At 33.3% G+C, this 57,671-nt stretch carries 39 protein-coding genes, 3 tRNA genes, 3 rRNA genes and 3 pseudogenes (2 of these 48 running past the window's edge); 16 read left to right on the top strand and 32 right to left on the bottom strand.

Features of this window, described 5'->3' with window-relative positions:
* The 5 genes from AC0L5U_RS18425 to porU form a co-directional block, all read right to left on the bottom strand.
* Positions 1-1,473, bottom strand: the 5' portion of a protein-coding gene (locus AC0L5U_RS18425) for a pyruvate dehydrogenase complex dihydrolipoamide acetyltransferase (protein WP_473417892.1). 171 nt of this gene lie to the left of the window's left edge; only the first 1,473 of its 1,644 coding nucleotides appear in the window; its start codon is at positions 1,471-1,473; its stop codon lies beyond the left edge, outside the window.
* Positions 1,474-1,476: 3 nt separating this feature from the next.
* A complete protein-coding gene (gene pdhA / locus AC0L5U_RS18420; protein ID WP_473417891.1) occupies positions 1,477-2,475 on the bottom strand; it encodes a pyruvate dehydrogenase (acetyl-transferring) E1 component subunit alpha in 999 nt (332 codons plus the stop codon).
* Between the two features lie 175 nt (positions 2,476-2,650).
* Positions 2,651-3,133 (bottom strand): cytidine deaminase, encoded by a 483-nt coding sequence (gene cdd, locus AC0L5U_RS18415; protein ID WP_473417890.1) that lies wholly within the window; start codon positions 3,131-3,133, stop codon positions 2,651-2,653.
* Between the two features lie 100 nt (positions 3,134-3,233).
* Positions 3,234-4,475 carry a type IX secretion system outer membrane channel protein PorV gene (porV, locus tag AC0L5U_RS18410; protein WP_473417889.1) on the bottom strand — a complete coding sequence of 414 codons (1,242 nt, stop codon included), beginning with the start codon at positions 4,473-4,475 and terminating at the stop codon, positions 3,234-3,236.
* 33 nt (positions 4,476-4,508) lie between these two features.
* Positions 4,509-8,396: a type IX secretion system sortase PorU gene (gene porU / locus AC0L5U_RS18405; protein WP_473417888.1), complete on the bottom strand. Its 3,888-nt coding sequence runs from the start codon at positions 8,394-8,396 to the stop codon at positions 4,509-4,511.
* 264 nt (positions 8,397-8,660) lie between these two features.
* Between porU and gldJ the strand changes: the two genes are divergently transcribed.
* Together gldJ and AC0L5U_RS18395 are read left to right on the top strand one after the other, a co-directional pair.
* A complete protein-coding gene (gene gldJ / locus AC0L5U_RS18400; protein ID WP_473417887.1) occupies positions 8,661-10,340 on the top strand; it encodes a gliding motility lipoprotein GldJ in 1,680 nt (559 codons plus the stop codon).
* A gap of 65 nt (positions 10,341-10,405) precedes the next feature.
* Positions 10,406-11,680, top strand: a complete 1,275-nt coding sequence (locus tag AC0L5U_RS18395; protein ID WP_473417886.1) for a UDP-N-acetylmuramoyl-tripeptide--D-alanyl-D-alanine ligase — start codon at positions 10,406-10,408, stop codon at positions 11,678-11,680.
* 236 nt (positions 11,681-11,916) lie between these two features.
* On the opposite strand, the gene AC0L5U_RS18390 is transcribed toward AC0L5U_RS18395, so the two are convergent.
* The 8 genes and pseudogenes from AC0L5U_RS18390 to AC0L5U_RS18355 all read right to left on the bottom strand — a co-directional run bounded on the left by AC0L5U_RS18390 (position 11,917) and on the right by AC0L5U_RS18355 (position 19,245).
* Positions 11,917-11,991, bottom strand: a tRNA-Val gene (locus tag AC0L5U_RS18390).
* 59 nt (positions 11,992-12,050) lie between these two features.
* A pseudogene (locus AC0L5U_RS18385) lies at positions 12,051-13,266 on the bottom strand (bifunctional folylpolyglutamate synthase/dihydrofolate synthase).
* Between the two features lie 4 nt (positions 13,267-13,270).
* Positions 13,271-14,122: an energy transducer TonB gene (locus AC0L5U_RS18380; protein ID WP_473417885.1), complete on the bottom strand. Its 852-nt coding sequence runs from the start codon at positions 14,120-14,122 to the stop codon at positions 13,271-13,273.
* 35 nt (positions 14,123-14,157) lie between these two features.
* A complete protein-coding gene (locus AC0L5U_RS18375) occupies positions 14,158-14,553 on the bottom strand; it encodes an ExbD/TolR family protein (protein ID WP_473417884.1) in 396 nt (131 codons plus the stop codon).
* Position 14,554: 1 nt separating this feature from the next.
* On the bottom strand, positions 14,555-15,253 hold the full coding sequence (locus AC0L5U_RS18370; RefSeq protein ID WP_473417883.1) for a MotA/TolQ/ExbB proton channel family protein: 699 nt from the start codon (positions 15,251-15,253) through the stop codon (positions 14,555-14,557).
* A gap of 146 nt (positions 15,254-15,399) precedes the next feature.
* Positions 15,400-16,791, bottom strand: coding sequence for a sodium:proton antiporter NhaD (nhaD, locus tag AC0L5U_RS18365; protein WP_473417882.1), 1,392 nt, complete (start codon positions 16,789-16,791; stop codon positions 15,400-15,402).
* A 10-nt stretch (positions 16,792-16,801) separates the two neighbouring features.
* Positions 16,802-18,028 carry a Glu/Leu/Phe/Val dehydrogenase dimerization domain-containing protein gene (locus tag AC0L5U_RS18360; RefSeq protein WP_473417881.1) on the bottom strand — a complete coding sequence of 409 codons (1,227 nt, stop codon included), beginning with the start codon at positions 18,026-18,028 and terminating at the stop codon, positions 16,802-16,804.
* A 154-nt stretch (positions 18,029-18,182) separates the two neighbouring features.
* Positions 18,183-19,245: pseudogene (locus AC0L5U_RS18355) on the bottom strand (anhydro-N-acetylmuramic acid kinase).
* Between the two features lie 94 nt (positions 19,246-19,339).
* On the opposite strand from AC0L5U_RS18355, the gene AC0L5U_RS18350 reads away from it, so the two are divergent.
* On the top strand, positions 19,340-20,482 hold the full coding sequence (locus AC0L5U_RS18350; protein ID WP_473417880.1) for an acyl-CoA dehydrogenase: 1,143 nt from the start codon (positions 19,340-19,342) through the stop codon (positions 20,480-20,482).
* A gap of 276 nt (positions 20,483-20,758) precedes the next feature.
* On the opposite strand, the gene rrf is transcribed toward AC0L5U_RS18350, so the two are convergent.
* From rrf to AC0L5U_RS18300, 10 genes are all read right to left on the bottom strand, one after another.
* Positions 20,759-20,866, bottom strand: a 5S ribosomal RNA gene (rrf, locus tag AC0L5U_RS18345).
* A 132-nt stretch (positions 20,867-20,998) separates the two neighbouring features.
* A 23S ribosomal RNA gene (locus AC0L5U_RS18340) occupies positions 20,999-23,826 on the bottom strand.
* A gap of 248 nt (positions 23,827-24,074) precedes the next feature.
* Positions 24,075-24,148, bottom strand: a tRNA-Ala gene (locus tag AC0L5U_RS18335).
* An 82-nt stretch (positions 24,149-24,230) separates the two neighbouring features.
* A tRNA-Ile gene (locus AC0L5U_RS18330) sits at positions 24,231-24,304 on the bottom strand.
* 89 nt (positions 24,305-24,393) lie between these two features.
* Positions 24,394-25,915 (bottom strand): 16S ribosomal RNA (locus tag AC0L5U_RS18325).
* Together the 16S, 23S and 5S rRNA genes with 2 tRNA genes alongside form the textbook arrangement of a ribosomal RNA operon.
* A gap of 822 nt (positions 25,916-26,737) precedes the next feature.
* Entirely contained in the window at positions 26,738-28,792 is a 2,055-nt protein-coding gene (locus AC0L5U_RS18320; RefSeq protein WP_473417879.1) for a putative porin, read from the bottom strand.
* A 547-nt stretch (positions 28,793-29,339) separates the two neighbouring features.
* On the bottom strand, positions 29,340-30,704 hold the full coding sequence (locus tag AC0L5U_RS18315) for a DUF4302 domain-containing protein (protein ID WP_473417878.1): 1,365 nt from the start codon (positions 30,702-30,704) through the stop codon (positions 29,340-29,342).
* A gap of 9 nt (positions 30,705-30,713) precedes the next feature.
* Positions 30,714-31,682 (bottom strand): substrate import-associated zinc metallohydrolase lipoprotein, encoded by a 969-nt coding sequence (locus AC0L5U_RS18310; protein WP_473417877.1) that lies wholly within the window; start codon positions 31,680-31,682, stop codon positions 30,714-30,716.
* Positions 31,683-31,702: 20 nt separating this feature from the next.
* Positions 31,703-33,208, bottom strand: coding sequence for a RagB/SusD family nutrient uptake outer membrane protein (locus tag AC0L5U_RS18305; RefSeq protein WP_473417876.1), 1,506 nt, complete (start codon positions 33,206-33,208; stop codon positions 31,703-31,705).
* Positions 33,209-33,217: 9 nt separating this feature from the next.
* A complete protein-coding gene (locus AC0L5U_RS18300; protein ID WP_473417875.1) occupies positions 33,218-36,583 on the bottom strand; it encodes a SusC/RagA family TonB-linked outer membrane protein in 3,366 nt (1,121 codons plus the stop codon).
* A 275-nt stretch (positions 36,584-36,858) separates the two neighbouring features.
* Between AC0L5U_RS18300 and AC0L5U_RS18295 the strand changes: the two genes are divergently transcribed.
* The 5 genes from AC0L5U_RS18295 (at position 36,859) to AC0L5U_RS18275 (ending at position 43,437) form a co-directional block, all read left to right on the top strand.
* A complete protein-coding gene (locus tag AC0L5U_RS18295) occupies positions 36,859-37,458 on the top strand; it encodes a ribonuclease HII (RefSeq protein ID WP_473417874.1) in 600 nt (199 codons plus the stop codon).
* Between the two features lie 32 nt (positions 37,459-37,490).
* Complete coding sequence (locus AC0L5U_RS18290) at positions 37,491-39,923, top strand: ribonuclease HII (RefSeq protein WP_473417873.1); 2,433 nt, start codon at positions 37,491-37,493, stop codon at positions 39,921-39,923.
* A gap of 113 nt (positions 39,924-40,036) precedes the next feature.
* Positions 40,037-41,590: an OmpA family protein gene (locus AC0L5U_RS18285; protein ID WP_473417872.1), complete on the top strand. Its 1,554-nt coding sequence runs from the start codon at positions 40,037-40,039 to the stop codon at positions 41,588-41,590.
* Between the two features lie 4 nt (positions 41,591-41,594).
* The gene (locus AC0L5U_RS18280; protein WP_473417871.1) at positions 41,595-42,272 is read left to right on the top strand and encodes a TapB family protein; all 678 of its coding nucleotides are present in this window, start codon (positions 41,595-41,597) and stop codon (positions 42,270-42,272) included.
* Between the two features lie 109 nt (positions 42,273-42,381).
* Entirely contained in the window at positions 42,382-43,437 is a 1,056-nt protein-coding gene (locus AC0L5U_RS18275) for a nucleoid-associated protein (protein ID WP_473417870.1), read from the top strand.
* Between the two features lie 53 nt (positions 43,438-43,490).
* Here AC0L5U_RS18275 and AC0L5U_RS18270 read toward each other — a convergent pair whose 3' ends face one another.
* Positions 43,491-44,720: a T9SS type A sorting domain-containing protein gene (locus AC0L5U_RS18270; protein WP_473417869.1), complete on the bottom strand. Its 1,230-nt coding sequence runs from the start codon at positions 44,718-44,720 to the stop codon at positions 43,491-43,493.
* A 206-nt stretch (positions 44,721-44,926) separates the two neighbouring features.
* On the opposite strand from AC0L5U_RS18270, the gene AC0L5U_RS18265 reads away from it, so the two are divergent.
* Together AC0L5U_RS18265 and ppk2 are read left to right on the top strand one after the other, a co-directional pair.
* Positions 44,927-45,700: a DUF1961 family protein gene (locus AC0L5U_RS18265; protein ID WP_473417868.1), complete on the top strand. Its 774-nt coding sequence runs from the start codon at positions 44,927-44,929 to the stop codon at positions 45,698-45,700.
* Between the two features lie 54 nt (positions 45,701-45,754).
* Positions 45,755-46,534, top strand: a complete 780-nt coding sequence (ppk2, locus tag AC0L5U_RS18260; RefSeq protein ID WP_473417867.1) for a polyphosphate kinase 2 — start codon at positions 45,755-45,757, stop codon at positions 46,532-46,534.
* Positions 46,535-46,551: 17 nt separating this feature from the next.
* Here the strand turns inward: ppk2 and AC0L5U_RS18255 are convergent, their stop codons facing one another.
* From AC0L5U_RS18255 to AC0L5U_RS18240, 4 genes are read right to left on the bottom strand one after another with little or no spacing between them, the layout of a single operon-like run.
* Positions 46,552-47,058: a hypothetical protein gene (locus AC0L5U_RS18255; protein ID WP_473417865.1), complete on the bottom strand. Its 507-nt coding sequence runs from the start codon at positions 47,056-47,058 to the stop codon at positions 46,552-46,554.
* A 2-nt stretch (positions 47,059-47,060) separates the two neighbouring features.
* On the bottom strand, positions 47,061-47,768 hold the full coding sequence (lipB, locus tag AC0L5U_RS18250; RefSeq protein ID WP_473417863.1) for a lipoyl(octanoyl) transferase LipB: 708 nt from the start codon (positions 47,766-47,768) through the stop codon (positions 47,061-47,063).
* Between the two features lie 36 nt (positions 47,769-47,804).
* Positions 47,805-48,230 carry a hypothetical protein gene (locus AC0L5U_RS18245; protein ID WP_473417862.1) on the bottom strand — a complete coding sequence of 142 codons (426 nt, stop codon included), beginning with the start codon at positions 48,228-48,230 and terminating at the stop codon, positions 47,805-47,807.
* Positions 48,231-48,290: 60 nt separating this feature from the next.
* Positions 48,291-48,449 carry a YqaE/Pmp3 family membrane protein gene (locus AC0L5U_RS18240; RefSeq protein ID WP_019388284.1) on the bottom strand — a complete coding sequence of 53 codons (159 nt, stop codon included), beginning with the start codon at positions 48,447-48,449 and terminating at the stop codon, positions 48,291-48,293.
* A gap of 125 nt (positions 48,450-48,574) precedes the next feature.
* On the opposite strand from AC0L5U_RS18240, the gene AC0L5U_RS18235 reads away from it, so the two are divergent.
* From AC0L5U_RS18235 to lysS, 5 genes and pseudogenes are all read left to right on the top strand, one after another.
* Positions 48,575-49,450, top strand: a complete 876-nt coding sequence (locus AC0L5U_RS18235; protein ID WP_473417861.1) for a helix-turn-helix transcriptional regulator — start codon at positions 48,575-48,577, stop codon at positions 49,448-49,450.
* Positions 49,447-49,620 carry a response regulator transcription factor gene (locus AC0L5U_RS18230; RefSeq protein WP_473417860.1) on the top strand — a complete coding sequence of 58 codons (174 nt, stop codon included), beginning with the start codon at positions 49,447-49,449 and terminating at the stop codon, positions 49,618-49,620. The genes AC0L5U_RS18235 and AC0L5U_RS18230 overlap by 4 nt, the downstream gene beginning before the upstream one ends.
* A gap of 134 nt (positions 49,621-49,754) precedes the next feature.
* Complete coding sequence (locus AC0L5U_RS18225) at positions 49,755-50,183, top strand: DUF1573 domain-containing protein (protein WP_473418330.1); 429 nt, start codon at positions 49,755-49,757, stop codon at positions 50,181-50,183.
* A gap of 6 nt (positions 50,184-50,189) precedes the next feature.
* Positions 50,190-51,068, top strand: a complete 879-nt coding sequence (locus AC0L5U_RS18220; protein WP_473417859.1) for a tetratricopeptide repeat protein — start codon at positions 50,190-50,192, stop codon at positions 51,066-51,068.
* Between the two features lie 93 nt (positions 51,069-51,161).
* A pseudogene (lysS, locus tag AC0L5U_RS18215) lies at positions 51,162-52,851 on the top strand (lysine--tRNA ligase).
* Between the two features lie 231 nt (positions 52,852-53,082).
* Here lysS and AC0L5U_RS18210 read toward each other — a convergent pair.
* From AC0L5U_RS18210 to yiaA, 4 genes are all read right to left on the bottom strand, one after another.
* Complete coding sequence (locus tag AC0L5U_RS18210; protein ID WP_473417858.1) at positions 53,083-53,907, bottom strand: alpha/beta hydrolase; 825 nt, start codon at positions 53,905-53,907, stop codon at positions 53,083-53,085.
* Positions 53,867-54,574 (bottom strand): alpha/beta hydrolase, encoded by a 708-nt coding sequence (locus tag AC0L5U_RS18205; protein ID WP_473417857.1) that lies wholly within the window; start codon positions 54,572-54,574, stop codon positions 53,867-53,869. The genes AC0L5U_RS18210 and AC0L5U_RS18205 overlap by 41 nt, the downstream gene beginning before the upstream one ends.
* A 208-nt stretch (positions 54,575-54,782) precedes the next feature.
* Positions 54,783-55,460 (bottom strand): lysostaphin resistance A-like protein, encoded by a 678-nt coding sequence (locus tag AC0L5U_RS18200; protein WP_473417856.1) that lies wholly within the window; start codon positions 55,458-55,460, stop codon positions 54,783-54,785.
* A gap of 382 nt (positions 55,461-55,842) precedes the next feature.
* Positions 55,843-56,325, bottom strand: a complete 483-nt coding sequence (gene yiaA, locus AC0L5U_RS18195; RefSeq protein ID WP_473417855.1) for an inner membrane protein YiaA — start codon at positions 56,323-56,325, stop codon at positions 55,843-55,845.
* A gap of 150 nt (positions 56,326-56,475) precedes the next feature.
* Between yiaA and AC0L5U_RS18190 the strand changes: the two genes are divergently transcribed.
* A protein-coding gene (locus AC0L5U_RS18190; RefSeq protein WP_473417854.1) for a hypothetical protein crosses the window boundary here: on the top strand, positions 56,476-57,671 show its 5' portion. Its footprint extends 304 nt past the window's final position; only the first 1,196 of its 1,500 coding nucleotides appear in the window; its start codon is at positions 56,476-56,478; its stop codon lies beyond the right edge, outside the window.

Here is a 57,671-nt window from a genome sequence, read left to right as displayed (position 1 = left end):
GGAAAGAATTGCTGAATTTGGTTGATTGATAATTGACGTAAATGTATCTATACCAAACATACCTAAGTTAGAAACAGTAAAAGTACTTCCTTGCATCTCATCTGGAGTTAATTTTTTGTTTCTTGCTTTTCCTGCTAGCTCTTTTACTGCTGCACCAATTTGTGGTAAGGTTTGCTCGTTAGCAAAACGTACAACTGGCACAACTAATCCATCAGGAACTGCAACAGCTACTCCAATATGCACATGGTTATTTAAACGCATTTTATCAGCAAACCATTGTGAATTTACTTGAGGATGTTGCTTTAATGCCAAAGCACAAGCTTTAACTACAATATCATTATAAGAAATCTTGGTATCTGGAATTGAATTAAACTGAGTACGGAATGCCATAGCGTTTTCCATATCAAACTCAACACTTAAGTAATAATGTGGTGCAGAGAATTTAGAATTTGTTAATGCTTTAGCAATAGCTTTACGCATTTGCGAGTTATCCACATCATCGAAATCTTCTTGTCCAGAAGGCACAAATTTACCAACCGATGCTGCTCCTGTTACTGGTTCGTAATTTTCAATATCTCTTTTTATAATACGGCCATTTTCACCAGAACCTTGTACTTTCAACAAGTTAATATCTTTTTCTTCAGCTAATCTTTTAGCTAATGGTGATACGTATAAACGCCCGTTTTCTGTAACAGGTGTTGGAGTTGGAGCACTTGCCTTCGGTGCAGATGCAGTAGAAGCTGCTTTTGGCGCTTCTTTTTTAGCTTCAGCCTTAGGAGCTTGTTCTGTTTTAGCTGGAGCTGATGTTGCAGAGAAACTTGAAGCTACTCCAGAAACATCTGTTCCTGCAGGTCCAATAATAGCTAATAAAGCATCTACTTTTGCAGATTCGCCTTCTTTTAATCCTATTTCTAATAGCGTTCCAGATTGGAATGATTCAAATTCCATAGTCGCTTTATCTGTTTCAATTTCAGCTAAAATATCACCTTCTTCAACGGTATCTCCAACTTTCTTTAACCAAGTTGCTACAGTACCTTCTTCCATGGTATCACTCAAACGTGGCATGGTTACAACTATAACACCTTCTGGTAAATCAGCTGATGCAGCTGGTGCATCGTTAGCAACAGAAGCTTCTTCTGAACTTGACTCCTCAGCAACTTCTTCTTTATTATCGTCTTCTTTTACTTCCGCGGAAGCGTTACCACCTCCATTTAGAATAGCTGATATATCTTCACCTTCATCACCAATTATAGCTAAAAGCTCATCTACTTTTGTGGTTTCACCTTCTTGAACACCAATATGAAGTAATGTTCCTTCATTAAAAGACTCAAACTCCATGGTTGCTTTATCTGTTTCAATTTCAGCTAAAATATCACCTTCTTCAATCTTATCTCCTACTTTTTTTAACCATGTAGCAACGGTTCCTTCTTCCATCGTGTCGCTTAAACGCGGCATGTTTACAACTATTGCCATATCTTATAATTTGTGTTTAATAAATGGATAATCTTCTTGCTCGTAAACCATATCATAAAGTTGTTGTTTTTCTGGATATGGAGATTCATCAGCAAATTTCTCGCATTCCAAAACACGTTCTTTAACACGTTTATCAATAGCTTTAATATCATCTTCAGAAGCGTATTTCTTATCAAGAATAACGTCCTTTACTTGTGTAATAGGATCAATTTTCTTGTATTCTTGCACCTCATCTTTAGTTCTATAATGTTGCGCATCACTCATTGAGTGCCCTCTGTAACGATATGTTTTCAATTCTAAAAATGTTGGCCCTCCTCCTTTTCTTGCTCTTTGTATAGCTTCATCAAAAGCTTCAGCAACTTTTACAGGGTTCATTCCATCTACTGGACCACAAGGCATTTCATAACCTAAACCTAATTTCCAAATATCATCATGATTTGCAGTACGCTCAACTGATGTTCCCATGGCATATCCATTGTTTTCACAAACAAATACTACTGGTAAATTCCATAACATGGCTAAGTTAAACGTTTCGTGAAGTGAACCTTGACGTGCTGCTCCGTCTCCAAAACAACATAAAGTTACACCATCTACACCATGATATTTATCACCAAAAGCAATTCCTGCTCCTAATGGAATTTGACCACCTACAATACCGTGACCACCATAAAATCTAAATTCTTTAGAAAAAATATGCATTGAGCCACCCATCCCTTTTGAAGTTCCGGTTACTTTTCCATATAATTCTGCCATAACTCGTTTTGGATCCACTCCCATACCTATTGGCTGAACGTGATTACGATATGCAGTTATCATTTTATCTTTAGTCAAATCCATAGCGTGTAAAGCTCCTGCTAATACAGCTTCTTGACCGTTGTATAAATGAAGAAACCCTCTTACTTTTTGCTGAATGTAAACGGCAGCAAGTTTGTCTTCAAACTTTCTCCAGAATAACATGTCTTCGTACCATTTGAGGTAAACCTCTTTTGTGATTTTTTGCATTGGCTACAATTAAGTTTTTAATTTCGCGAAATACAAAAGTAATACATTGCGTTGTATTGCAAAAACGCAACATGATTAAAGTAAAAAATATTAAAAAATTATAATTAGTTATAAATTTTCAAAGATTCTCTGATAAAACTAAGAATCTATTTGACCTTTTTAAAATAACAGATTACTACAGTTGAGATTTATCAAAAACTAAGGGCAATAAATTCTTCAAGGAATTAGATTTTAGTACATTTCCAGAGGTACCCATAAAATAGATTTCTATTGGAAAATCTTGTTTTACTTCATATTCCGCAATAGCTTGCCTACATGCTCCACATGGTGGAATTGGTTGTGATGTATCATTTACCAAAGAACCCGCAGTAATTACTATTTTCAAAATTTTAGAATCAGGATGGTTTGCACCAGCATAATAAATAGCAGTACGTTCAGCACATAAACCTGAGGGAAATGAAGCGTTTTCTTGATTATTCCCTGTAACGATTTCGCTATTATCAAGCAAAACAGCAGCTCCAACTGTAAAATTTGAGTATGGAGCGTGGGCTTTCTTTCTTATTTCTTTTGCTTTTTGCACCAACTCAATCACATCTTTAGGTAATTCATTTTTATCTTTATAAACGTAGAATGTGGTATCTATTTTTAATTCTTTCATAAAAATTTCTAATTAGCTAAAAAGGTATATGATTCTATCTTAAACAAAAAAACTATTGTCCTATGAACAATAGTTTTTAAGATATATGTACTTTTATAATTTAATACTCAACATACTCTCCTGCACCAATATTAAAGGTTAAAGAAAAGCGCAATGTATTTTCTAATGGACTTTGTACTTTTGATGCAGAAAACAAATAAGATAAATCTATATTAATAACGTTGTACTTAAAACCAGCACCTAAAGCTAAAAATTTCCTAGCTCCTTTTTCTTCACTTTCATTAAAATAACCTGCTCTGAAAGCAAAAGAGTCTTGGTATAGATATTCAGCTCCAAGTGACCAAGTAAACTCTTTTAATTCTTCACTAAAACCGCCTGGTGCATCTCCAAAAGATTGAAATATTCCTGACAAGAAACTTACATCTTGTGTCTGACCACTAAATATAACATTTTCTCTTGTTGGGTTAGCATCCAAATCATCTACATCCTCTTCATAGGTACCATTACTGTTATTATCTGTAAAACCATATTCATCTCCCAAAATTGGAGGCGTAGGCACTAATAACTTAGCAACTTCGGCAGTTACAGATACTTTATTATAATCGTCAAAAATAAAATCAAATCCTGTTCCTAAACGTAATGTTGTTGGTTGAAAATTTTCAACTCCACCATCATCATATTTAAATTTAGGACCTACATTTTGAATAGCGAATCCAGCTCTCCAACGTCCATTAAAATCATTATAAGCCTCTTCTTCACTTTGATAATATCCCGAAATATCTACTCCAAAAGTACTTGCTGCAGAAGCATCATTATTTCCAACATTCAATCGTAAATCTGATCGTAAATAGCGCATTGCTACAGACATTGCAAATTGGTCAGATAATCTTAATGCGTAAGATGCATCTATAGTTAATTCATTTGGTCTTTGAATTAATGCTTCTGAAAATTCATCGGCACGAAATTCTATATCTCCCAAAGAGAAATATTTAAAACTTGCAGCAAATGAACTACGCTCATCAATTCTATTAAAGTAAGTAACATTTCCTAAAAAAATATCATTAACTAATTTACTTAAGTAAGGCGTATAACTTACTGCAACACCAGATTTTGTTTCAGAAAACACATATTTTGATGAATTCCATTGTTGTGAAAATGCATCAACAGACGTTGCTACTCCCATATCTCCCATGGCTGCTGCCCTAGCATCAGGTGCTATTAGTACAAAAGGAACCCCTGTAGTAATTACTCGAGAGTCATTTTCATTAGGAATAATTACTGTTTGAGCGGTTAAGTTCAGCGTTAAACCAAAAATTAGTAACGCTATTATTCTAGTCTTCATAGTATAGATTTATGTTGCAAATATAATTTTTTATTAGAGTATTACAAGTTTCTCGATTTTCTCTACCTTTTTGTTTAATAAGTTTGACTTTACGGTTAGCTTATAAATATAGACACCTTTTCCTATTTTATCTCCAAAATCGTCTCTTCCATCCCACACAATATCTTTAGAGAGTGAACTCGTTGCTTTAACACCTCCAGATGTTTGTCCATTTAATGTGCGCACCAATTTACCAGAAACTGTGAATATCTGTATAGAAACGTCTAAAGGTTCCGAACTATTGTGGTTAAACCAAAATTCTGTATAATTTATAAACGGATTAGGGTAATTTAATACATTATTAATTACCAATTCCTGATCTTGATCAAATACAATAAATTGAATTTCAGATATCGAGGAATTATTATAAACATCCCACGCTTTAAGAGTTAGTGTATGTAATCCAGGTTCTAAATCTCTAAATGGGAAACTAACCGTTCCTTTTTGATAATCATCTAATTCCGTTTCATAATAATCATTCAATATGAAAGGATTAGTTTCATCTCCATCAATTATTGCTACAATATCATGTCCAATACCACTTGCGGTGTTAATACCATTATTATCTTCTAGTTTGGCTAAAAGTGTGGGAGACTCATTAGTTATTCCACCAGACACGAAGTTTTCGTCATTCATATAAATGGTAATAACAGGACCTATATTATCCTCTTCCGCATTTTCATTAACACCTCCAATTTTAACATCTGTAATATTAGCACCAGTTCGATCTGATGTTAATTGTTCATTTTTTGCATAAAAACTCACTTTCCCTAACCCTACTGGAATACTAACATCTTTTGGTACAACAAAATCAAATTCAAACTTACCATTGGTTACTGATGCTTTTCCTCTAAATATTATTTCACCTAAAGTTTTAAAATCTAGTTTTACCAATCTCCCTCCATTTGTTGTCCTGTCATTAGCTAAAGTTTGCCTATCAATAAACTTATCATAAATTGTAGTTGAAATTACACCTTTATAATCATTTAATAGTTCTCCGTTTACATTTGTAACCTCTCCTGCTAATTTAACTTTCCCTAAAGCTTTTAATGTATCTGTAACTTGTGTAATTGGTACATCATTAATTTCAGTCAACCTAATATTTGGTTTGGGAAAAGCTAATTTCATAGCTGGATCACCTATAAAAAACACTAGTCTTCGCTGACTAGAAAATGAAATACGATTATCGTTTTTTGTCAACCTGAGGGCTTCTGCCATAGTTGGATATTCATGGTCTGCAAAATTATCATCATCATTAAAAGAAAATAAATATTGACCTAAAGTAGTATTGAACGTGATTCCGAAGTTGACAAATATTTGTCTTGTTGTAGTAATTAAGCTTATGGCCCCTGCATCCTTTTTCCAGTATGTGAATTCTCCAGCTGTCTGCCTAAACGGGTTATCAAATTTAGTAAACTCACAAGTAACTGTAACAAAGCAATTTAATTTACAAACATTTCTAAACTCTTCAATGTTTGGTTTCAACAACACTCTTTCACTTGACAAACCATCCTCGCCTCCATGCCCAAAATAATTTACTACCAAAGCACCATTATCTATAGCATTTGATAATTCTTCAGTTACTTTAGGATAACTATCTCCACCGGCAGAAGATTCTTGTTGAAACGCATCCATGTGCAACTTCACAACATTAATGAAGGGTTTGTTTTCAGTAACTTGATTACCAATATCATCAGTAGTTTGCTGTAATATTCCTTCCCAATCTTCATCTACATCATCAGAAACAACAATATAATTATTACGCCAACTTCCAAAAGCTTCTTTAATATAGTAAGATTCTATTTTATCTACCAACTCTTTAGCTCTCTGTGGAGTATCCGCTATAATTCTTCCAATAGCAATATCTAATAAATCACTAGACCTCATAGTGCCTTCATTCTCATCCATCATTCCAAAAAAATCATCTGAGATATAAGAGTTTGTTAAATTGAAGCTACTATATGCATGCCACGAAGGAACTATGTTTGTATTATTGGGAATTCTATCTTTATAATCATAAGAGCTATCTCCAAATAAGCACAAATACTTAATCCTATTTTCTGGAACGCTTGCATTGTCATATATATACCTCACTAAATTCCGGATGGCTCCTATATCTTGACTACCTGTACTAAACTCATTATAAATTTCATCTAGACCAACAACTTTTACACTTAAATCATATTGATTTCTATTTATCTGTGCCAATCTTTCAGCCTGATTAAGCATATTATTTGGCGCAACTATCAAATAATCCACATCTTGAAATTCTCCTTGGACATTTTGAAAAATAGTACCTTTAATATTTTGATTTCTTACAGTTTTATTAGAATCAGTTTTAGGCTCAAAATAATCCGAAGATGATAAAGCCATATATACCTTTTCTACCCCTAAAGTTGCAGTAAAACTTAAATTATCAATTCCTTGAGTGTTTTCTATATTTGTAACATTGTAAATATCTGTCACATCCCATACCTCTGTCAGTTTGGCGGCATTTGAAATAGTGTACTCTCCAATTCCAGATGAATTTATTGTTGCATTATTTTTAAATTGAAATTGCTTATTACTAAATTTAAGCTGCCTAGTAGCTTCAATAGAAATATAATCTAAATACCCCAAGGCACTAGGATTTCCAGCATTATCATAAGTTAGAGTAACGTTGATATTAGAACTAGAGACATCAACATTTCCGGAATAAAAAGAACCTGTTCCCAATACAGTTTTACTAGTTGGCCCAAGTCTTAAATTACTAACCGACGTACCATTAACTTTCACATCCATAAACGTATTATTAGACGCAACAGCGGCGGTATAAACTTTTATTAATAAAGACTCTGAAGTCACTAAATCAGTAAATTCAAAATTAAAAGTTTGCTCATTTTCTAAATTGAAACGTTCTCCAAACCAACGTCTTCCTATAGTACCTATATTATGGACATCTTTTTCATGAAATTGATAATCTTGAAATGTATTAATTACTAAATCAACATTTCCAGTTGGTTGATTAAACTCCAGTATGCGTTTACCTTGACCAGGACTTATATTAACGTAATAATATGTTTTATCGGCATAACAGTTAATATGAGTATTACTCTCTTGGTTATAACCATTTGGACCTTGTCCATAAAACAAAATATAATCTTCATTGTTAAACTCACCATCTTGCTCACCAACAAATTTTATGGCATTTTCTGTGATATCAAATGGATAAGGTTCGGCATTAGAGTATGGTATCATTCTACCCCCATTCCCATAAATCTTGATAGTTCTAGGATCTACACTATTAACGTTTATACCCAAACTTTGTAAAAATCCTTTTGACAACTTGAAAACTCCTGTTGTGTCGATATAAAATTTATACCATTCTCCAGAGTTTAAAACTGAATTAGAAATTATCTTTGAATTTCCAAATGTCTTTCCTAAAATGCGTTTCGAATTAGAACCAGACAACATATTAAAGCTTACCTGAAAACTAATTACTTTTCTATAAACTCCATTAGTATCTTTAATAATAGGAGATAACGTTAAGTAAGCATAGTACTTATTTCTTGCTTTTGAAGCTCTTAGGTTAAAGTTTAGAGATGAGCTTATGGATTTAATATCCAACTCAAATAAATCCTGATCTGAAATTGTTTGATATTTTACATTATTAATTGCTACAGAAGATGCATCGATGTTTCCATTAACATCCCATTGCGCTACAAATTGTAGCCCTTCTTCAAAATTGAAGTTATAATGAGAACCTTCAAACCATGGAAGGTTTAATGAATGATTTCCAAAATTCAACTCTTTTGAGTCTTTCCAATCAATTGTAAAACTTTTCTTTTGACCAAAAGTAAAAACGAAAGCCAAAAGAAACAATACTAAAATTTTCTTCTTCATAAAATAAAATAACGTCAATAACGTAGTGTTATTATTCTGTTAAAACAACATTTTTTTCTAAAGGTCAAAAATACAATAATAATTTCTGAAAACGAGCGTTTACTGTATGCAAGTATGACTAAAAACTGTCAAAATCATCGACGTAATGCATCAAAGACAGGATGAAATACATAATTTTTTCGTCAAAATGCAAAAAATTGCTTGTTGTGTAAGGTTTAATTCTTATATTGCAGCACCAAAAACAAAATTAGCTTACTTAAACGTATGGATATGAGAAAAGTAGTGATATTCAAGGTTTTGTTAGTTTTAACATTATCTGTTACAACATTTAGTTGTAAAAAATCATCTAGCTCCAAAAACAATTCTAGAGCAACTGGCTGGCAAATTAACAGTCGAGATGGTGGTTTTCAATACAATACAAACTTTAAAGAACAAGAAACAGCACCTGGTTTGGTGTTTATAGAAGGTGGTACATTTACTAAAGGTCGTGTGCAAGATGATGTTATGCATGATTGGAACAACACACCTACCCAACAACATGTGCAATCTTTTTATATGGACGAAACTGAGGTTACTAATTTAATGTATGTTGAATATTTAGACTACATAAAAAAATTGTATCCACCAGAGGACGAACTTTATAAGAATATTTATAATGGTATTTTGCCTGACACTTTAGTTTGGAGAAACCGTCTTGGTTTTAACGAAGTAATGACAGAGAATTATTTAAGACACCCTGCTTATGCAGAATATCCTGTTGTTGGTGTTAGTTGGATTCAAGCTGTTGAATATTCTAATTGGCGTACAGATCGTGTAAACGAACTTGCTTTACAGAAAAACGGCTACAGAGATATTAATTTATCAGAACAAGATCCTGACAACTATTTTAGTACAGATAGATATAGAGTTGACCCTAGTGCTTATGACAACGGAGATACAGATGGTAGAAGAAATAGAAACATCAAAGTTGATGCTGACGGTAACGAAACTGGTGTTAACGCATCAATGGAAACAGGAGTAATAGGCCCAAAATACAGACTCCCAACTGAAACTGAGTGGGAATATGCAGCTCTTGGTTTAAGTGAATTAAGAAGTTATAATTTATACAGAGGGCGAAAAAAATACCCATGGGACGGACAATATACACGTTCTGGTTCTCGTAAATACAGAGGAGATCAATTAGCCAATTTCAAACAAGGAAAAGGTGATTATGGCGGAATTGCTGGATGGAGTGATGATGGTGCTGATATTACTAATGCTGTAAAATCTTATGACCCAAATGATTTTGGTCTTTATGACATGGCAGGTAATGTTGCTGAATGGGTCGCCGATGTTTACCGACCAATTGTAGATGATGAATTTAATGATTTCAACTATTATAGAGGTAATGTATACACTAAAAATGCAATTACAGAAGAGGGGACGGTAAAAGTTGTAACATCTGATGATATAGTATATGATACATTATCTAACGGAAAAATTGTTGCAAGAAACTTACCTGGAGAGATTGTTAAAGTAGATGTTGATGAAAATGAAACTTATTTAAGACCAAATTTCGATAGAGCTAATAACATTAACTTTAGAGATGGAGACAGACGTTCGTCTCGTAATTTTGAAAGTTTTGATAATGATGAAAGTGATGAAGACGGTAGCGAGAAAAATTCTGAAACTAGAAAAATGTATAATTCTCCAAAGCATTCTGTAACTAGAGATTCATTAGGAAATTTGGTTAGAGAATATGATAAATCTAATAACAGATCGTCTTTAATTAATGATGAAGTTCGAGTTTACAAAGGAGGGTCTTGGAAAGATAGAGAGTATTGGTTAGATCCAGCTCAAAGACGTTACTTCCCACAAGATATGGCTACAGATTACATTGGCTTTAGATGTGCAATGTCTCGTGTAGGTTCTAAGTCTAAAATGAAAAACAAAAAGAAGAGTTAATTAAACTTACATAATAAAAGTTAAAAGTCCTGATAAATTATCAGGACTTTTTTTACATTTATTTCATGAAAATAGAAGCATTATACAAACTATTCTTGGCATGTAATTCGGTTTGTACTGATACAAGAAAAATTAAAAACAATGATATATTCTTCGCTTTAAAAGGGGATAATTTTAATGGAAACCGTTATGCAGAACTGGCTATACAAAAAGGTGCAAAATATGCTGTAATAGACGAAAAAGAATTCCACACTTCTGATGTAACGATTTTGGTTGATGATGTACTTAAAACGCTTCAAGAATTCGCCTCTTATCACAGAGACCACTTAAAAACTCCAATAATTGCGCTTACTGGTAGCAACGGAAAAACAACAACCAAAGAACTTATAAATGTTGTTTTATCTCAAAAATTTAATACTACAGCTACCGTTGGAAATTTAAACAATCATATTGGAGTACCATTAACTTTATTATCTATGACTGTGGATACCGAAATTGGTATTGTTGAAATGGGTGCCAATCATCAAAAGGAGATTGAGTTTTTATGTGATATAGCCAAACCTGATTATGGCTTAATTACGAATTTTGGAAAAGCCCATTTAGAAGGTTTTGGTGGAGTTGAAGGCGTTATTAAAGGAAAAAGTGAAATGTATGTGTATTTAACTGAAAATAAAAAAACCATTTTTGTAAATACCGATGACTCTATTCAAGTAGAAAAAACTAAAAATGCTACAACGTTTACTTTCGGGAAAAGTTATAGAACACCAAATGTTTCAATAAATTTTATAGATGCACAACCCTTTGTAAAATGTACTTTTAAAGGGTTAACTTTTGAAAGCAAACTCATAGGAGACTACAATTTTAACAATATTGCATTTGCCATAGCCATTGGTAATTATTTTAAAATAGATGCTATTAAAATCAAGTCTGCTATTGAAAACTATGTGCCTTCAAATAACCGCTCGCAGATTATAGAAAAAGATTCTAATAAAATTATTTTAGACGCCTATAATGCAAACCCAACAAGTATGTGCGCAGCTCTCTTAAATTTTGAAAAGCAAGAGGGATATAAAATTGCAATTTTAGGAGATATGTTTGAGTTAGGAGAAGAAGCTGTAGATGAACACCAAAAGATTACTGATTTAGCTATTTCACTTAACATTGATGAAATTATTTTTGTAGGAGAGAATTTTCATAATTCTAAACTTAATTCTAAAAAAGCATTTCAATTTAAAACCTTTGAAGATTTTAAAAGCAATTTTGATGTAAATAAAATTAAAAGTACTAAGCTACTTATCAAAGGGTCAAGAGGGATGGCATTGGAACGCATCTTAAAATAAAAGCCCACTTATCTTAATTAAAAGGTAAGCAGGCGGCTCTTATAATTCTCCCTAAAGAACTAATTAATAGCATGGTAAAACTAAACTATTAATGCTCTTAAAGCAATACCCAGTATTAGGTATATTTACACTATTTCTATTTTAATAATACTCTAAAACGAAGTGAGAACTGGTGCTATCATCAAAAATATTATAAACTAAAAAAACCTGACGAAAATTCATCAGGTTTTGTTCTGTGGGCAATGAGGGATTCGAACCCCCGACCCCCTCGGTGTAAACGAGGTGCTCTGAACCAACTGAGCTAATTGCCCTTAACGGGATGCAAATATAACCTAGTTTTTAATACTGCAAAAACTTTTTTAATAAAAATTTAAATTATTTCGGCTACTACAAAAGTACTCCCCCCTACAAATATAAAATCATTTTTTGAGGCATTTTTTAAAGCTGATTTATATGCTTCATTTACAGAATTATATGCTTTTCCTTTAAGGCTATGCTTACTAAAAACCCCTTTTAGAATATGAGCATCCATCCCTCTTGATATATCAGGCTTGCAAAAATAATATGCAGCATGTCTAGGTAACACATCTATAATAGAATTTAAATCCTTATCATTTACAACTCCAAAAACAACGTGAAGTGATTTATAAACTTCATTTGAGATCTGCCTCATTACATAAGTTAAGCCTTCTCGATTGTGACCCGTATCACAAACAACTTTAGGGATTTCATTCAAAACTTGCCACCTTCCTAATAAACCAGTATTGGAAACCACATTTAAAAGTCCTTGTTTTATGTTTTTATCAGATATTTTAAATCCTTTTTCCTTTAAAACCTGAACAGATTGAACTACTGTTTTTATATTTTTAGTTTGATATGAACCTATTAAATCAGATTTAAATTCTTGTATAATATTTTTATCAGCATAAACTATTTCTGATGAATTTAGTTTCGAAGTTTTATCAAAAACAGGTTTTGTTTCGTCTTGGGTTTCTCCAATAACTACAGGAATGTTTGGTTTAATAATACCTGCTTTTTCTTTAGCAATCAATTCTAAAGTGTTACCTAAAAACTGTGTGTGATCTAGGCCTATATTAGTAATTACAGAAACTTCTGGAGTAATAATATTTGTTGAATCCAATCTCCCTCCCAAACCGACTTCAATTACTGCTATATCAACTTTTTTTTGAAAAATAGTCAAAAGCCATACCTACTGTCATTTCAAAAAATGACAATTGATTTTCAACAAAAAAAGTCTTATTTCGTTTTATAAAACCCATTACAAATTGCTTGCTTATGGGTTTTCCATTAATCCGAATACGCTCTCTAAAATCTTTTAAATGGGGTGATGTATATAATCCAACATTATAACCAGCTTCTTGAAAAACTGAAGCTATCATGTGACTAGTAGACCCTTTTCCGTTTGTTCCAGCTACATGAATTGATTTAAAATCACGTTCAGGGTTACTAAGGTGTTCTACTAATTTGAGAGTATTGAATAAATCCTTTTTAAAAGCTGTTTTACCCTGCCTTTGATACATTGGTAGTTGGGAAAACATCCAATTGAGCGTATCTTTATATGTCATTTTACTACTGACTTAATTTGAAGTTAACACTAACAAATCCTATTTGACGTGTTGGTGCTTTAGAGTCTGCTGGCCATTTATGAGATAGCGCAATTTTTTTTGCTGGCTCTAATAAACATTGCGCTGTATTTGTTGTGCCTTGAACTCCTGGAACTGCTTGAATAACATTTCCGTTTTTATTCACAACTATTTTTACGACAACCATTCCAGATTCATTGCAATCTTGCTTTAATCTCGTAAAAGATGCACCACCTCGTCCATTTAAACCATAACCTACACCGCCATTTCCAGTACCTTTTCCTCCAAAATAACTCGGAGCATAAGGATTACCATCTAATTGTCCTTTATCGCCAGATGTATTATCATTGCCTTCACTTCCAGTTTCAGAACCTTCAGATTTACTCACTCCTCCTATTAAAGCATCTAGTTTTTTCTTCTTTTCTTCTTGCTCACGCTTTTCTTTAGCAATTCTTTCAGCTTCAGCTTTTGCTTTGGCATCTGCTATAGCTTTGGCTTTCGCCTCTGCTTCTTTTTTCTTTTTAATAGCGATAGCTTCAATATCTTCTTGTGTTAACACATCTTCTTCCTTAGCTTCAGATGAAGTAGTAGATTCAGATTTAGAAACATCTGGTTGTGGTGGTTCGTTTATTTTATTTGGTTTAGACTTTACAGGTTTTTTAGGTTGTACATTACCTTTTCCAAAATCTGTTGTTCCAAAATTTACTGCAACACCATATTCCTTTGGTGGATCTAAATATTGAGGTCCCATAATGAAAATGAGTAACAATAATATCAAAGTAATCAGCAACGTGACTTTTGCTGAATCCTTTTCATATTTTGTTTCAAAATATTTCACCTGTAATACCCTTTTTGTAGTTTTAGAATTTAGTTCTAATTAGTTGATTTTACTGCTAATGTTGACTTTATTTTATTTCTATTAGCAATATCCATGATGTAAACAACATGTTTCATTTCCACATCTTGATCAGAGCGAATTGTAATTGACGATGTTGTACTTCCAGCCATAGCAGCAAGAATAGTAGATTCTAATTGGCTTTTAGCAACCATTTTTAGATCCACAAAATACTGATGTTTTTTATTTACACTAACTGATACGTTTTTAACCTGAGTAGTTTTACTAGATGACTTAGGTAATAACAAATCAATAGCTTCGGCAGAAACCAAAGTTGAAGCAATCATAAAAAATATCAACAGCAAAAAAACAATATCTGTCATTGACGACATATTGAATTCTGGTGTTACTTTATTTCTTCCTCTAAAGTTCATACTATGTAGGTTCGTTTAAGTGATCTAAAAACTCTAATGAATTTGCTTCCATTTGATACACCACTTTATCAGTTCTCACCACCAAATGATTGTATGCAATATATGCTACAATACCAACAATTAAACCTGCAACTGTAGTGGTCATAGCTGTATATAAACCTCCTGCTAAAACATCCATTTGAATGGAGCCACCAGCATTTGCAAGTTCAAATATTGCTAATATCATTCCAACAACCGTACCAAGGAAACCAATCATAGGTGCTGCTCCTGATATAGTTGCTAAAATGCTTACGTTTTTTTCTAAACCATAAATTTCTAATCGTCCAGCATTTTCAATTGCCGTATTAATATCGGCAAGTGGCTTCCCTATTCTGGTGATCCCCTTTCCTATTAATCTAGAAACTGGAGAATTAACCTGAGCACACAACACTTGAGCTGAATCTATTTTACCATTACTTACGTGGTCTTTAATTTGGTTCATAAAATTAGCATCTACTTTCGATGCAGCCTTTACAGCAAAAAGTCTTTCAAAATAAATATAAATGGCCACTACTAAAAGTAAAAATAGAATAGCAATAATTACTTGTCCTGCAATACCACCGCTGGTTATTAATTCTACAATTGATAATGTTTTTTCAACAGACTCTCCATCTGCTAACTCAGTACCTTCTTGAGTGTTTTGTAATAATATGTTTAGCATATAATTTAAATTTATTGCAACAGTATAACGTCTATTTTGTCGCTAAAGTATAATAAAATTCGTTTTCAGTTCTATTTACGTTTGTAAAAAGCAGAAAGATTAGCAAAAACACTAATCTTTCAAATTTTATACCAATATAACTTTATTTAAAATAAAGTTCTTGTAACCATAAATGCAGCTGCTCCAACCAAGAAACCAACGAGAGCTAACCATGATATTTTCTTTAAATACCAGAAAAAGTCAATTTTTTCCATACCCATGGCCACTACTCCAGCAGCAGACCCTATAATTAACATACTTCCGCCTGTACCAGCAGAATAAGCTATAAAATGCCACAATTCATGATCTATAGGCTCAGTAAACATTCCTAAACTTGCAGCTACTAGCGGGACGTTATCAATTACTGCTGAACCTACACCTAATAAAAGTACAACCAAATCTGAAACACCTCCAGGATGCATTTCTGTACCTAATTGTGGTACACTATCTTGTAAAGAACTAGCAAAACCAAATAAAATACCAAGTGATTCTAAAGCAGCAACAGCCATTAAAATTCCTAAGAAAAATAGAATACTAGGCAATTCAATTTTAGATAATGATGCATGAACAGGGCTATGGTGTGCATGAGCATCGCTTTCTTCAGAATCATGACTAGACATACTAAATTTAGAACTACTATAAATTTCAGCAAATGTTGCTACAACTCCTAACGATAACATCATCCCAACATAAGGTGGTAAATGTGTAATCATTTTAAAGATAGGCACAAAAACAATAGCACCTAAACCTAAGTATAACATTGTTCCGCTGAATCTCGATTTAGTCTTTTCAGTATCTTCAACAATATTTAAATCCCCTTTAAATACAGGTAAAAACGAAGCAATTAGAGAAGGTACCACCATACATAACAATGAAGGCACAAATAAATACCCGATAAGATGACCTGTTGTTACTTTTTTACCAATCCATAACATAGTAGTTGTAACATCTCCAATTGGAGACCAAGCACCACCTGCGTTTGCAGCAATTATTATTAAACCAGCATACCAAAGACGAATATCTCTATCTTTTACAATTTTTTGAAGTATTGAAATCAAAACGATTGTTGCAGTAAGGTTGTCTATTATTGCAGAAAGAATAAAAGCTAAAATTGAAAAAATCCATAAAATTTTTGTCTTCTTCTTTGTTTTTATGAAGCCTTTTATAGTAGCAAAACCATCAAAATAATCTATAATCTCAACAATAGTCATAGCTCCCAGTAGAAACACCAATATTTCAGCAGTTTTACCTAAGTGATGCAATAATGTTTCTTCCATTAAATGCAATTTCTCTTCATGACCTAGGCCACCAAAATTCTCTAAAAGCATATGTTTGCCAGAATCAAACCATTGTGGAAAGCTCTCTAGCCCTAAAGCTATTAATGCCCAACAAATAGCCATCATGACCAATGCAGGGATTAATTTGTCAATTTTTATACTATGCTCTAGAGTTATTGCTAAATAACCCATTACGAATACTAGAATAATTGCTGCTTCCATAAATTATAGTTTATAAGAGTTGGTTAAGCGCAATCTCAAATGCTGTTGCGCTAATTTCAGTTTTAGATTTATTTTTAGTGTATACTTTTTTTATTGCTTCTTTAATTCTGTTTGAGGTATCGTTAAAAATAGCTTCATCCGTCATTTGTACTTTTCGCTCCATAAAATAAGCAAAAACTCTTGCCATTCCACAATTTGAAATAAAATCTGGTATTAAACTTACTTTATAATCGGTATGTTCCATTATTGGTCCAAAAAATATTTCCCTATCAGCAAAAGGCACATTAGCACCGCATGAAATTACTTCCAAGCCACTATCTATCATTTCATCAATTTGATGGATAGTTATAAGTCTTGATGCTGCACAAGGTGCAAATACTTCTGTTTGTAATCCCCAAATGGTTTTATTTATTTCCTCAAAAGGAATTAAATTATCTGTTACTAATGTATTACTCTTTTTATGAAGAAACAAATTTCTTATGGCTTCAAAAGTAAAACCTTCTTCTTTTATTAAGCCGCCTGTTATATCAATGATACCAACAATTTTAGCTCCCATCTGAGATAAATAAAAAGCAGCGGCAGCACCAACATTCCCAAACCCTTGAACTACAGCTCTTTTTCCTTTTATTGAGCCACCATAAATATCGTAATAATGTTTAGTAGCTTCAGCAACACCAAATCCAGTAATCATATCGGCGACTGTATATTTTCTCGAAACATCAGGAGAATACTCTGGGTTCTCAATTACTTTGATAACTCCCTGACGTAATTGTCCTATTCTATTAATTTTATCCGCTTCAGTAGGTTTAAAAAACCCATTAAAAACACCCTCTTGAGGATGCCAAACACCACTCGCTTCTGTTATTGGTATAACTTCATAGGTTTCATCTACATTTAAATCTCCTCCAGTTCCATAATAACTTTTTAGTAAAGGAGATACGACTTTATACCAACGTTCTAAAACTCCTTTTTTTCGAGGATCTTTAGGATCAAAATTTATTCCAGATTTTGCCCCTCCAATTGGTGGCCCAGAAACGGTAAATTTTATTTCCATTGTTTTGGCCAATGATAGAACTTCATTCATATCAAGTCCTTTACGCATTCTTGTTCCTCCTCCAGCTGCTCCACCTCTTAGTGAATTTATCACAACCCAACCTTCAGCTTCTGTTTCAGAATCTCTCCAATTAAAAATAATTTCAGGGGCTTTATTCTCGTACTTATTTAATAATTCTTTCATTATACTTTTTATAAATTCATTTTATACTAACACAATTTTAATAATCGATAAATAAGTATTTTGAAGCTATAATTGAGTCACGAAAAGTAATTTTAAAATTATTCTAACAAATATAAAAAACAAAAAAACCTTAACAGATTAAATTAATATTAATTTAAGGTCGGTAAACTATTCCTGAACTATGATTTTTTGAAGCTCCGGTAACACTTTTTAAGCAGTTAACTTCGTTTCTAAGTTTAAGTACGCCAAGAAAAGCAAATATTAAGGCTTCTTTAAATTCTATTATTTCAGGATGTGGAACTATTATCTCATGTTTAGAATATAATCTTAAGCGTTTTAGTAGATAAGAATTATAAACACCTCCTCCTGTTACTAAAACTTTTGCTTCGGAAATTTGATTTATATCTTTTGAAATTTGAAAAGCAATATGCTCACAGAATGTGTTAAGAATATCTTTTATTTCTATTTGAAATGAATCAATTAAAGGAACAATTTCAGAATTGACCCATTCCAATCCTAATGATTTAGGAGGCTTTTCATTGTAAAAAGCTAATTCATTTAGCTTATCAAATAAATCTTTATCTAACGTTCCAGATGAAGCCAATTGCCCTTTATCATCATAATCTAAGCCCAATGATTTTACATACCGATTCAAAACAATGTTTGCAGGACAAATATCATAAGCTATTCTTTCATTTTCAACTTCCATAGAAATATTAGCAAATCCTCCAAAATTCAAACAAAAATCATAATCTGAAAATAATAATTTATCTCCTATTGGTACAAGTGGTGCTCCTTGTCCTCCTAATTCAACATCAGCAACCCTAAAATCACAAACTATGTTTTGACTAACTAATTCTGAAATAATTGGTAAGTTTCCAATTTGAAGTGTCAATTTTTCTTGTGGTTTATGAAGCGCTGTATGCCCATGTGAGCATACTGCATCTAATTCATTAATATTAAACTTTGAAATAAATACATTTATCAAATGAGCTAAATAATTAGTGTATTCGGTATCAACTTCCTCTAACTCAGCTGATGTAAAACTTACCAAATCTCTTAATTTATTAACCCATTTATTACTATATCCAACGGTTTCAAAAAATAATTTCAAATACCCATGAAGTCTCAAATTTAAACCTAACATAAACCAAATCAACACCATCCAAAGATGTTCCAGACATCACACCAATAACATTATATTCATCTTTAATCATAGGAAGTAAAAATAATAATCCAAATTGAAAAATTCACACTAAAAAGCTATATTTGTAAATATTTTTTACCAAAACAATAATTTAATTACGAATTATGGATTTTACGCTTTCTGAAGAACATAAAATGATCCGAGATGCCGCTCGTGATTTTGCTCAAACCGAATTACTTCCTGGAGTTATTGAGCGCGATAACAAACAACAATTCCCTGATAAATTGGTAAAAAAAATGGGAGAGCTTGGTTTTATGGGAGTTATGGTAGACCCAAAATACGGCGGAAGCGGTATGGACACCATTTCGTATGTATTGATTATGGAAGAATTATCAAAAATTGATGCCTCTGCATCAGTTATTGTTTCAGTAAATAATTCGTTAGTGTGTTACGGACTTGAAGCCTACGGTACAGAAGAACAAAAACAAAAATACCTCACAAAGTTAGCCGCAGGAGAATTTGTTGGCGCGTTCTGCTTAAGTGAACCAGAAGCTGGTAGTGATGCTACTTCTCAAAGAACAACAGCAATAGATAAAGGAGACCATTATCTAATTAATGGTAATAAAAACTGGATTACAAGTGGCGGAAGAGCAGATGTTTACATTGTGATTGCACAAACCGATCGTGATAAAGGTTCTCATGGCATCAATGCATTTATTGTTGAAAAGGGGACAGAAGGCTTTCATATTGGTCCAAAAGAAGACAAATTAGGTATTCGCGGAAGTGATACACATACACTACAGTTTAATGATGTGAAAGTCCCAAAAGAAAACCGCATTGGTGTTAATGGTTCTGGATTTAGATTTGCAATGAAAACACTTTCTGGTGGTAGAATTGGTATTGCTTCTCAAGCATTAGGCATCGCTCAAGGCGCTTACGAATTAGCACTTAAATACTCTAAACAACGAAAAGCATTTGGTACTGAGATTTGTAACCATCAAGCTATTGCATTCAAATTAGCTGACATGTACACCGAAATTGAAGCTGCAAGATTGCTCGTTATGAAAGCTGCTAAAGACAAAGATTTAGGCAACAACTACGATAAATCTAGCGCCATGGCTAAACTGTATGCCTCTAAAGTTGCAATGGAACAAACTGTTGAAGCTGTTCAAATCCACGGTGGTAATGGTTTTGTAAAAGAGTATCATGTTGAGCGTTTAATGCGTGATGCTAAAATCACTCAGATTTACGAAGGAACCTCAGAAATTCAAAAAATTGTAATCTCTAGAAGTCTTTTAAGAGATTAGAAAAAAATTAAATATTCTTTTAGGTAGTTTTCTTTAGAAAAATTTAAAAACCGGGCTATCCACTATATCTTATTATTTCATAAATGCAAGGACCAAGGACGCGGCAATTTCATGAATCAATTTCCAAGCCTAAATTCAGTACTTATCAAGCCATAAAAAGGATACCGTTTCTATCGCTCCCGCACCTATCTATCAACAAAAGTCATTGATTAACCGAAGTTTTAGTTCCTTAAGTTTATCGCAAAAAAAATCCTGATTCTAACGAATCAGGATTAAAAAAGGCAACGACCTACTCTCCCACAAATGTAGTACCATCGGCGCAAATGGGCTTAACTTCTCTGTTCGGAATGGTAAGAGGTGAGCCCCATCGCTATAACCACCTTAAGTTATAGCTGCTCGCTATTGGATATTACTCCTTAAGCATACAGCGTCCCGATAAGCTCGGGACAAATATCTTAACATATTGAATAAAGTACATGATTTGTAATAACTATTGAACTTATAAAAAAACAGGCGTACAATAAGCCTATGGGTTATTAGTACTACTTGGCTATGACATTACTGCCTTTACACCTATAGCCTATCAACGTGGTCATCTTCCACGACCCTTTAAAGAAATCTCATCTTGTGGTGGGTTTCGCGCTTATATGCTTTCAGCGCTTATCCCTTCCGAACGTAGCTACTCTGCAATGCCACTGGCGTGACAACAGATGCACCAGAGGTTCGTCCAACTCGGTCCTCTCGTACTAGAGTCAGATCCACTCAAATTTCTAACGCCCACTCGTAGATAGAGACCGAACTGTCTCACGACGTTCTGAACCCAGCTCGCGTGCCACTTTAATGGGCGAACAGCCCAACCCTTGGGACCTTCTCCAGCCCCAGGATGTGACGAGCCGACATCGAGGTGCCAAACCCCCCGTCGATATGAGCTCTTGGGGGAGATCAGCCTGTTATCCCCGGCGTACCTTTTATCCTTTGAGCGATGGCCCTTCCATGCGGAACCACCGGATCACTATGCTCTACTTTCGTACCTGATCGACTTGTAGGTCTCTCAGTCAAGCTCCCTTATGCCATTGCACTCTACGCACGGTTACCAAGCGTGCTGAGGGAACCTTTAGAAGCCTCCGTTACTCTTTTGGAGGCGACCACCCCAGTCAAACTACCCACCAAGCACTCGTCCCTTCAGAAGAAGGTTAGACTCTAGATAAGCAAAGGGTGGTATTTCAACAATGACTCCACAACGCCTAGCGACGCCACTTCAAAGTCTCCCACCTATCCTACACATTACTTATCCAAAACCAATACTAAGCTATAGTAAAGGTGCACGGGGTCTTTTCGTCCCACAGCGGGTAATCGGCATCTTCACCGATACTACAATTTCACCGAGCTCATGGCTGAGACAGTGTCCAGATCGTTGCACCATTCGTGCAGGTCGGAACTTACCCGACAAGGAATTTCGCTACCTTAGGACCGTTATAGTTACGGCCGCCGTTTACTGGGGCTTCATTTAAGATCTTCGAAGTAAACTTCTAAACCCTCCACTTAACCTTCCAGCACCGGGCAGGTGTCAGGCCATATACGTCATCTTTCAATTTAGCATAGCCCTGTGTTTTTGATAAACAGTCGCCTGGACCTTTTCAACCGCGGCCACCCCAAAGGGTGGCGACTCTTCTCCCGAAGTTACGAGTCTATTTTGCCTAGTTCCTTAGCCATGAATCTCTCGAGCTCCTTAGAATTCTCATCCCAACTACCTGTGTCGGTTTAGGGTACGGGCCGCTTCTCTTGCTTTTCTTGGAAGTCGATTCTCTGGATTATCACCGCAGCCGAAGCCTTAGTGTACTATCGCGGTATTACTACTCGCTTCAACGTACTATTCCGTCAGTACGCACCAAATATTCGCCTCCGTCACTTTTAATGAGAGCGGGTACAGGAATATTAACCTGTTGGCCATCCACTACCCCTTTCGGGTTCGCGTTAGGTCCCGACTAACCCTCAGCTGATTAGCATAGCTGAGGAAACCTTAGTCTTTCGGAGTGCGGGTTTCTCGCCCGCATTATCGTTACTTATGCCTACATTTTCTTTTGTAGCTTCTCCAGCATGTCTCACAACACACCTTCGACGACACTACAATGCTCCCCTACCGATATTTCTATCCCATAGCTTCGGTAATATGTTTATGCCCGATTATTATCCATGCAGAACCGCTCGACTAGTGAGCTGTTACGCACTCTTTAAATGAATGGCTGCTTCCAAGCCAACATCCTAGCTGTCAAAGCAGTTCCACCGCGTTTTTTCAACTTAACATATATTTTGGGACCTTAGCTGATGGTCTGGGTTCTTTCCCTCTCGGACATGGACCTTAGCACCCATGCCCTCACCGCTGATTAACATTTTATAGCATTCGGAGTTTGTCAGGAATTGGTAGGCGGTGAAGCCCCCGCATCCAATCAGTAGCTCTACCTCTATAAAACTATAAATCAACGCTGCACCTAAATGCATTTCGGGGAGTACGAGCTATTTCCGAGTTTGATTGGCCTTTCACCCCTACCCACAGGTCATCCGAAGACTTTTCAACGTCAACCGGTTCGGTCCTCCACCGTATGTTACTACAGCTTCAACCTGCCCATGGGTAGATCACACGGTTTCGCGTCTACCACTACTAACTAAAGCGCCCTATTCAGACTCGCTTTCGCTACGGATCCGCACCTGAAGTGCTTAACCTTGCTAGCAACGGTAACTCGTAGGCTCATTATGCAAAAGGCACGCCGTCACAGCTTGCGCCGCTCCGACCGCTTGTAAGCGTATGGTTTCAGGTTCTATTTCACTCCCTTATTCAGGGTTCTTTTCACCTTTCCCTCACGGTACTAGTTCACTATCGGTCTCTCAGGAGTATTTAGCCTTAACGGATGGTCCCGCCAAATTCACACAGGGTTTCACGTGCCCCGCACTACTCAGGATACCACTATCGCCATAAGATTTACCTTTACGGGACTATCACCCTCTATGGTCTGTCTTTCCAAACAGTTCTAATTCATCTTAATTTGAATATCGTGGTCCTACAACCCCAATATTGCCGTAACAACATTGGTTTGGGCTAATCCGCGTTCGCTCGCCGCTACTTACGGAATCACTTTTGTTTTCTTCTCCTCCGGGTACTTAGATGTTTCAGTTCTCCGGGTTCGCCTCCTTGCGGATACTATATCTTCAATATAGTGGGTTGCCCCATTCGGATATCTGCGGATCAATTCGTATGTGCCAATCCCCGCAGCTTTTCGCAGCTTATCACGTCCTTCATCGCCTCTGAGAGCCTAGGCATTCCCCATACGCTCTTTTGTAGCTTATTGTACTTTTTGCTTTTTTAATGAGTTTATTATAAATACCAAAACGATTTGATATCTATAATATGATTAATTAGATATCGCTCGTGGTGATTCTAATTAATCCTAATTATTACTTTAATAAATTAAACTATGTCTAATCTATTTTCATGTATCTTTTTTCAATATGTCAATGAACTTTCTTCAGTTGGCAGTCTCAGTATTGAGTTAACAGCAAAACTGCTAACTGTTAACCGTGACTGGTTACTGATTCGTGGAGAATATCGGAGTCGAACCGATGACCTCCTGCGTGCAAGGCAGGCGCTCTAGCCAGCTGAGCTAATCCCCCGTTGTCGATTTCAGATTGCTGAATCTCGATTAACGATTGTTGATTTCAACTCAACTTCTAAAATTTCCTGTATTTAGTATAGTAGTCTCAGGCAGACTCGAACTGCCGACCTCTACATTATCAGTGTAGCGCTCTAACCAGCTGAGCTATGAGACTCTACTAAATCTTTATTTTAAATTAACAGCAATGAGAATAAACTATTTTTCATAATAGTTATAGATACTTAATCAGTCGTCTTTCTCTAGAAAGGAGGTGTTCCAGCCGCACCTTCCGGTACGGCTACCTTGTTACGACTTAGCCCTAGTTACCGATTTTACCCTAGGCCGCTCCTTACGGTGACGGACTTCAGGCACTCCCAGCTTCCATGGCTTGACGGGCGGTGTGTACAAGGCCCGGGAACGTATTCACCGGATCATGGCTGATATCCGATTACTAGCGATTCCAGCTTCACGGAGTCGAGTTGCAGACTCCGATCCGAACTGTGATAGGGTTTATAGATTCGCTCCTTCTCGCGAAGTGGCTGCTCTCTGTCCCTACCATTGTAGCACGTGTGTAGCCCAGGACGTAAGGGCCGTGATGATTTGACGTCATCCCCACCTTCCTCACAGTTTGCACTCGGCAGTCTTGCTAGAGTTCCCATCTTTACATGCTGGCAACTAACAACAGGGGTTGCGCTCGTTATAGGACTTAACCTGACACCTCACGGCACGAGCTGACGACAACCATGCAGCACCTTGTAAATTGTCCGAAGAAAAGTCTATCTCTAAACCTGTCAATCTACATTTAAGCCCTGGTAAGGTTCCTCGCGTATCATCGAATTAAACCACATGCTCCACCGCTTGTGCGGGCCCCCGTCAATTCCTTTGAGTTTCATTCTTGCGAACGTACTCCCCAGGTGGGATACTTATCACTTTCGCTTAGCCACTGAGCCGAAGCCCAACAGCTAGTATCCATCGTTTACGGCGTAGACTACCGGGGTATCTAATCCCGTTCGCTACCTACGCTTTCGTCCATCAGTGTCAATACATTATTAGTGATCTGCCTTCGCAATTGGTATTCTATGTAATATCTATGCATTTCACCGCTACACTACATATTCTAACCACTTCATAATGATTCAAGATAACCAGTATCAAAGGCAATTTTACGGTTGAGCCGCAAACTTTCACCTCTGACTTAATTATCCACCTACGGACCCTTTAAACCCAATGATTCCGGATAACGCTTGGATCCTCCGTATTACCGCGGCTGCTGGCACGGAGTTAGCCGATCCTTATTCTTACAGTACCGTCAAGTTACTACACGTAGTAATGTTTCTTCCTGTATAAAAGCAGTTTACAACCCATAGGGCAGTCTTCCTGCACGCGGCATGGCTGGATCAGAGTTGCCTCCATTGTCCAATATTCCTCACTGCTGCCTCCCGTAGGAGTCTGGTCCGTGTCTCAGTACCGAGTGTGGGGGATCCCCCTCTCAGGGCCCCTACCTATCGTTGCCATGGTAAGCCGTTACCTTACCATCTAGCTAATAGGACGCATACTCATCTTTTGCCGTAACCTTTAATACAATGTTCATGAGAACTCTGCATACTATGAGGCATTAATCCAAATTTCTCTGGGCTATTCCTCAGCAAAAGGTAGATTGTATACGCGTTACGCACCCGTGCGCCGGTCGTCATCAGAATGCAAGCACTCTATGTTACCCCTCGACTTGCATGTGTTAGGCCTGCCGCTAGCGTTCATCCTGAGCCAGGATCAAACTCTTCATCGTTAAATTTTTAAGTCTTATATGACTTATTTGCTTAACAACTAATTAGAATCTCTAGTACTCAAAATGGTCTATTCTCTTTGTTGATTTTTATCGTTTCCAATTAAAATCTTACGCTGTCAATTCAATATGTTTATGAACTTATTTCTCTCTTTTCTTAACTCGTTTCCTCGTTAAGCGGGTGCAAATATAAAACCCTTTTTTTATTCCCACAATACTTTTAAATCTTTTTTTTGAAAAAAAATCTTAACTCCTTTTCTTTAATCTAAATCGTATTTTATAAGAACTTCGCTTTTCAACTTTACTGCTGTTTTTAGCGGCTGCAAACATACTATCCTTTTTTAGTTCCACAATGACTTTTTTTGCCTTTTTTTATCTTTTTTTAAACACGCTTTTAACTCCCTCTTTTTCTGTTATTTATAGAGAAAACTTTTATTAACAATACTGAACCTTAGTGGAGTATTATGAGAGTCTGTGGATATATTAGACTCGATTTTATGGTCTAGAGCTCACTAACGGTAGTGGGGTGACAAAAGTTGCCCTGCTTTTTTGCTCACACCAAGGCGCCAAGGCACAATGATATCTTGATGGTTTAACTTATTCCTTAATATATGTACCTAAAAAAACTTTATGTTCATTTTGACTTGATGCACTACTCTCTATTATGTAATAATATAGATAATCGCTGAACTTATATTGAAAATAGTTTTTATAAAATTGCACACGCTAGGAATAGTAGTGGAAAGCCCACAGCATGACAAACGACGTGCGAAGACTTGAAGCGGATAGCTAGACCCTATAGGGAGTAACCAATTAAAAATTATACTACAGAAAGAAATCCCAGACTAGGCCAAACCTTATGGTAAAATCTCTGTAAGGTGTGTTAGGTGCTGAGTAATAGTTGTAGCCAGTAAATGCGGAATTGAAGTGCTCTGCTTTTAGAAAGATTCGTGTTTGCCTTATTTTGGCATTTAGAAAAAAGTCTAACCTTGGGAAGCCTCCAAACTCTCTATCGGTTTGGGTGTAAAATTCTGCTAAAACGGGGTTGTAGCCATCCATATAATATTCTGTGAAGTAGTTTAGGGTTACTCCTGTTTGCAAATACATGGCCTTTTTAAATAAATGTGAGCTATAATAAAGCGTGTTTCTGGTGGTTAGTTGCGGTACGTTAAGAACATTATTATCGTCTTTTACGTTTTGATATAATATGGTGTTGTTTAATGCAAATTTACCAACGCTGATTTCGTTTTCTAACTTGGCTCTTAAGTAACTAATGGTTGCATTGTTTTGGAATGCTTTTATGGATTGGGTAGTGGTTTGATTTTCGTCTTGCTTGAAATAGACATAATCTGAAATTGTAGAAAAGTCTAGCGTTAGGTTTGCTATTTTTTTATACTTGATTTGAAATGCTAGTTGCTGAGTTTCTATATTATTGAAATTGTTTTGCCAATTGTAATCTTGATAGTTGCTTTGATAGAGCAATGTATTGAAATTTGGCGCTTTTGAATTGTGATTGATTGCCGCTTTTGCTAAAATGTCTTTGGCAAAATTGAATGATGCTTCGGCTTTTAAATAATTTCCTGTAAAATCTCCTGTTATATTTACACCTAATTCGCCTTCTATATTAAAACCTCTGTAGTATTTATGATATTTTCCGCCTATAGCATTTACGTTGCCTTTTAACCTATTTACTATGGTCTCATCATTTAACACTACTATCTTATTATAACCATAGTTGTAATGGGTATTGCTTACATTTACATAAAAATCTCCTAATGCATTATTTAAATAGTGTAATTCGAATTGATTGTATAGTTTTTCTAATGTTACGCGCTCTCTGAAACCTGAACTTGAAAATGCATCTCCGAAGAAAGTGGTGTTTGCTCTACTACTTTCATCATATTGAAAAGATTTATCTTCGAATGATATGATGTGTTTTAGTTCTAGTTTAGTTTTTGAAGTAGAATCGTTTAGTGTTTTTGCTAGTGATTTCTTGACTACTTTATTAAAAAATTTATAACTATGATCTAAATGAAAACGTTTTCCTTTTAAGATGTTTTCGGCATTTTCGAAACTGACTTCTAAAATAGAGCGATCTAAAAACTCATCTACACCTAATTCAAAATTTTGGGCCGAATCTGTTTGTAGCCCACCGTTTTCTTGGTTTAACAAATCTTGCATTACAATGTGCCCCCGCATATTGTACTTATCATCTTTAGTTTTATAATTTGTTGTAAACCTAAAATTACCTGTACTTGTTAAAATATGCTGGTATTGCCCAAGCGAGCGCATACCTTTGTAGGCTATTGAGAAATTAAACTGTGGTGTGGTATTTACAGTAAAGAATGAGTCCGCTAATTGACCTTGTTCAAAAGCTGTTTTAAAGAACAGTTCGGTTAATGGTGTTGGCACTCTGTAATAATAGATATCTTCAACTTCCATGTAGTTGAAATGTCTTGCTCTTGCTCCAAAACTCGGCAAAAGATTAGTATTTTCAAAATTATAGGTTAAACTATTGTAGGTTTGTCCAAGGTTTGAAAACGGCATTAACCCAAAATTATCTCGTCTTAAGTAATTGAATTTATATTCTTTTTGAATGGTTAATGTGGTATCAACGTAGGTGGTATCGTTTTTATGAGATATGATTAAATAATCTTCAATTTTGGCTTTTTTTTCTTTTTCTTCATCTTCAGGATCCAATCTATCTAACAATCCCTTCTTTTTGATTTTTTGTCTTCTAGTATTTATGGTGGTACTATCTTGGGCAGTAATTGACAGGGTATCAACTTCCTTAATCTGTTGTATTTTTTCAGGAACAGTTTGCCCAAAAACAACCGGTGAAATACAAATAAAAAATAAAACGTAAACTAACTTCTGCATAAAATCTTAAAACGTTGCAAATGTAAATACAAAATATGATAACGTGGAAAAATGAGAAAATTATTTATTTTTAAAAAATTAACTTTAATTCTAATTAATTCAATCAAAAAAGTTCTCAATTTGTTACGAACTTTTTATTATAATTAAATTCTTTATTTCAATGATTTAATTTCATGGTTAAGTCTGCAAAATTAATCATTAAAACGTTCTATTAGCAGAAACCCCTAAACCTTCTAAACTACCATTCATATAAATAAAAGCCTTGTAAACTAATCATGTATAACCTATTAGTGGCTGAAATATAGTTTTTATTACAAAAATTAAACTGTTTGACAATCCGTTATTAGTAATTATCATACCAGCAACAGCAACTACAGAATCTACTCCAAATAATAATGAACTAAAATTTGTTCCGGAGAAAAGAACAGAGACCTTTCTATAATTTATATCATTATAAAGAATAAAGTTTATAGCATATGTAAAAAAAGTCGTCTAAAAACTATTTAAACGACCTTCTCTTTAAAAATATATTTCTTAAGACCAAAATTTATAAAGCAACTGCACTATATTTAATAGATGTGTTACTTGCTGGTGTGAACGTAAAAATTGGATTACTAAACGCATCAAGTGTCGTGGGTTGATCTACATACAAACCTTCAGGATCTACTATAACATCTAGAAGTGGTTGTACTGCATCCGTAAACCATTGAGGAACTCCCGTTCCTGTTATAGCTAAATATACCTTATTATCTGTAATCTCTTTACTAATGTCATAGAATGCATTACCAATGCTAGTTCCAATTAATAGCGTAGCAGATTCTGTATCTAAGTCATATAGATCAATCCTTGTTACATCCATAAAAGTTATAGAAGCATTCAAATCAGTTATTAGGTCAACGAAACATTGGTTTGTTAAATCCGGAGCAAAGTCACTACCTAAAGAATTTAAAAAAGGGTTGTGTAAAATAAGAAAATCTGATAATTCTTGGTATCCCAAAATAGGCCTAATGGGCGTTGCGGAATAACCAATAATAGCAGTAACTCCGTTTTGATCTGCTGTATATTGAAGTACATCTGAACTTGTATCTAAAAAGAATTCTTCCAACACTTCTCCATCAACTTCTAGGGCTGGGCTTATGATTATACTATCTTCTGTAAAAAGAATGCCCATATCAAATTCTGAAAGAGAACCATCTTCCTCAAAAAACCCTGGCTCTGCGTATAATGTGGATCCATTATAATTAAGATCATAATTTGTAATCCCACTACCAGATGTAACTTGCATAAAAGAGAAAATTCCCGATGAACAATCATCAAAATTTAACCTTCTTTGATAACTCTGTTGTACACTTTGTACACTTTGAGAATCAAAATCGGTAAAATTAGTAGGGGTTAATTTTAAAGAAGCTGTACTTCTATTTCTAACATCTCTAAAATAAATTACGCCTTCATCGTCAACATTAAAAAATTGAAAGTTATTAGTGCCAGCATAACCCGTTCCGGTTTCGACAGGTTCGCCATCTGGATCTTCTGCAACAGGACTTGAAGCTTCAGTAATATGATTACGTGATGTAAAAACAAGTTCAGTAGTTACATTAAATCTAACATCGTAAGATGATGTACGAATATCAAAATCACCATTGAGAATATCAGAAGTCTGTCTAACAGAACCATCCGCATTAAATTGCATGTAAAATGTAAAGCCACCTCGTTCATCATTCTTTGTAAAATAAGTAGCTTTAAAACCATTTGGTTGCGCAATCAATAATTCTCTAAGTTCATTTACGCTTTCTTGAACTCTGAGTGCCGGAGGGCTATCAAACGTAGCTTCTACAATCTCATCGTCGCAAGACAATATAAACAAAAATGACAAAAATAAAATCCAATAATGTGAGTTAATATACTTTTTCATAACATTTTTTTAATCGTTAACAGAATCTAATAGAGCTTGATAGGTTAATCCTTGTAGTTCATAAAGATCAATACCATACTGCAGAGAAAAATATTCCACAACTAATTGCTCTTTTCTTCTAATTATGTTAATAGCTGCTGTATTAATAATTCTATTACCATTCCCATCCACCTCATAGGATTCTGTATCAGGATTATAAACACCAATATTATTAATTAATTCGTCCCATTGTTCTCTGGATCTTATAAGCATTTGAGCAATCATTTCAACAAAATCTTCGCTAGATTGGTTGGAAGCGTAATTGGTAATATACCCCAAACTTCTTGCTTCTTCATTTGTACGATTAAACCATTGCGCTGTATAACCACCCGGATTAATAACATCAAAAGCTGGGTCGTATGGAATATTCTGATTTAAAATATGACCATACTCATGATGAACTGTACTAATAGGACCAACAACACTTCTTTGAACATCAAAATCATCATCTGAACCTATTACATCACTTTCATAGACAATATTTGAAAAGTCTAACTCATCTAAATTAAAAAGCGTAATTCTTGCTCCAGCTTCTGCAATACCAAGTGTAATGGTTGGTACACCTGGATTATAATTGAAACCACCTGCTAAAACAAACTCTCGAGGTGCTATATTCTTAATAAAGTTCTCTCCACCTACAGTATTGTAAGGTGCAATCCATACATCCAAAAGTACTTCGGCAATTTTCTCAACATTATCTTCGTAAGAAGGATGTAAATATCTGTTTACACTTGTATCATTAACATCCCATTTATATTGAATATCTATATTGTAAGGTCCTACAAAGTTTTCACGAAGATAAATATCTAAATCATTGAGTATAGGGGTAGATGTATCAATTTGACTTTCTGTAATACTATCCTTAGAATTGTCACATCCAATAAACAGCACAACGGAAGCTAGTAGAATAATTGGCAATATTTTAAAATGAATTTTCATTATATTTTTGTTTTTTTAAATTATCTTGGATTTTCTTGAATACCAAATGACTGTGCGTCTGTTGGTATTTGTATGGCTCTTCTATTATCATTTTTACCTAATACATAATCGTTACCACTAAAATCAAAATGAACGACTTCAATATGATGTCTCTTTACATCAAACCATCGAACCCCTTCATCATGAAATATAGCTCGCTTTTGATATAAAATTGCATTGATATATGGTAATACATCACTAGGTATTGTATAATAAGGCGTGTATAAATTAGGATCGCTGACTGCAAATCTTGTTTCTATATCTGATTCTGACAACGCATTATTAGCCTCATTATAGGCATCGGTTTTTACAGAATATGACAAATTAATATCTGACAATGCTTCTGACTTTAAACCTAACATAGCGTAAGCTTCAGCTCTATTTAATAAGGCTTCATCTGTACTTAATAAAACAAACGTTGAATAAGCAAAACCAGTACCTGATGCTTGATTGGTTACTCTAAAATATTCTTCATATTTTGGAACATTATTTGCGATATCTGTACCAAAAACGCGAATAGCCCAAGTTGAGTTTGTTCCGTTGTTACCAAAAAATATTTCAGAAGTTAATTGTGGGGCAAGATTATAACGAAGTAAAGCAAAGTCTCTTGCATATAAGGATTGACCAGACACAAGTAATAGGTTTGCAGGTTCGGTTGATGACGAATAACCAACACTCAACTCATCATAAGTAAGCCTTTCATACTGAGGGGTATTAATTATACGTAGCACATTGGCACCACCGTTTCCTAAAGCAACTGTGCTATGATCTATCACCTTTTGCCACTCGGCTATGTTTAAATAAAACTTTGCTGCAAAAGCATTAGCCGCTTTTTTTGTAAAATGGTAAGCAGGTTCTTGATAAATATCCTCTATTAATGGCAATCCTTCAACGATATCTTGCTCAATTAAATCATATACCTCTTGAACAGTAGCTCTACTGTAAGAAGGCAAAAGTACAGTTTCAGGTTCTGTAACATAAGGCACTCCTAAATCAGTACTAGCTGTATTGGGGTCATAAGCTTTAGCAAATATATTCACTAGCATAAAATGTGCATAAGCTCTACAAATTAGAGCTTCACCTTTTAATGCACTATTAATACCTGCAGGACCAGACTCAAGTGTTTCAAGAGAACTAAGTGCTTGATTTGCATGCGCTATAGCTTTATAGGCTGCATTCCAATAATTTGTTGGAGTATCTTCATCTATATCGTTGATATCTCTCCAAAAAAACATTTCTTCATTGATACGCGAGTTCCTTATTGCATCAGGACCTTTATCTGCTGCATTATCAGACATAGGTTGTGTAAAAGACACATACGATGCCTGTGGATAAGCCGCTACTAGAAGTTCGGCTATCTTTTCTTCAGAATCTATTGCTGATCTATTATCTGGAATTTCGCTTAACACATCATCACATGAAAAAGTAATTCCTAGAACTATCAGCAACAATAATTTATTTAATTGTAATTTATATAATACTTTCATAACAAAAATTTAGAAACCAACAGTTAGAGAAAAAGTGAATTGTCTTGTGATTGGAAAAGCAACACCACCTGAATTGGCAAACTCAGGATCTTGACCACCTAAAGCATCATCTGAATATAATAAAAACAGATTAGTCCCCTGCAAAGAAAGTCTCAAATTGGAAAGCCCAATTTGTTTAAGTGTTTGACTAGGAAATGAATAGCCTAGTGTTATATTCTTCATTCTAATGAAATCTCCATCTGCAATTCGCTCAGTAGAGTAGTTGTAAGCATTGTATGCTCTAATAACTCTATTTCTACTTTCTCCATCAGTTTCAATTAATTGATTGGATGCTATAACAGGAATATTAGTAAATTCTTCATCTCCAGGTAGCAACCATCTATTTACAAATTGTCTCGGGAAAACACTTAAATCTGAATATATAGCAGAATATGAAGGATCTAAACGTATTTTATTACCCGCAGAAAACGAGATAAAAAAGCTAAAGTCCCAATTCTTATATCTAAAATTATTTGCTAAACCTCCGGTTAAAGTTGGAAGTGTTGGTCCTTCGTGTACCAGATAATCTGTTACATTTTCAGTATCTTGAAAATCAACACCACCAAATTCATCAACACCCTCGCCAAAATTAAAAGTTGGCAATCCAAACTCATTTAATCCTTTAAAATCAAAAGAAAAAATAGAGCCAGGAGCAAATCCTATTGCATTACCCCTACCAGTACCTGACACTAAATCAAAAACATTAGTCTGCTGTCTTAACTTCGTGATTTCTTGTTCAATGCGAGAGATATTAAAACCAGATGACCACCTAAAATCACCTCCATTACTATTATCAATATTTATTGTGTTTAATTGAAATTCTATACCTCTGGTATCCATTTCAGAATTGTTACCAAGTTTTAAAAACTCACCGCCAATACCTGAAGTTCTAATTAAATCAATTAAATCAATACCTTTTCTTGAATAAAGGTCTACAACCGCTTGGACTCTACCATTAAAAAGACCAAGTTCAAATCCTAAATTTAATTCTTTTGTTCGCTCATAAGTGAGGTCAGCATTTTGAAGGTCAACAATATCAATGTAATTTTCCCTATCATCTGGACTTAATCTATCAGTTACTAAATTTTGAAATACAGCTAGATTGTTACTTGCAGCATCTGCAATTAAACCCGAAACCCCATAACTTGGTCTAAACACCAAACTAGATATTGTTTCTGAGTCATTTAAAAACCCTTCTTTGTGTATATTCCAGCGACCCGCTACTGAATATGTTGGTAACCATCTTGCTGAAGATGATTGACCTGCCCTATTAGAACCTTCATAGTTACCAGTTAAACTCAATACATATTTTTTATTATAGTCGTAACTAGCCTGAATAGCTAAAGACACCTCTCTTTGACGTGTTTCCTGTGAAAAGAAGTAATCGTTACCATCAAGTAACGCTTTATCAAATATTGCAGGGTCTGTAAATACGGCTCCACCTCTAGAAAATTGATAACCATAACCTGTAGATGAAGATTGAGACCTATCCGCATGTCTATATTCTTGTGTGGCATAAACGTTTACACCATGAACATCATTAAATATCTTTGAATAGTTTAATGAATTCCTGAACGTGTAAGTTGTAAGTGTGTTCTTTGAATCTGTTAATATTCCACCAAATGGCAACACTACTACTGGTAGCGCATTAGGATCTTGTGGATCTGTATATAAAAACGTATTTGCTTCTCTTACAATATTAGTTTCGTCTGCTCTGTAAGCGCCTGCAACATTAGAATTTTCTGTTGCACCCTGTTCTCCATTGGAAGTTACATAACGTGCAGATCCAAGAAAAGTATAGGTCAGGTTTTCATTAATCTTATAATCTGCTTGACCTTGAAATTTAATATCAAATACATTAAGTTTTAAATAATTGTTATCTATTTCGTTGATAATATTAAATGGTGCCCAATTATTTCTGTAGTACTCTAAATTGCCATTTTGATCCCTAGGTCTTAACGCTCTACTAGTACTAATGGCATAATTAAAAGGGTTAATATCAAAATCCCTAGCAAATGCACCATTAACAACATCTTGTTCCCTGCTCTGTGCTCCAGGCGTGTTTTGATTTCTAATATTTCCTTGTAATAAAAACGATAGCTTTAACTTGTCATTCAAATAATAATCGTTCCGCAATGTTGATGTTATTCGCCTTACTCTATCAGCTATAGTCCATCCTGGATCAGTAAAATAGCCTAACGAAGCATATGTAGCTGAGTTTTCACTACCACTAGAGAAACTTATATTATGCGTTTGGGTTGGCGTCATTCTAAATAATTCTTTGAACCAGTCTGTATTGGCTAACTCATATTGTTGTAAAAACGCCGCTCTAGCCTCAGGTGTGTTCTCTAACCCATAGGCACCGTTTGATTCTATAAAATTATTAATTGCAGTAGCTCTAATATTATAAATACCACCATTTCGTCCTTGCAATACTGAAGGATAATCTAAAAAGCCTTTCTGCTCCAATTCGCGATAAACCGAAATCGTTTCTTGTGAATTTAATAAATCAAATTGGCTATATCGTGGTCTATCCCTTACCAAGTACTCACTATTATAACTAAATGTTGGCACTTGATTTTTCTTACCTGCTTTGGTAGTAATTACAATAACACCATTTAATGCACGCGCACCATACAATGCAGTTGCTGATGCATCTCTAAGTATCTCAAAACTTTCCACATCAGAAGGATTCAGACCAGCAATTGCTGAACTTAAAAGTGTATTCGGGTCTCCAGAGACTAAATCTGAAACAGAAATATTAATTATTTCCTCTTGTATTACACCATCCACGATCCAAATTGGTTTTGTATCACCTAAAATAGACGAAGAACCACGAATGGTAATTCTAGGTGCAGCACCAAATGTTCCTGTTACATTTTGAACACTTACACCAGCAGCTCGTCCCTCTAATGACCTAGAGATGTCGGCAACTCCATCAAGCTTAATATCTTTAGCTTTGATGGTTTGAGATGCTCCAGTAAACAATTCTCGCTTTACGTTTTGATACCCAGTAATTACTACGGTATCTAAACTTTCAAGATCTTCTTTTAAAGCAACATTTATGGTTTTACTATCACCAACAGTAACCAATTGAGTTTCCATACCAATAAAACTGAACTTTAGTACATCGCCAGATTTGGCATTAATAGCATAGTTTCCATCAAAATCTGAAACTACACCTCTGTTAGTACCATCAACAATAATAGTTACACCATCAAGTGGCACACCATTTGCATCTGTAATTGTTCCCGTAACTCTGCTTTCTTGAGCATTGAACAATTGAATTGAAAACGTCAATAATAACGTCATCAACCAGGTCAAATTTAATTTCATATAAATAATTATTTGAGTTAGTCGATGACGAATTTCTTAATATTATCTTAAAGAAACAAAGATTTGGCTTAAAATTTATTGTCCAAAATGAATTTTTAACGTTTAAATCATTGAATTTTGTTAGAAATAACTCCAATGTATTAGCAAAAATTTAACAAAAAAACAAAATATGTAATTATTCTTCAATGCAAATTAAACAATCCTCATTAAAAATTAAAAAAATACTATGTATGCATAATATTTATCATTTATATCAATTTTAATATTTTTGATGCATGTTAAAGATAAAAAAATCAGAATACACTTACGAATGCGGTACAGATGAAGCTGGTAGAGGTTGTTTAGCTGGACCAGTTACCGCTGCAGCAGTAATTTTACCTGATAATTTTAAGAATGATATACTTAATGACTCCAAGCAATTAAGCGAATTAAAACGTGATATATTAAAACCAATTATTGAAAATGAAGCTATAGCATTTGCATTTTCTCATGTATTCATGGAAGAAATAGATAAAATAAATATTCTAAATGCTTCTATTTTAGCAATGCATAAAGCTATTGCAAAACTAAATACTGAGCCTGAGTTTATTATTGTTGACGGAAATCGCTTTAAGCCTTACCTTGAAGTACCTCATGAAACCATAATAAAAGGAGATAGTAAATACTTAAGTATTGCTGCGGCTTCTATTTTAGCAAAAACTTCTCGTGACGCTTACATGAATAGGATTCATGAGGAATATCCAATGTATAACTGGAAAAAAAACAAAGGCTACCCAACTAAAGAACACAGAGAAGCTATTAGAAAACATGGCATTACAAAATACCATAGAAAATCGTTTAGATTATTGCCAGAACAATTAAAACTTAACTTATAAGTTTTATATTTTAGCAGAAAATTGCTTAATCCATGAGATTTTTTTATTGTTCCCTCCTACTTATTCTAATTTTCAGTTGTTCTAACACTAAAAATAAACGTAGCCAGCTTATTGATTTTGCTCCAGAAAATTCTCAACTTATCATAAAATCAACAAACCTTGAAAGTCTTAAAAATAGCATAGACAACAATGTGTTTTTTAACAGCCTTTCTACAACTTCAAATTATAAAAATTTAGAGCTTCGTTTAAAACCATTATCACATTTAGAAACAGATGAAGAAGTATTAATTTGTTTTTCAAAATCTGAAAATGACAGCATTCAATACACTCTTATTACTAAATATTCTGATGCACTTTTTAAAACAGATTCATTACAGAATTATATTGAGGAAGTTCTGAATTATAAAAACAAAAGTATTTCCAAGTCTACATTAGGTAATGATAAATTTTATAGTGCAATTATAGATAGTACCTTTATACTATCTTCATCTAAAAAAAATATTGACAATCTTTTTATCTCATCGGAAAAAAATTCTGAATTTGAAAAAATGTATGCTGTATCTAGCAAAAACGAAGATTTATCTGTTCTGCTAAAAACGAATACCCCTTTTGCACCCTCGTTTTTTATAGAAGACAATTTAAAAACAAGTGAACTTACCGATTTTTTGACTTTAGATACTGAAATAATTCAAGACAATATTTTTATTAATGGAATTGCAAAATCTGCAGATTCCTCTAATAAGATTCTTGAAATTTTTAAAAATACCGTACCACAAGAAAATCAAACACAGTATATTACGCCATCCAATAGCGATGGGTTTCTTAGTTTTACGTTCGATAATTTTGGGGTTTTCAACGCAAATCTCAACCGTTATCATAATAAGGATTCAATATTAGTTCAAAATGAATTGTTTGAAAATATTATTGAAGTAGGTTTGATTTATGAGGGTAATCAACGTGCTATAGTTTTAAATTCCTTGGATGTTATTGCAACTCAAGACGCGTTACTTTCCGAACAAAATAAAGCTGAAACTTACAGAGATATTTCAATTTTTGATTTCTCACAATTGAACTTATTTACAGATACATTCAAACCGTTAATTAGCGATGTAAAAACCTCTAAATATTGTATAATAGACAATTACTTTATATTTTCCAATTCAATTGAACAACTACAAAACATCATTGCCAATTACCAAAACAAAACCACAATAAGCAACAGAGCCTATTATACAGAACTTAACAAAAACTTGAGTAGTGCATGTTCATTGTTACTAGTTTCAAAACCAGGATTTTTAGAAAAAATAATCGCCAAAGATATAGAAGAAGATTTAAAAGTTAATTTAAAAGGCTACACGGTTTCCGCAATTCAGTTTATTTATGATTCTAATTTTGCTCATGTACATGGAGCACTAATAAAAAGTAAAAAGAAAAGCGTTCTAAATTCAATTTCTGAAGTATTCAATATAAAACTTGATGCAGATGTGTTAAACACGCCTCAATTTGTGAAAAATCATATCACAGAACAAAAAGAAATAGTTGTTCAAGATATAAATAACAACCTCTATTTAATTTCTAACAAAGGAAAAGTGCTTTGGAAAAAGCAATTAAATGGTGCTATTTTAGGTGCTATTGAACAAATAGATATTTACAAAAACGGCAGACTACAACTTGCATTTGCAACTCCAAACCATGTTTATGTGCTGGACCGAAAAGGAAGAACTGTTGTGCCGTTTCCATTAAAATTTAATGATGAAATCACTCAACCGCTTTCTGTTTTCGATTATGACAAAAAGAAAAAATACCGTTTGTTAGTTACTCAAGGTAAAAATGTACTTCTCTATGATGTTAAAGGAAAAACTGTAAAAGGCTTTACATTTAAAGCTGCAAATGGCACTATCATAAGTCAGCCAAAACATTTTAGGATTGGCTCCAAAGATTATTTAACACTAAAAACAAAAAGCAAATTTTATATCTTAGATAGAACTGGAAAAACCAGACTAACTCCAAAAATAAAAAGTGAATTATCCAAAGAACCGGTTTTTCTGTATCAGAAAAAATTCACTACCACTAGTAGTAATGGGAAATTAATTAGTATAGATGCAAGAGGGAATACCTCAGAAGTTAATCTCAATCTATCTTCAAATCATAACTTAGAAACTACAAGTAAAACTCGCGTTACTTTTCATGATAATAAATTAGGAATAAAAAGCAGGATTTTAGAACTGGATTACGGAAACTATTCTAGACCACAAATTTTCTACATCAATAACAAAATTTATATTTCTATTACCGATTTACAGTCTAAAAAAGTATATCTCTATGATAGTCAAGGACAATTAAGACCTAATTTTCCTGTTTACGGTAATTCTTCAATGGCATTAGATAATATAGATCGCGATAACTATTTAGAATTTGTTGTAAAAGGTGATAATAACATAATTATTCTTTACCAAATTAATTAGTTTTGAAAACAACCATATAATTAACATTTTAATGTTGATTAAAAAGCGAGAAGATTTTTGTAGGTAAAAAACTAATCTCTATCTTTATCTCGCTATTAATCAAACATATTTAAATGAGATTTCACAAAGATGCACGAAACATTCTTGTTTTTGGAGCATTATTTCTGTTTCTAATTCCATCATTAAATGCACAAACTAAGCAACTAAAAAGGCCAAAAAGTCGTGTTGGGGTTTCTAGTGTAGATAGATTTGTTAAAGAATCTTTCGATATTTATGACAAAGTATACAAATACGATGGTTATGCTGAAGCTGGCACTCCTCTTGACGATGAAGATATCGACGTTTTAGAAGAAGCTTTAGATGATTTACAAGGTTTAAGCGATAGCGCTCCAGACATCTTAGGAGATATAGATGGTATTAGCGTTTTGAAACAGGCCAAAGCAACACTACAAATTAATAAAGCTAAAAAGGCGTTAAAATATAGTATTAAAACTGCAAAAGAGTTACTTCTTGGTCAGCGAGAACGTGATAAGAAAGAGGAAGATTCTGAAGAAACGACAGCTAATGACGATAACTCATCTGACGACAATAATTCTTCCAATGATGATGATAATGATTCAGAAGAAGACACTAATGAAGATTCCAACATCTCTGATAATCTAGAAATTTACAGTAAATATGATTTTGTACCTGGAGACAAACTTTTGTTTTTTGATGATTTTTCTCAAGATTTTATTGGCGATTTTCCAAGTAAATGGAACACCAATGGTGGTGGAGAAGTAGTTTCTATAAACAAAGAAAAGTGGTTTGGACTTGTATCAGGGTATGGCAACTATTACATTCCTGATGTTAAAAGTTTACCAGAAGATTATACCGTAGAATTTGATGTTTTGTTAAAAGGCGTAGATAAGAAAACATCATCAACTGCCAGACTTCATGTTTACTTAAGTGATAACGACAAGTTTACTCATGGCCATACATACGCCAAAGCCAGTATTCCATTTTGTCAATACATCCCTGTTGAAATTAGAGTACAAAACATTATAAATCGTGGTGGTGGTGGTATTAATAATGGGGTTAAAGCAGATATTAGAAAAGCGGTTTTAAACAAACCACATATTTCTATTGCAGTTACCAAACAACGCTATCGTGTTTGGGTAAATGAAAAAAAATATATCGATATACCTCGCATGATGTCTTTAGAACATCGTGTTAATTTCATAAAGTTTAACGCTACTAGTTTTAAAGATGGAAAAGAGCGCATCTTTATTAAAAATTTAAAAGTAGCCGAAGGTGGAGTAGATTTAAGACGAAAATTACTTTCCGAAGGAAAAATATCTACCAATGGTATTTTATTCGATTCTGGGTCTGCAAACATTCAACCACAATCTTTAGGAATTGTACGTCAAATTTCTCAAGTTTTAATGCAAGATGAAAGTATTAGATTAAACATTGTTGGACACACCGATGCCGATGGCTCTAATGATACCAATTTAAAACTCTCTAAAGCACGTGCTGCAGCTGTAAAAGATGCTTTAATAAATATCTATAAAATTTCGTCTAATAGACTTGAAACAGATGGTAAAGGAGAAAGCGTGCCCGTTGGAGATAATAGCACAAGTGATGGGAAAGCTCAAAACAGGCGTGTAGAATTTATAAAAATATAATGTTATGAAAACGAAATTATTAATTTTAATTTGTGCTTTTTTGGTAAGCATTTCAGGTGTTAGTCAAAATGCCTGTAGTGTTTATTATCCTTTTAAAGAGGGTACTAAATTTGAAATGACCAACTATAATAAAAAAGGCAAAAAAGAAGGCTCAGTTAAATATCATGTTTCTGAAATTGATGGTAATACCGCTACAATCGAAACAACAGTATTTGATGACAAAGGGAAAGAAATCACAACTATGTCTTACCAAATAGAATGTGTTGGCAATAGCATATCTATCGATTTTAAATCAATGATAAATGCAGACATGCTAAAGCAATATAAAGATCTAGATATGGATGTTTCAGGTACAAACATAGAGTTACCAAACGATTTAGACATAGGCAAAAAATTAAAAGACGCAAATCTAGTTATAGCCTTAGATATGGGTGGAATGAAAATGAACATGACAATAGATATGGTAAACAGAAGTGTAGATGCTAAAGAATCTGTAACCACACCAGCAGGAACATATAATTGTTTTGCTTTAAGCTATGATTCACAAATGAAAATGGGTATAAAAACTTCATTTACAATTAAAGAATGGATTGCAGAAGGTGTTGGCGTTGTAAAAACAGAAACATATAATAAAAAAGGAAAACTAATGGGATACTCACAGCTTACAAGCTTTAGTAAATAATTTTAACCACCAAAATTCAAGTCCTCGAATCTAGGGCGTCAAAGTTTATACTTTGGCGTCCTTTTTTTACATCAAATTTTAATAGTATTGTAGTCTTAATAACAAACACATGATTTCAAGAAAAAACGCCTCAATTTCAAAATTCATCATACATAAAGTTGGTAATAAATTTAACGACACAAAAAATGCTTTTTCTGAAAAGTTAGTAGACTTTGATGAAGCTAGTTACGATTTAATGTTGCCATTTTTATTAAGACCTTTTGGAAGCTTAGTTCGGAGTCATCGTTTTAATCATCATGCCAATGTTGCCCTTAATGAAATTAATAGTTATGCTGCACAATTATTCAATGAAGATAGTGACGCGTCTTTCATTGAGGTTTCAAAACATATCGTTATGCACTTATATGAGCAATCAAGCTCAGCACAAATAAAAACAGGAGATGTTTTAATTGTACAATTTGAAGGTATTGAGTTTAGAGAGATTACAACAAATGCCATCGGTATCTTTAAAATAGAAAGTAAAGTCAACTTTTTTCAAACATATTTAGAAAACAATAGTTATGATGTTTTGGTTCAAAAAGGCATTAACTCCAAAAAAGTGGATAAAGGCTGTTTAATTTTAAATCAAAGTGATGTAGAGGGCAACATTATTTTTACAGTAGATAATAATAGCTATGATGCACAATATTGGATCAATCATTTTCTAAATATTAAATATGCTGATGATGCTAACAACCATACGCAACAATATATTGAATTATGTAAAGACTTTTCAACCGAAATTTTGAAAACCAGTTACGGAGCACAAGAACAAAATATATTTTTAGCAAAAACAATTGACTTCTTTAAAGAAAATGAAATTGTAAACGTTGAGCGATTTAAAGATGAATTATTTGAAGAAGACAAACACAAAAGAGAATTCGACAATTATAAAAAGGAATTTGAAGGCGAACAAAGTTTGGTGATTAGAAATCAGTTTGATTTAGCAGAAGCTGTAGTAAACAAAGAAAAACGAAAGATTAAAACCGATATTAAACTGGACACCAATATTCAAATTAAATTGGATATTGATGCACCAGATGCTTCTTCTGAGTATTTAGAACGCGGTTATGATGACGAAAAGAAAATGCATTATTACAAGGTGTTTTTTAATGCTGAAGACTAAAAAAGGTAAGCTTTTGAGACTTAGCTTTTTATGACCAAAAAATACTATACTTTTTAGTCTTTTAAAATTTTCTTGTAAGCCCAACCTTCATTATGGTTCTCTACTTTTAAAATATAAAGCCCAGATGCTAAATTTTCTGTAGAAATTAAATGTCTCAGGCTGTTTATATTTACTTCTGTTAAAATTTTCGTGCCATCAATAGAGTACAATTCAACCTTGCTTAAAACTACTTCAGACTCTAGTTGAATTTTATCATTGAAAGGATTTGGGGAAATTTTTAAGTTTTTAGAAAACCATTCATCTATTGATGCAATAGCTTCTGGTTTATATACTCGAATCCAATCCACTCTCAATGTGTGATTATTTGTATTTGCTAATTCAGCATTAGTTGGTGTTAATGGTGGCGTCATATTAGATCTCCAATCTTGATCTTCTACTGTAAACAATATATCCATCGGCTTATTTAACCCAGTTCTTGTATCGTTATTTGAATCTCCTTGATTTACACTATTTGTATAATACACCGGATCTATCTGTTCCATCCCTTCTCTTTGTGTTACTAAAACACCATCAATGTAATAGTATAAATGCGTTGGATCTTTCCAATACACGCCATATCTGTGGTATTCGTCTTTCCAATTAATATTTCCAGCACCATCATTTCTAGTTATCCACGTTGGATGCGGAGAAGGATTACCGGTGTTATTTGCAAATTCACTTGGTTGCCAATCTTGAAAGGGGTCTCTAATAAACACATGGTGACTCATGTGCATTTTCTCGGCATACCATGTTTGATTTGTACCTTGACTTGCTGACCAATTAGCACCATACCCTTCCATAAAATCAATTTCTTGAGTATCATCTGGACTTAACATCCAACCTCCATTTGCCAGAACAGAGTTCATAATCTTTGCCCTAATCTCAACATAAACTGGATAAACAACCGTATTATTTGAGTGTACAGCTCCTGCATTAACTCTATTAGATAAATACCGAGAAGCAATCAATTTTAATTCACCTCCTTCAACCAAAGAGTGATTTCTAGCCCAAGTTGTTAACCCAGGACCTTGCCATGTGTTATGGTAGAAATCATCCCACTTATTAAAAAAAGTACTTCCTTTACTTGAAGCTGGAGCAGAATAATTGAAATCATCAGAAACATTTTCCTTTAATTCCCATTCATATCCTAATCCAGGATCAGCAGGAATAGCTATTCCAACCCAATCTTGTGAAAAACAAATAAAAATAGAACAACAACTTAATAGTGTAAATATTTTTTTCATAATTACTAAATTTTTTATTTCAAAAATAAATGTTTATTGTACTTTTTTATTGGAATAACTTCAATGTTGAGTTTTAAGTGAGTGGTTTTTGTTAAAGTTTCTCCTTTGAGAACAAATTGAAGTCTGCTTTTCAAGAAAAACTATTTTTAAATAAGAATTATTTCTAAGTTTATATTCATAATATCTAATTGTTAAAAATTAAATTCATGATAAAAACAATCCAAATTGTATTTGCAGTCTTCTTTTTACTCGAAAGCTACTCGCAAGAAAATCATGATTTTAAAAAACTAAACAATTCTAAAAAATGGCACTTAAAATTAAGTGATAGCTGTACAACAAACTGGGAGAATAATTGGTTTTTAGATGGAAAACTCGCAAAAATTGAAATGTCTAATAAAGGTATGATCTTTAGTGCTGGCCCTATTGAAAAAAATGACGCTAACCATGCTGTACTTTGGACAAAAAAACGTTTTAAAGGCGATATAAAAATAGAATACAATTATACAAGAACAGATTCTAAAACCTCTTGGGTAAACATTTTATACATTCAAGCTATGGGAGTAAAACCATACAAGCAAAATATTTTTAAATGGAGGAAAGAAAGAACGATTCCCTCTATGAAAACCTATTTTAATAATATGAAAACGCTACATATAAGTTATGCTGCATTTAACAAAGAGCATAATGAATACATAAGAGTGAGACAATACCCTAAACTAACTGGTAAAGATTTTAATACAACTACTGAAATAACTCCAGCAATTTTTGATTCGGGCTTATTTAATACAAATGAAATATATAGAATAACTGTAATAAAAACCAGAAGCAAACTATACTTTAAAGTAAAAGGAGAGAAAGTGACTAAAACTTTCTCTTGGAGTCTTTCGAATACCAAAGCTATTAAAAAAGGTAATGTCGGATTGCGGCATATGTACACTAGATCTGCTAGATATTCTAACTTTAAAATTTACACAAAGTAGCCAACTCTTTTTCTTTTTTCTTAAATTGAGTATCTATTTAAATCAGTCACAAATATGTCTAGTAACAATAATTTTAATTATGATGAAGAACTAGCAAAGCTTCATGTTGAATTAGTTCACCTCCAAGAATGGATTAAAAACCAAGGATTAAAAGTGGTCATTATTTTTGAAGGCAGGGACGCTTCTGGAAAAGGAGGCACCATAAAACGTTTTACAGAGCCTTTAAATCCTCGTGTTTGTAAAGTCGTTGCTTTAGGTGTGCCTACAGAAAAAGAAAAAACACAATGGTATTTTCAGCGCTATGTAGAGCATTTACCTTCTGCAGGACATATTGTACTTTTTGATAGAAGTTGGTATAATAGAGCTGGTGTAGAAAAAGTGATGGGCTTTTGTACAAATGAAGAACACAGAGAGTTTTTAAGATCTTGCCCAGAGTTTGAACGCATGTTGGTACGCTCAGGTATTATAGTTTTAAAATATTGGTTTTCGGTTAGTGATGAAGAACAAGAAAAACGTTTTAAAAATCGCATTAAAAACCCTTTGAAACGTTGGAAATTTAGCCCGATGGACCTAGAATCGCGCTCTAGATGGCTTGAATACTCTAAAGCTAAAGACAATATGTTTGCGCATACTGATACTAAGCAAGTTCCTTGGTATGTAGTAAATTCAGATAATAAAAAGAAAGCACGCTTAAATTGTATTAGTCATGTTTTAAGTAAAATTCCTTATGAAAAAATGAACATTATGCCTGTGAATCTTCCAGAACTTCCTGATTATGAAGGCTATGTTCGTCCACCAATGAATTACCAAACTTTTGTACCTGAGAAGTATTAAATATTTTTTTAAAATTATTATTCAAAATCATCTTCTTGACGCCCTATAATGTCATCAATTGAATCCACAAATTGTTGTTCTTCATAATTTTGAATGTACTTGTAAAGCTTACTTTCTTCTAGAGCTAAAAACACTCCCAGAAGCAATGTAAACAAACAGATTAAAGCAGGAATTGTAAGTGTTGAGTTCATTGGCTCATCAAAACTTCCATAAACTAAATACAAAGAATATAAGAGATACAATGAAAAACAAAAAAGTGATATTGAAAACAATATGTTTCCAATCCAAAACAAAGCTCCACTTAAAACCTCGAAGGTTGATGTTTTCTTGTAATACTTTAAAGTCTTAATATGATATATAATACTTAAACCTCCGGAAATTAGAACTAGATACAATAGAAGCATACTATATTCAAACTTTTGATTTTCAACAAAAACTAATACATAAAGCCCTGTACTTATTAGCCCTACTATAATGATACTACAAATTAAAAGTATTATTTTAAGACCAAATTTTATTTTCATATTTAACAATTGGAAATGAACTCCGCCTCAAATAGTTCAGAAAAATGCTTCAATAGTTTTTCTTTAACCTCAGCTTCATCTACTTTTTCTATCCCTAATTCAACATTTAAAGAAGTAACTGTTTTACCTCTAATGCCACAAGGAATAATATTATCAAAATAACCTAAATCTGTATTTACATTCAACGCAAAACCATGCATAGTTACCCATCTACTGGCACGAACTCCCATAGCACATATTTTTCTAGCAAATGGTGTACCTACATCTAGCCATACTCCAGTTTCCCCAGAACTTCTCTCTGCTTTTAAACCATACTCAGCAAGAGTAAGAATAATCATTTCTTCTAAAAAACGGAGATACTTATGTATATCTGTAAAAAAGTTATCTAAATCTAAAATGGGATAGCCTACAATTTGTCCAGGACCATGATAAGTAATATCCCCTCCTCTATTTATTTTATAAAATGTGGCTCCTTTCGCTTTAAGCTGTGTTTCATTTAATAATAGATTTGACAAATCACCGCTTTTACCTAATGTATAAACATGCGAATGCTCTACAAATAAAAAGTGATTTTTGGTTTCAAGTGAAACATTTGCTCTTCTATTCTTAATTTTTATATCAACAATAGCTTTAAACAATGATTCTTGGTAATCCCAAGTATCTTTGTAGTCTTTAAAACCTAAATCTTGTAGCTCTATATTTTTATTCATAAGTTGTATGATTACAACTGTAAATACAATTTAAGACTAGTTATCTGTATCTTGATAAAATACTTTACTCGAATAATTTACACCATCAAAACTCACCTCAAGGGACATCGTTTTTTCAAGCACATCAGAAAATCGATACCAAGATTCACTTACGGTTTGCCCTTGACCTGCAAAATTAGTTAACTTCATTATCCCATTTTCTTCATCTAACCAAACCCAATCAGCAGTTCCTTTGGCAGCCATCCCTAAAAGAACAATCCTTTGTTCATATTTTCCATCAGAATGAAAATATACATCTGCGGTAAAATCCCCTGAATCATACCACCACTTGCCAAATAAATCCGATGTTGATGGCGTTTCATTCTGTTCAGGTATTTCCCCTTCATAAGGTTCAATATTACAAGATGTAAAAAAACTAAATGATACTAAAAGAATTAAAAAAAGATGTTTTGAAAAATTCATGTAATTGGCTATAAATAAGTAAATTAAATATTACTAGATTAAAATCCAAGCAAAGATAGCTTAATTCTTAGGATTATTAAGTATTACCAAAGCTGCAATAACGCCCGGAACCCAGCCGCAAAGCCATAGTAGAAAAACGATAATTATAGAGCCACAACCTTTATCAATAACAGCAAGCGGCGGACAAATAATAGAAAGTAAAACTCTCCAAAAACTCATAATGTTGTATTTAATGTTTAATTTACTTGTTTGACGTTTCAATAACCTATTTGTTACACTTTAATAAACACAACTCAAATTTATTTTTAAAAGAAAATATAGTAGTTTAGTGCTGTGAGATATTTATGTTACATTTTTTTGTTATGTTCTTCGGAAATTATGCTGGTGCTCAACATAACTTTAATGGATTTATTGATAATGAACGTTGGCAAAGTGATGTTTATTTATCTGTAATTGATGATTACCGTACTTTGGAAAGCATTAATAATGAGCAAATTATCTCCAAAGTTTCAGCTAATACAGAAGGCTATTTTGAATTTACAGGTAATCAATTAGATTCTGAACAAAAAATATACAAACTTCATGTTGATAATTGTGATTCAAACACTCAAGAAAGTAATCACTTTGATGGTCATTGTCTCGATAGTAAAGACATAATATTTATAGCAAAAAACACCGATACTATTCGGTTTCCGCTTTCCTTTGATGCGCAAATGTTCTGTGACATTAATTCCACAAACCTAAAAACTGCTGCATTTATAAAAATAGATTCTTTAAAAGAAGATATGAAATTTGCCTACTCTGAGTATAGAAGTAAAGCAAACCGAGAATTGAACAATAAAAAGTGGTTTAAAAAGCTTCAGGATTTTGGAGAAAACTTAAACGAACCACTTGCCGAATTATATATATTTTCATTTTTATCAGAAAGAGGAAATCAGTTTCATGATTATTATCTCGAAGATTTAAAAAAGACTACTTATTATGACGATTTATTAGTACGATTACAAGCTAAATACCCTAACTCCTCATACACTAAACAATACGAATCTGAAATAGCTTCAGACAAATACATATCTACTCCAACTCCAGAGACCTCAAGTTTTAATTGGATCTATTTTCTAATTGGATTATTGACAATATCTATCTTAATAAATCTATGGTTTGTTTTAAATTCAAAAAGAAAAAAACAAAACAACAAGCTGAGGCAAAAGAACAATTGACCAAACAAGAGCAAAATGTGTTGGAACTAATTCTAAAGGAAAACACTAATAAAGAGATTGCTGAAGCGCTTTTTGTGAGTGTAAGTACTGTAAAAACGCATATAAACAACGTTTACAAAAAACTAGAAGTAAACTCTAGAGATGAATTAAAATCCCTCTTTAACAAATAGTTACAAAATTCAACCTAGGTACTAGTACCGATTTCAACCTATATATTTTCTTTTTTCTTAATGTTTAGTGATGTTTGTCGTCAATCATCAAATCAAAAAACGAACATTATGAATTATTTTAAAATTGCCAAAAAATCAATCAGGTTACATCAATCTATTTCAACCTTTATTCTATTAGTTATATTTTTACTTCAAGTCTTAGTTTTTCGCAAGATAAAGCAGAAGCTGCAAATCTTGGCGAATTCACTTTTGAAGAAGAACTCATTGACTATGGCGCTATCAATCAAAACACCAATGGCATTAGAACTTTTAAATTTAAAAACACAGGAAAAGCACCTATTATAATTTCTAAAGTAAAAACAACTTGCGGATGTACTGTTCCTAAGTATTCAAAAAAACCAATTCTTCCTGGGGCGTCTTCTTCTATTGATATTAAATATGCAACCAATAGAATTGGCGGATTTTCCAAATCAATTACTATCGTTTCTAACGCTACTGAACCTCAAAAGAAGCTTAAAATAAAAGGAAATGTTATTGCTAAAACTACCGTTGCATTAAAATAAAATCACATGAAAAAAATCCATATATGCATTCTTGCTCTTTTATTATCAAACACAATACAGGCACAGAACATTAACAAAGAAATTTTAGTAGATGGAGAAACTCCTTTTCTTCTTGGTAAAATAAATAAAACCGGTTTAACTTCTAAAAATTATAACTCGTGGTTTTCTAAAAACTATGAGGATTACAAGCTAGATGAAACAAATATCAAAGCCATAGGCTCTAAACTTAAAGATTATCAAATAAAACTCTTTTTAGGCACTTGGTGTGGCGATAGTAAAAATGAAGTACCAAAGTTTTACAAAATTTTAGAAGCTTGTAATTTTCCAGAGGACCAATTAACGGTTGTGGCCGTAAGCAGAAAAGCTAATATGTACAAACAAAGCCCAAATCACGAAGAAGCAGGTTTAAATATACACCGTGTACCAACTATTATTTTCTATAAAGATGGAAAAGAAGTAAATCGTATTGTAGAGCATCCTATAGTTTCTTTTGAAAAAGACATTTTGAATATTGTTTCTTCTAACACCTATAAATCAAACTATCAAATTGTACAAAAAGTGAATACAATTATAGAAAATAGTGGATTAAAAGGTCTTAAAAAAGCATCTAAAAACATCATCAAATCAAATCAAAATAAAGTAAAAAGCTTATTCGAACTCAACACTTATGCCCACATTCTATTTACCACTAAACGTAAAAAGGAAGCTCTTGAAGTTTTAAAACTCAACACGAAATTATTCCCAAAAGAATACAAAGCATTTCAAAGTTTGGGCACAAAATATTATGCCTTAGGTAATAAGAAAAAGGCTAAAAAACTCTACAAAAAAGCTTTAAAATTAAGTCCCGAAAACGAAAAACTTATAAAAGCACTTAATTCTATTTAAAACTGATGTTAAAAGTTGTTCGCTAATTCTTGTAAATAACGTAATTTTGCACCTGCCTACCGAAAAAAGGGAGGCCTCAAAATAGAAATTAGCATGCAGCTTTCAGAACAAGAACAAGTAAGACGCGAAAAACTCGCAAAATTAAGAGCCTTGGGCATTAACCCTTATCCAGCAGATTTATTTCCTGTAAAACAAACTTCAAAGGATATTAAAACTGCTTTTGAAGAGAAAAAAGGTGGTTATAGCTGGTAGATTAATGTCGCGCCGTATTCAAGGAAACGCTAGTTTTGCTGAACTTCAAGATAGTGAAGGCAGAGTGCAAGTCTATTTTAATAGAGACGAAATTTGTACTGGAGACGATAAAAGCAAATACAATGATGTTTATAAAAAATTGCTTGATATTGGCGATTTTGTTGGTATTGAAGGCGAATTATTTACAACCAAAGTGGGTGCTAAAACCGTTATGGTTAAAGATTTTACGTTGTTAAGTAAAGCTCTTAGACCATTACCGTTACCAAAAACGGATGCCGATGGCAATACTTATGATGAGTTTAACGACCCAGAATTACGTTACAGACAACGTTATGCAGATTTAGTTGTAAATCCACATGTTAAAGAAGTCTTTGTTAAGCGTACTAAGTTATTCAATGCTATGCGTACATTTTTTAACGACGCTGGTTATTTTGAAGTAGAAACTCCTGTGTTGCAACCTATTGCTGGGGGTGCTGCGGCGCGTCCGTTTATTACACATCACAACGCTTTGGATATGCCGTTATACATGCGAATTGCCAATGAATTGTATTTAAAGCGCTTAATTGTTGGTGGTTTTGATGGTGTTTATGAGTTTTCCAAAAACTTTAGAAACGAAGGCATGGACAGAACCCATAATCCTGAGTTTACAGCTATGGAAATTTATGTAGCTTATAAAGATTACAACTGGATGATGGATTTCTGCGAGCAGCTGTTAGAACATTGTGCTATGGTAGTTAATGGGTCAACTCAAGCGACTTTTGGAGAGCATAACATAGATTTTAAAGCACCATATGCCAGAGTGACCATGGCAGATTCTATAAAGCATTTTACAGGTTTTGATATTACTGATAAATCTGAAGACGAAATTAGACAAGCTGCTAAAGATTTAGGCATCGAAGTTGATGCCACCATGGGTAAAGGAAAATTAATTGATGAGATTTTTGGCGAAAAATGTGAGGGTAATTACATCCAACCTACATTTATTACGGATTACCCAAAAGAGATGAGTCCGTTGTGTAAAGAGCATCGTGAAAACCCTGAATTAACAGAGCGTTTTGAGTTAATGGTATGTGGAAAAGAAATCGCAAATGCTTATAGTGAATTGAATGATCCGATTGATCAACGCGAACGTTTTGAGCATCAATTAGAATTGGCAAAAAAAGGAGATGACGAAGCTACTGCAACCATAGATTACGATTTTTTACGTGCTTTAGAATACGGAATGCCTCCAACTTCAGGTATGGGTATTGGAATGGATAGATTAATTATGTTTTTAACTAACAATCAATCCATTCAAGAAGTATTGTTCTTCCCGCAAATGAAACCCGAGAAAAAACCTTTGGCCATTAGTGATGATGCCAAAGCCATTTTGGAAATTCTAAACAAGTCCGAAAAACTGGAATTGGTAGATTTAAAATCACAATCCGGCCTGTCCAACAAAAAATGGGATAAATCCATTAAAGAGTTGACTAAGAATAGCTTGGCGAAGGTTGAAAAAACTGATGAGGGCTTGTTTGTTAAAATTGCTTAATAAAAAAGACACTATACATAAAAAGAAAAGCCAGTAATCTGTTGATTACTGGCTTTTTGCTTTAACTAAACTAACCAAACTAAACTAGAATTTAAATGTACATGACTTTTAAATTCTATACAAATAGACGACAAAACCTTCAATTACTTACACACATTTAGAAATGTTTAACAAGGGAAACTATTTTTTTATAATTTCTTTAAGAGATTAAGTCTGAGGTTGTTAATTTTTTTAAGAAAAAAGTGTTTCAAGCTGCTTATGATAAGCTTCATAATTAATTAAATCATTATGAGTTCCATCTTCAATAGTTATGAATTTCGTATTTGGTTTAGGAGCTATATCATATAATTTTTCAGCTGAATTGTAAGGCACAACATTATCATTGGTGCCGTGAAATATAGTTATTGGGAAATCTACTGTTTCAATAAACTGATAAGTAGGAAACTTATATTTTAATAACTGTTCTACAGGTAATATCGGAAATCTAGATTTACCAACATCTGCAATACTATAATATGGTGTTTCCAAAATCAATTGCTTAGACTCGTTTTTAGAAGCTATGTAAGCTGCAATACCTGTACCTAATGAACGCCCATATACTGTAATTTCATTTTCATTATAATCTTTTTTCAAATGGTCATAAAATAACTGTGCATCACTATAAAATGCTGCTTCACTTAATTTTCCTGTACTTTTTCCATAACTACGGTAGTCCATAATTAAAACATCATATTGCTTTTCAACAAAAAACTCTGCAATGGTTCCCCACCGTGATAAATCGCCTGCATTTCCATGAAAATATAAGATGACGCCTTTGGGTTTTTCAATTTTAAAATGAATGGCATTGAGTTGGGCACCATCATCTGTTTCAATATTTAACTCTTCAAAATTGTGATTGAATTGAAACTCATAATCTTGCTCTAAAACCGTTGGAAAGAACAATAGTTTTTCTTGCATAAAATATAATGCAGCTGTAATCATAACATAAAGACTTATTAAAACGAGAGCTAACTTTTTAAGCTTTCGTTTTATCGGGTTTTGAACTGTGTTTAACATTGATACTTGTGGTTGACAAATCGATATTTTGAGGCTTGCTTGTTAATATATCATGAATCATTTTATGATAGGATTCAAAGGTGTTTAAGTTTTTATGTCCACCACCAATAACAGTATGTAATTTGGTTAGTTTTGAATTTACTTTTGATAGTTTCACACTTGTTTTATAAGGAATCAACTTATCATTTGTGCCATGAATAATATGAATTGGGCATTGTACATATTTTAACCATTTGTAAGTTGGTAAAGGGTATTTTATCAAAATAGACAATGGCATAAAAGGTGCGTAACGCTTTGTAACTTTTGTTAAACTATAATACGGCGCATCCAATATCAATAGTTTTGGTTGATTCATGGAAGCTAGTTTTGATGCAAACCCAGAACCTAAAGAGCGCCCATAAAGTATAATTCTATCCTCGGTAGTGTGTTCCTTAATTTTATTATATACTTGTTGTAAATCACGCTTAATGGCTTTTTGCGAACGTTTGCCTGTACTTTTTCCAAAACCACGATAATCTACCATTAATACATTGTAATTATGCCTTGTAAAATCTACTGCAAATTTTCCCCAGCCTTTGATACTTTTAGAATTTCCTTTGAGGTACAACACAATACCTTTTGAAGGCCCCTTTAGGTTTAAAAAGCAAGCCGTTGATAACTGCGCCATCTCTGGTTTCTAAATTATGCTCTTCAATGTCTTGATTTTCATAATAAAACTCAAAATCTTTATGTAGCTTCTCTGGCTTAAACAGCATATAATCTTGTAAATAATACAAGGCTATACTAATTGCTATATAAACAATGAGTACAATTATTACAATGTATAACCAATAGGGCATCTAAAAGAGTTTGATTACTAAAATACGGAAATTAGTTTAGCTTATGTATTTCATAAATATATCTCGAAAAGGATCTTGATTTAAAACCGTATAATAAAACAAAGCTCCTAACCAGCCATGAAACAATCCCATGATGTAAATATTTTTCACTTTTAAATACACATATCCATAGAATAATGCCAATATAAATGTTCCAATCATTAACCAAATTGATGGAAAATGAACTACAGAAAACAAAACAGCAGTTATAAAAACGATAAACCACTTATTCAATTTAAAGTGATTTAAGTTTCCTGCAATAAGTCCGATAGTTAAAAATTGCTGAATACTTCCCCAAATAGGATAAGTTATCAAAATCGGTAAAATATGCCAAGTTAAATTCAAAGTGCCTTGATAATACCCAATGATAAAAAAAGACACAATTGCTACCAATCCAAAAGGCAACATCAATTTTACAGCTTTTTGAAAGTTATCTGTTCTAAAACCCCAATATTTTAAAACACCCTTTTCTTTTGAGTAACGATAGTACACATAGAAGCTCCAAGATAGTATAGCAAATACAACAAAAGGTAACCTCCAGTTTAGAAAATCCATAAATATAAATTTTCCTAATGCAGTTAAAATTACTGCAACTATTTCTAATATTCGCCTTCGTTCAGAAATTAAAGTATTTTTAGAAAACACTATTAAATGTTTGGTGAGCATTTGTTTCATCTAAATTCAATTTTTATAGGGATAATACGATAGGCATATTACCACAAGTATCAATAACATGATATAGAAAACTATACGCTTTACAAGTTCTTTCTTAGTTTTAAGGCTTAAGTACCAGTAAGTTGCTCCAAATATTAATCCAAGAGCAATTTGTATTGGTACAGAGATTAAAAAATCATTGATCCACCTCCTTCGATTGAGACAAAAAAAGTCATTATTATAGTTAACCAACCACTAAGTATTAAAATTAAAGGTCTAAAATATTGTTTCATAGCAAAGCATATTTAAAACCTCGCAACCATCATAGTTACGAGGTTTTGGGTTACTAACCAACCATCAAAACAACCCTTTAATTTTTTGTTTTGATTTAAATTTATTCAGGTTATTTATCGTCCTCTTCATTTCTATCAATGTATTGTACATCTCTAGTGTTTTTCTGCACCGCAATAGCAGCAAAAAGACTCAACAGAAAAGACATACCATAAAATCCCTTTTCACTTAATAGCAAATCTGCATTCCAAAGTCCAATAACCAAGAGCACAATAGATGTAAGTGTTGTAAACCAACTGATACTATAATAAATATCGGTTACAGGAATATCTTCCATTTTATCTCTTACAGCTTTTTGAACCGAAATAACCGAGAATAATCCAAATAATAATATTGTAAAATAATAGCCTTTTTCATTTAGCATCATATCAGCATTCCATAATCCTATACAGTAAGATGTCATTCCAATTAAAAGCGCAGACCAAGATGCTCCTATAAAAGCTGCTGTTGGTTTTTGATCATAAACTTTGACTTCCTTTTTCTTTTTGGTTTCTTTTAGGTTATCATCTACTGAAACTGTTGTTTGATAATTCATAATTTTTGTTTTAATGATTATGAGGCAAATTTGCATAACTTTGGTGTGCTGCAAAACACAGTTTTTTATTAAAACTGACGATATATTTTGTTATTTTTATCGTTATATCATTATATTTACTTTACTATAGATTATTTTTATGACGATTAAATGAATGATTTAAACAATATAGTTTCTACATTTTCAAAAGAAGAACAACAACGTTTTATTACTTATTTAGAGAAAAAGAATAAACGAACTGATACTAAAAACATACAATTATTCAAACTTTTAAGTCATGACGATTTAAACTCAGAAGACATTTGTTTGAAACTTTACGGCAATTCTAAAAAAGGCGCATATCACGCCCTACGGAAACGATTATTTCAATCTATTATTAGTTTTTCTGCAAATTCAAGTTTGGAAGATGAAAATTCCATTCACATGGAAATCATAAAATATATTCTAGCCTCTCGGAATTATTTACAACAGAAACACTACAAAACCGCATATAAAATTTTAAACAAAGCAGAAAGCATTGCTCTTGAGCATCATCTATTTCCACTTTTAAATGAAATTTATCACACTCAAATTCAATTTGCGCATGCATTTCCTTCTATTGATATAGATGTGCTAATTTCAAAATTCAATTCAAATAAAGAAAAACATCAATTAGAAGATCAATTAAACATTGTTTACTCCAAAATTAAATACAGATTAGCTCATAATGATACTTCAGATTTTCAAACAATTTTAAAAAACACGCTTCAAGAATTCAATATTAATAGTATTGATAAATTGTCATTTAAATCCTTATATCAATTGATAAGCATTGCTAGTGTTTCTGCTTTCGCCACCAATGATTATCTTAAAATCGAGTCGTTTTTAATCAATTCGTATAAATCTATAGCATCATACAAAGACAGAGAAAAACAACCTTTTTATCATATTCAGATTTTATATTTAATAGCTAATACACTATTTAGAAATAAAAAATTCGAAGCATCAGAAATGTATTTAGAATTAATGTGTGAGTATATGGTAAATCATAAAACCAAATATTACAACACCTTCAAACTAAAATATAATATGTTGCTGGCTTTAAATTGGAATTACTCAAATAAACAAGAGCAAGCCATCGCATTACTAAAACCATTTTTAAATATTAAACATACCGACGTTGAATCTATTTTAGATATTCATTTAAGTTTAATCATGTTTTATTTTCAAAATGAAGATTTTAAAAATGCGCAGCAAATACTTTCAAAGTTTTATCATAGTGACAATTGGTACACCGAAAAAACAAACAAAGAATGGGTTATAAAAAAGAACCTTATTGAAATTCTATTACATATAGAGTTAGGAAA

Source organism: Jejuia sp. G7-7, assembly GCF_055808955.1.
This window is presented reverse-complemented; position numbering and strand designations above follow the sequence as displayed.

What these genes read in the sequence shown, in the direction of transcription:
- pdhA (WP_473417891.1), bottom strand. Translation starts at nt 2,475, where the DNA reads ATGCAAAAAATCACAAAAGAGGTTTACCTCAAATGGTACGAAGACATG.
- cdd (WP_473417890.1), bottom strand. Translation starts at nt 3,133, where the DNA reads ATGAAAGAATTAAAAATAGATACCACATTCTACGTTTATAAAGATAAA.
- porV (WP_473417889.1), bottom strand. Translation starts at nt 4,475, where the DNA reads ATGAAGACTAGAATAATAGCGTTACTAATTTTTGGTTTAACGCTGAAC.
- porU (WP_473417888.1), bottom strand. Translation starts at nt 8,396, where the DNA reads ATGAAGAAGAAAATTTTAGTATTGTTTCTTTTGGCTTTCGTTTTTACT.
- gldJ (WP_473417887.1), top strand. Translation starts at nt 8,661, where the DNA reads ATGGATATGAGAAAAGTAGTGATATTCAAGGTTTTGTTAGTTTTAACA.
- AC0L5U_RS18395 (WP_473417886.1), top strand. Translation starts at nt 10,406, where the DNA reads ATGAAAATAGAAGCATTATACAAACTATTCTTGGCATGTAATTCGGTT.
- AC0L5U_RS18375 (WP_473417884.1), bottom strand. Translation starts at nt 14,553, where the DNA reads ATGAACTTTAGAGGAAGAAATAAAGTAACACCAGAATTCAATATGTCG.
- AC0L5U_RS18370 (WP_473417883.1), bottom strand. Translation starts at nt 15,253, where the DNA reads ATGCTAAACATATTATTACAAAACACTCAAGAAGGTACTGAGTTAGCA.
- nhaD (WP_473417882.1), bottom strand. Translation starts at nt 16,791, where the DNA reads ATGGAAGCAGCAATTATTCTAGTATTCGTAATGGGTTATTTAGCAATA.
- AC0L5U_RS18360 (WP_473417881.1), bottom strand. Translation starts at nt 18,028, where the DNA reads ATGAAAGAATTATTAAATAAGTACGAGAATAAAGCCCCTGAAATTATT.
- AC0L5U_RS18350 (WP_473417880.1), top strand. Translation starts at nt 19,340, where the DNA reads ATGGATTTTACGCTTTCTGAAGAACATAAAATGATCCGAGATGCCGCT.
- AC0L5U_RS18320 (WP_473417879.1), bottom strand. Translation starts at nt 28,792, where the DNA reads ATGCAGAAGTTAGTTTACGTTTTATTTTTTATTTGTATTTCACCGGTT.
- AC0L5U_RS18315 (WP_473417878.1), bottom strand. Translation starts at nt 30,704, where the DNA reads ATGAAAAAGTATATTAACTCACATTATTGGATTTTATTTTTGTCATTT.
- AC0L5U_RS18310 (WP_473417877.1), bottom strand. Translation starts at nt 31,682, where the DNA reads ATGAAAATTCATTTTAAAATATTGCCAATTATTCTACTAGCTTCCGTT.
- AC0L5U_RS18305 (WP_473417876.1), bottom strand. Translation starts at nt 33,208, where the DNA reads ATGAAAGTATTATATAAATTACAATTAAATAAATTATTGTTGCTGATA.
- AC0L5U_RS18300 (WP_473417875.1), bottom strand. Translation starts at nt 36,583, where the DNA reads ATGAAATTAAATTTGACCTGGTTGATGACGTTATTATTGACGTTTTCA.
- AC0L5U_RS18295 (WP_473417874.1), top strand. Translation starts at nt 36,859, where the DNA reads ATGTTAAAGATAAAAAAATCAGAATACACTTACGAATGCGGTACAGAT.
- AC0L5U_RS18290 (WP_473417873.1), top strand. Translation starts at nt 37,491, where the DNA reads ATGAGATTTTTTTATTGTTCCCTCCTACTTATTCTAATTTTCAGTTGT.
- AC0L5U_RS18285 (WP_473417872.1), top strand. Translation starts at nt 40,037, where the DNA reads ATGAGATTTCACAAAGATGCACGAAACATTCTTGTTTTTGGAGCATTA.
- AC0L5U_RS18280 (WP_473417871.1), top strand. Translation starts at nt 41,595, where the DNA reads ATGAAAACGAAATTATTAATTTTAATTTGTGCTTTTTTGGTAAGCATT.
- AC0L5U_RS18275 (WP_473417870.1), top strand. Translation starts at nt 42,382, where the DNA reads ATGATTTCAAGAAAAAACGCCTCAATTTCAAAATTCATCATACATAAA.
- AC0L5U_RS18270 (WP_473417869.1), bottom strand. Translation starts at nt 44,720, where the DNA reads ATGAAAAAAATATTTACACTATTAAGTTGTTGTTCTATTTTTATTTGT.
- AC0L5U_RS18265 (WP_473417868.1), top strand. Translation starts at nt 44,927, where the DNA reads ATGATAAAAACAATCCAAATTGTATTTGCAGTCTTCTTTTTACTCGAA.
- ppk2 (WP_473417867.1), top strand. Translation starts at nt 45,755, where the DNA reads ATGTCTAGTAACAATAATTTTAATTATGATGAAGAACTAGCAAAGCTT.
- AC0L5U_RS18255 (WP_473417865.1), bottom strand. Translation starts at nt 47,058, where the DNA reads ATGAAAATAAAATTTGGTCTTAAAATAATACTTTTAATTTGTAGTATC.
- lipB (WP_473417863.1), bottom strand. Translation starts at nt 47,768, where the DNA reads ATGAATAAAAATATAGAGCTACAAGATTTAGGTTTTAAAGACTACAAA.
- AC0L5U_RS18245 (WP_473417862.1), bottom strand. Translation starts at nt 48,230, where the DNA reads ATGAATTTTTCAAAACATCTTTTTTTAATTCTTTTAGTATCATTTAGT.
- AC0L5U_RS18240 (WP_019388284.1), bottom strand. Translation starts at nt 48,449, where the DNA reads ATGAGTTTTTGGAGAGTTTTACTTTCTATTATTTGTCCGCCGCTTGCT.
- AC0L5U_RS18235 (WP_473417861.1), top strand. Translation starts at nt 48,575, where the DNA reads ATGTTACATTTTTTTGTTATGTTCTTCGGAAATTATGCTGGTGCTCAA.
- AC0L5U_RS18220 (WP_473417859.1), top strand. Translation starts at nt 50,190, where the DNA reads ATGAAAAAAATCCATATATGCATTCTTGCTCTTTTATTATCAAACACA.
- AC0L5U_RS18210 (WP_473417858.1), bottom strand. Translation starts at nt 53,907, where the DNA reads ATGTTAAACACAGTTCAAAACCCGATAAAACGAAAGCTTAAAAAGTTA.
- AC0L5U_RS18205 (WP_473417857.1), bottom strand. Translation starts at nt 54,574, where the DNA reads ATGGCGCAGTTATCAACGGCTTGCTTTTTAAACCTAAAGGGGCCTTCA.
- AC0L5U_RS18200 (WP_473417856.1), bottom strand. Translation starts at nt 55,460, where the DNA reads ATGAAACAAATGCTCACCAAACATTTAATAGTGTTTTCTAAAAATACT.
- yiaA (WP_473417855.1), bottom strand. Translation starts at nt 56,325, where the DNA reads ATGAATTATCAAACAACAGTTTCAGTAGATGATAACCTAAAAGAAACC.